At 44.7% G+C, this 57,671-nt stretch carries 43 protein-coding genes (1 of these 43 running past the window's edge); 34 read left to right on the forward strand and 9 right to left on the reverse strand.

The features are described 5' to 3' along the window. Nucleotides 1–257: 257 nt before the first annotated feature. Nucleotides 258–1,589 (reverse strand): long-chain fatty acid transporter FadL, encoded by a 1,332-nt coding sequence (gene fadL / locus AACS90_RS18725; RefSeq protein ID WP_099121080.1) that lies wholly within the window; start codon nucleotides 1,587–1,589, stop codon nucleotides 258–260. 352 nt (nucleotides 1,590–1,941) lie between these two features. Here fadL and AACS90_RS18730 point away from each other — a divergent pair, with 352 nt between their 5' ends. The 4 genes from AACS90_RS18730 to sixA all read left to right on the forward strand — a co-directional run bounded on the left by AACS90_RS18730 (nucleotide 1,942) and on the right by sixA (nucleotide 6,873). Further along, complete coding sequence (locus tag AACS90_RS18730; RefSeq protein WP_099121082.1) at nucleotides 1,942–2,238, forward strand: YfcZ/YiiS family protein; 297 nt, start codon at nucleotides 1,942–1,944, stop codon at nucleotides 2,236–2,238. Nucleotides 2,239–2,533: 295 nt separating this feature from the next. Then, on the forward strand, nucleotides 2,534–3,844 hold the full coding sequence (fadI, locus tag AACS90_RS18735) for an acetyl-CoA C-acyltransferase FadI (protein ID WP_099121084.1): 1,311 nt from the start codon (nucleotides 2,534–2,536) through the stop codon (nucleotides 3,842–3,844). Next, entirely contained in the window at nucleotides 3,844–6,006 is a 2,163-nt protein-coding gene (gene fadJ / locus AACS90_RS18740) for a fatty acid oxidation complex subunit alpha FadJ (RefSeq protein WP_099121086.1), read from the forward strand. Before fadI ends, fadJ begins: the two co-directional genes overlap by 1 nt. 396 nt (nucleotides 6,007–6,402) lie before the next feature. Then, nucleotides 6,403–6,873, forward strand: coding sequence for a phosphohistidine phosphatase SixA (gene sixA / locus AACS90_RS18745; RefSeq protein ID WP_099121088.1), 471 nt, complete (start codon nucleotides 6,403–6,405; stop codon nucleotides 6,871–6,873). A 34-nt stretch (nucleotides 6,874–6,907) separates the two neighbouring features. On the opposite strand, the gene smrB is transcribed toward sixA, so the two are convergent. Next, on the reverse strand, nucleotides 6,908–7,450 hold the full coding sequence (gene smrB / locus AACS90_RS18750; protein WP_099121090.1) for an endonuclease SmrB: 543 nt from the start codon (nucleotides 7,448–7,450) through the stop codon (nucleotides 6,908–6,910). 185 nt (nucleotides 7,451–7,635) lie between these two features. On the opposite strand from smrB, the gene hutI reads away from it, so the two are divergent. The 13 genes from hutI to AACS90_RS18815 all read left to right on the forward strand — a co-directional run bounded on the left by hutI (nucleotide 7,636) and on the right by AACS90_RS18815 (nucleotide 21,516). After that, nucleotides 7,636–8,889, forward strand: coding sequence for an imidazolonepropionase (hutI, locus tag AACS90_RS18755; RefSeq protein ID WP_099121092.1), 1,254 nt, complete (start codon nucleotides 7,636–7,638; stop codon nucleotides 8,887–8,889). 27 nt (nucleotides 8,890–8,916) lie between these two features. Next, nucleotides 8,917–9,876 carry a formimidoylglutamase gene (gene hutG, locus AACS90_RS18760; protein WP_099121094.1) on the forward strand — a complete coding sequence of 320 codons (960 nt, stop codon included), beginning with the start codon at nucleotides 8,917–8,919 and terminating at the stop codon, nucleotides 9,874–9,876. Between the two features lie 28 nt (nucleotides 9,877–9,904). Next, nucleotides 9,905–10,636: a histidine utilization repressor gene (gene hutC / locus AACS90_RS18765; protein WP_371635216.1), complete on the forward strand. Its 732-nt coding sequence runs from the start codon at nucleotides 9,905–9,907 to the stop codon at nucleotides 10,634–10,636. A 289-nt stretch (nucleotides 10,637–10,925) separates the two neighbouring features. Further along, nucleotides 10,926–12,635 (forward strand): urocanate hydratase, encoded by a 1,710-nt coding sequence (gene hutU / locus AACS90_RS18770; protein WP_099121096.1) that lies wholly within the window; start codon nucleotides 10,926–10,928, stop codon nucleotides 12,633–12,635. A 14-nt stretch (nucleotides 12,636–12,649) separates the two neighbouring features. After that, a complete protein-coding gene (gene hutH / locus AACS90_RS18775) occupies nucleotides 12,650–14,209 on the forward strand; it encodes a histidine ammonia-lyase (protein ID WP_099121098.1) in 1,560 nt (519 codons plus the stop codon). Between the two features lie 80 nt (nucleotides 14,210–14,289). After that, complete coding sequence (locus tag AACS90_RS18780; protein ID WP_099121099.1) at nucleotides 14,290–15,660, forward strand: amino acid permease; 1,371 nt, start codon at nucleotides 14,290–14,292, stop codon at nucleotides 15,658–15,660. Nucleotides 15,661–15,837: 177 nt separating this feature from the next. Then, nucleotides 15,838–16,770: a 50S ribosomal protein L3 N(5)-glutamine methyltransferase gene (prmB, locus tag AACS90_RS18785; RefSeq protein WP_099121100.1), complete on the forward strand. Its 933-nt coding sequence runs from the start codon at nucleotides 15,838–15,840 to the stop codon at nucleotides 16,768–16,770. Nucleotides 16,771–17,091: 321 nt separating this feature from the next. Then, the gene (gene aroC / locus AACS90_RS18790; RefSeq protein WP_099121101.1) at nucleotides 17,092–18,177 is read left to right on the forward strand and encodes a chorismate synthase; all 1,086 of its coding nucleotides are present in this window, start codon (nucleotides 17,092–17,094) and stop codon (nucleotides 18,175–18,177) included. 78 nt (nucleotides 18,178–18,255) lie between these two features. Further along, nucleotides 18,256–19,056, forward strand: a complete 801-nt coding sequence (locus tag AACS90_RS18795) for a sulfite exporter TauE/SafE family protein (RefSeq protein WP_099121102.1) — start codon at nucleotides 18,256–18,258, stop codon at nucleotides 19,054–19,056. Between the two features lie 21 nt (nucleotides 19,057–19,077). Further along, nucleotides 19,078–19,629 carry an elongation factor P hydroxylase gene (locus AACS90_RS18800; RefSeq protein ID WP_099121103.1) on the forward strand — a complete coding sequence of 184 codons (552 nt, stop codon included), beginning with the start codon at nucleotides 19,078–19,080 and terminating at the stop codon, nucleotides 19,627–19,629. Between the two features lie 21 nt (nucleotides 19,630–19,650). Next, nucleotides 19,651–19,926, forward strand: coding sequence for a YfcL family protein (locus AACS90_RS18805; protein WP_099121104.1), 276 nt, complete (start codon nucleotides 19,651–19,653; stop codon nucleotides 19,924–19,926). A gap of 418 nt (nucleotides 19,927–20,344) precedes the next feature. After that, complete coding sequence (locus tag AACS90_RS18810) at nucleotides 20,345–20,977, forward strand: hypothetical protein (RefSeq protein ID WP_241538191.1); 633 nt, start codon at nucleotides 20,345–20,347, stop codon at nucleotides 20,975–20,977. A 20-nt stretch (nucleotides 20,978–20,997) separates the two neighbouring features. Continuing rightward, nucleotides 20,998–21,516: a GNAT family N-acetyltransferase gene (locus tag AACS90_RS18815; protein WP_099121105.1), complete on the forward strand. Its 519-nt coding sequence runs from the start codon at nucleotides 20,998–21,000 to the stop codon at nucleotides 21,514–21,516. 99 nt (nucleotides 21,517–21,615) lie between these two features. Here AACS90_RS18815 and mnmC read toward each other — a convergent pair whose 3' ends face one another. After that, complete coding sequence (mnmC, locus tag AACS90_RS18820) at nucleotides 21,616–23,661, reverse strand: bifunctional tRNA (5-methylaminomethyl-2-thiouridine)(34)-methyltransferase MnmD/FAD-dependent 5-carboxymethylaminomethyl-2-thiouridine(34) oxidoreductase MnmC (protein WP_099121189.1); 2,046 nt, start codon at nucleotides 23,659–23,661, stop codon at nucleotides 21,616–21,618. A gap of 215 nt (nucleotides 23,662–23,876) precedes the next feature. Between mnmC and fabB the strand changes: the two genes are divergently transcribed. Beyond that, nucleotides 23,877–25,091 carry a beta-ketoacyl-ACP synthase I gene (gene fabB / locus AACS90_RS18825; protein WP_099121106.1) on the forward strand — a complete coding sequence of 405 codons (1,215 nt, stop codon included), beginning with the start codon at nucleotides 23,877–23,879 and terminating at the stop codon, nucleotides 25,089–25,091. Nucleotides 25,092–25,141: 50 nt separating this feature from the next. Here fabB and AACS90_RS18830 read toward each other — a convergent pair whose 3' ends face one another. The 4 genes from AACS90_RS18830 to AACS90_RS18845 all read right to left on the reverse strand — a co-directional run bounded on the left by AACS90_RS18830 (nucleotide 25,142) and on the right by AACS90_RS18845 (nucleotide 29,525). Beyond that, nucleotides 25,142–26,665, reverse strand: a complete 1,524-nt coding sequence (locus AACS90_RS18830) for a tripartite tricarboxylate transporter permease (protein WP_099121107.1) — start codon at nucleotides 26,663–26,665, stop codon at nucleotides 25,142–25,144. A gap of 10 nt (nucleotides 26,666–26,675) precedes the next feature. After that, entirely contained in the window at nucleotides 26,676–27,107 is a 432-nt protein-coding gene (locus AACS90_RS18835) for a tripartite tricarboxylate transporter TctB family protein (protein WP_099121108.1), read from the reverse strand. Between the two features lie 14 nt (nucleotides 27,108–27,121). After that, a complete protein-coding gene (locus AACS90_RS18840) occupies nucleotides 27,122–28,096 on the reverse strand; it encodes a Bug family tripartite tricarboxylate transporter substrate binding protein (RefSeq protein ID WP_099121109.1) in 975 nt (324 codons plus the stop codon). A 520-nt stretch (nucleotides 28,097–28,616) separates the two neighbouring features. Next, nucleotides 28,617–29,525 (reverse strand): DMT family transporter, encoded by a 909-nt coding sequence (locus AACS90_RS18845; protein WP_099121190.1) that lies wholly within the window; start codon nucleotides 29,523–29,525, stop codon nucleotides 28,617–28,619. A gap of 160 nt (nucleotides 29,526–29,685) precedes the next feature. Between AACS90_RS18845 and AACS90_RS18850 the strand changes: the two genes are divergently transcribed. From AACS90_RS18850 to AACS90_RS18900, 11 genes are all read left to right on the forward strand, one after another. Further along, on the forward strand, nucleotides 29,686–30,447 hold the full coding sequence (locus AACS90_RS18850; RefSeq protein WP_099121110.1) for an AraC family transcriptional regulator: 762 nt from the start codon (nucleotides 29,686–29,688) through the stop codon (nucleotides 30,445–30,447). Between the two features lie 146 nt (nucleotides 30,448–30,593). Beyond that, nucleotides 30,594–31,721 carry a 4-phosphoerythronate dehydrogenase PdxB gene (pdxB, locus tag AACS90_RS18855; protein ID WP_099121111.1) on the forward strand — a complete coding sequence of 376 codons (1,128 nt, stop codon included), beginning with the start codon at nucleotides 30,594–30,596 and terminating at the stop codon, nucleotides 31,719–31,721. A gap of 113 nt (nucleotides 31,722–31,834) precedes the next feature. Next, on the forward strand, nucleotides 31,835–32,845 hold the full coding sequence (locus tag AACS90_RS18860) for an aspartate-semialdehyde dehydrogenase (protein ID WP_099121112.1): 1,011 nt from the start codon (nucleotides 31,835–31,837) through the stop codon (nucleotides 32,843–32,845). After that, the gene (gene truA / locus AACS90_RS18865; protein ID WP_099121113.1) at nucleotides 32,845–33,690 is read left to right on the forward strand and encodes a tRNA pseudouridine(38-40) synthase TruA; all 846 of its coding nucleotides are present in this window, start codon (nucleotides 32,845–32,847) and stop codon (nucleotides 33,688–33,690) included. Before AACS90_RS18860 ends, truA begins: the two co-directional genes overlap by 1 nt. Nucleotides 33,691–33,765: 75 nt before the next feature. Then, nucleotides 33,766–34,455 (forward strand): DedA family protein, encoded by a 690-nt coding sequence (locus tag AACS90_RS18870; protein ID WP_371635221.1) that lies wholly within the window; start codon nucleotides 33,766–33,768, stop codon nucleotides 34,453–34,455. Between the two features lie 157 nt (nucleotides 34,456–34,612). Further along, nucleotides 34,613–35,557 (forward strand): acetyl-CoA carboxylase, carboxyltransferase subunit beta, encoded by a 945-nt coding sequence (gene accD, locus AACS90_RS18875; RefSeq protein WP_099121114.1) that lies wholly within the window; start codon nucleotides 34,613–34,615, stop codon nucleotides 35,555–35,557. After that, nucleotides 35,550–36,848 (forward strand): bifunctional tetrahydrofolate synthase/dihydrofolate synthase, encoded by a 1,299-nt coding sequence (gene folC, locus AACS90_RS18880; RefSeq protein WP_099121115.1) that lies wholly within the window; start codon nucleotides 35,550–35,552, stop codon nucleotides 36,846–36,848. Before accD ends, folC begins: the two co-directional genes overlap by 8 nt. Next, nucleotides 36,838–37,530, forward strand: coding sequence for a cell division protein DedD (gene dedD, locus AACS90_RS18885; RefSeq protein WP_099121116.1), 693 nt, complete (start codon nucleotides 36,838–36,840; stop codon nucleotides 37,528–37,530). Before folC ends, dedD begins: the two co-directional genes overlap by 11 nt. Nucleotides 37,531–37,731: 201 nt before the next feature. Beyond that, complete coding sequence (gene cvpA, locus AACS90_RS18890; RefSeq protein WP_099108427.1) at nucleotides 37,732–38,220, forward strand: colicin V production protein; 489 nt, start codon at nucleotides 37,732–37,734, stop codon at nucleotides 38,218–38,220. 32 nt (nucleotides 38,221–38,252) lie between these two features. After that, nucleotides 38,253–39,770 carry an amidophosphoribosyltransferase gene (gene purF, locus AACS90_RS18895; RefSeq protein ID WP_099121117.1) on the forward strand — a complete coding sequence of 506 codons (1,518 nt, stop codon included), beginning with the start codon at nucleotides 38,253–38,255 and terminating at the stop codon, nucleotides 39,768–39,770. 45 nt (nucleotides 39,771–39,815) lie between these two features. After that, nucleotides 39,816–40,400: a UbiX family flavin prenyltransferase gene (locus AACS90_RS18900; protein WP_099121118.1), complete on the forward strand. Its 585-nt coding sequence runs from the start codon at nucleotides 39,816–39,818 to the stop codon at nucleotides 40,398–40,400. A gap of 26 nt (nucleotides 40,401–40,426) precedes the next feature. On the opposite strand, the gene AACS90_RS18905 is transcribed toward AACS90_RS18900, so the two are convergent. After that, a complete protein-coding gene (locus tag AACS90_RS18905; RefSeq protein ID WP_099121119.1) occupies nucleotides 40,427–41,341 on the reverse strand; it encodes a TIGR01777 family oxidoreductase in 915 nt (304 codons plus the stop codon). A 304-nt stretch (nucleotides 41,342–41,645) separates the two neighbouring features. Then, nucleotides 41,646–42,263, reverse strand: coding sequence for a glutathione binding-like protein (locus AACS90_RS18910; RefSeq protein WP_099121120.1), 618 nt, complete (start codon nucleotides 42,261–42,263; stop codon nucleotides 41,646–41,648). 126 nt (nucleotides 42,264–42,389) lie between these two features. Between AACS90_RS18910 and yfcD the strand changes: the two genes are divergently transcribed. The 5 genes from yfcD to AACS90_RS18935 form a co-directional block, all read left to right on the forward strand. Beyond that, nucleotides 42,390–42,908: an NUDIX hydrolase YfcD gene (gene yfcD, locus AACS90_RS18915; RefSeq protein ID WP_099121121.1), complete on the forward strand. Its 519-nt coding sequence runs from the start codon at nucleotides 42,390–42,392 to the stop codon at nucleotides 42,906–42,908. Nucleotides 42,909–43,789: 881 nt separating this feature from the next. Further along, a complete protein-coding gene (locus AACS90_RS18920; protein ID WP_099121122.1) occupies nucleotides 43,790–44,797 on the forward strand; it encodes a DUF6347 domain-containing protein in 1,008 nt (335 codons plus the stop codon). Nucleotides 44,798–44,975: 178 nt separating this feature from the next. After that, nucleotides 44,976–50,963 (forward strand): type I polyketide synthase, encoded by a 5,988-nt coding sequence (locus tag AACS90_RS18925; protein WP_099121123.1) that lies wholly within the window; start codon nucleotides 44,976–44,978, stop codon nucleotides 50,961–50,963. 176 nt (nucleotides 50,964–51,139) lie between these two features. Then, entirely contained in the window at nucleotides 51,140–55,573 is a 4,434-nt protein-coding gene (locus AACS90_RS18930; protein ID WP_099121124.1) for a hotdog fold thioesterase, read from the forward strand. Next, nucleotides 55,570–57,671: the 5' portion of a PfaD family polyunsaturated fatty acid/polyketide biosynthesis protein gene (locus AACS90_RS18935; RefSeq protein WP_099121125.1), read on the forward strand. The gene runs 991 nt beyond the window's last position; the window shows 2,102 of its 3,093 coding nt (coding positions 1–2,102); its start codon is at nucleotides 55,570–55,572; the stop codon falls past the right edge of the window. Before AACS90_RS18930 ends, AACS90_RS18935 begins: the two co-directional genes overlap by 4 nt.

The following is a 57,671-nucleotide window of genomic DNA, read 5'->3' on the forward strand; positions in this document are numbered from 1 at the left end:
TGGCGGCAACAGCTCAAAATATCAAGAAGATAGCCTTACTGGTGGCGGCCCTTTGTTGGTGTTATCTGCGGTGCTTTCGTGTATTTAACGGGGCCAGAAGCCCAATCACGTGCCCAAAAAGGATTGTTTAGGGATGAGGCAGGAAAAATCGAAAGATAAGGATTTATAATGAAGGCAACAAACCGCGTTATTTTCAACGCGGTTTGTCAGCAGTCTGAGGATAGCTAAAGCTATCCTTTTTTGATCATAGAAGATGATTAGAATGTGTAGTTCAGACCTACACCGGCTAACCATGCGGTTCCTTTAGAATCGAAATCATACGTCGTGGCGAAAGGACCTTTTTGGAGATCTTTTGGTAATTCTTCGTTCACATGTACTTTCTTCCCACGCATATAAGAAATACCCACATCTACGGAGGTATCTTTATTAAATGCGTAAGTCGTCCCTACACTTAACCAGAAACGATTCTGGTCTGGGATGGAGATAGAGCGGTTTTGGGCTGGTACAGGGCTTTCATCGAAAGCGATACCGGTACGGAATGTCCAGTTATCGTCATGATAGTAAGTTGTACCTAGTGAGATACGGTAAGCATTGCGGAAACCTTCGTGCTTTTCAAATAGAGGCTTGTCTCCACCGTTTTTAGGTTCACCTTTTAATTCCTTGAAGCTATTCCAGCCAGTATAGAGGAAGCTATAATGGATTGCCCATTGAGGTGCAACACGGTTATAACCAGAGATTTCCCACATATCAGGCAGGTTTAGATCTAGTGTACCTTTGATGGTTTTTCCTGCAAGTCCAGGTATTTTTAGGAAAGGAGTATCAATATAAGGCAGTTGATTGCTGTAATCACCATTCTTAAACTTTACTTTAACTTTCGAACGGTAAGTTAAGCTATAACGGTTGTTTTCATCGAATTGATACAGAAGTCCTGCATTCCAACCATAACCCCAATCTTTGCCTTCTAGACGAGCCACTTCTGTGCTTGCTGGAATATTTTTTCCCAGAGCTTGAGAGAGCGCAGAGCCTACTTCACCCAGATGCCGAACAATTTCAGCATCAGCATAAATGGCATTTAAACCCAGACCAAAGCTAAACTGATCATTGACTTTGTATGCACCAGCCAGATTAAAGTTGCCGGTTTTGAGTGATGTTTTCCCACCAATGGAGCCGGCAGCATAGTTATTACTGAAATTTGTGGATAAACCAAAGTTGCTCGTGATTGATGCACCAACAAACAACTCATCGGTGACTGGTGTAATGAAATGTAGATTTGGTACTGGTGCATTTGGTGCGATATTTTTCGCATCTGTACTATTTTTAGTAACAGGAGACTCACCAGTAATATCAACTTTTGGCTTAACATAAATAAAACCGCCGGAAAAGGATGGGCGATCAAATAGGGTCATGGCTGCAGGGTTGCGGCTGCCTTCAGAGGCGTCTTCTGCAACAACACCTGCCCCAGAAAATGCACGACCTAGTCCTGATGATGAATATTCATTCAATTGAAAACCTGCAGCATTAGCGTTAGATGAAATAATCGCAACCGCCACTGCTAATGCTGAACGTGAAAATAGGTTTTTCTGGTTCATAACCAAAACCTCATTGTTTAATTATTATTTAACATGCTACTCAAGTAGCTGAGAGCGCGGAATTGTAGAGTCGGTTCATCACAATGACAAATCAGACCAGTGTGAGAAGTATAGGCCTGAGATCGCAATGTGTTGCAAGAATGTTTTTAAAATATGACGAAAATGATTACTAAAATGGGACTTGCTTAACAAAAAATAGACAGTTGGTGTTAACGAGATGTAAACGCGATTTAATTAACGTGCTGAGATCAATAAAGAGTGAAATAAATGGTATTACGCAGCGTAAATAGTGGTTATTAAAGGAAAGTACAACGTAAAATCAGATTTGGATTTTTATTGTCGGAGAAATAAGATGACTGATGTAATTAAGCGCCATGGGGCTAACGAAACGGCCGCTTGCTGTTGTGTTGATGTTGGTACAGTCATTGATAATGAAGAGTGCACGGCTTCTTATCAACAGATTTTTGCCAGCAGTCAGGAAGCAGATGCAATACTTAATATATTGACAGAAAAAGCAAAAAAGGTGGAATCTGATCCTTGCATCATCAGCCATAAAATAGAAGAAGTGCATGATGGTATGCAATTGACCATAGATTTTACATTTAGTTGTCAGGCAGAGGCTATGATATTTCAGCTGGGATTGCGTTAACTACTTTCAGAGTTATAGTTTTCCCATTGTGGTCAAAAATAGTCATAACAATGGGAAAGCTGATGATTATTTGTTGTAACCAATAAGTGTTTCTTCATCTTTTTTTCGCGTGCTATCTGTTCAGATCGTATAAATTATAAATCTATTAAAGTTGCGCTTGCTCGCATTTTTAGTTTATTCCTGTTTGCTATTTCCCAACATTACGTTAACAATGCTTCATCAGGTCTGACCTCTTATGAGGTGAGTAAATAATTTTAATCAGTTGATTTAATTAATGATTATTGCAGGAGTTGCTATGAGTCGTTCTTCAACAAAAGTGGCACAACAAAAGGAACGAGTTGCTATTGTCAGTGGGCTACGCCTTCCTTTTGCTAAACAGGCAACGAACTACCACGGTATTCCGGCTGTTGATTTGGGGAAAGCTGTTGTCAGTGAGTTGGTTATCAGAAGTGGGCTGCCACCAGAGAAGATCGACCAATTGGTTTTTGGTCAGGTTGTTCAAATGCCTGAAGCCCCGAATATTGCACGGGAAATCGTGTTGGGTGCGGGTTTAAGTGTTGGTACAGATGCGTACAGTGTTTCCCGGGCCTGCGCAACCAGTTTTCAGGCGATAGCTAATGTAGCAGAAAGTATTATGGCAGGAACCGTGAATGTGGGAATTGCTGGTGGGGCTGATTCTTCATCTGTCCTGCCAATTGGGGTGACCAAATCACTGGCTCGTACTCTGGTTGATATGAATAAAGCCAAAAGCCTTTCACAGCGCCTTAACTTGCTGAGTAGATTGAAATTAAAAGATTTACTGCCCGTATCGCCAGCAGTTGCTGAATATTCCACCGGGTTAAGAATGGGCGATACTGCTGAACAAATGGCGAAAACCTACCATATCAGTCGTGAAGCACAGGATGAGCTGGCGCACCGCTCTCATTTGATGGCGGCTAAAGCCTGGGAGAAGGGACTATTACGTGATGAAGTGATATCCGCTCATTTCCCTCCATATCGCGAATCTTTGCAGGAAGATAATAATATCCGCAAAAACTCAGAACTTACATCTTATGCGAAATTACGCCCGGCTTTTGATCGCAAATATGGCACAGTCACTGCGGCCAATAGTACTCCGCTGACTGATGGTGCCGCGGCAGTGATTTTGATGAGTGAATCCGCTGCTAAAGAACTTGGCATGGTGCCATTGGGCTATTTGCGCAGTTATGCGTTTTCAGCGATTGATGTCTGGCAGGACATGTTACTGGGGCCATCATATGCAACTCCACTGGCACTGGACAGAGCAGGGATTACGTTGAATGAACTTTCCCTTATTGATATGCATGAAGCGTTTGCCGCTCAGACTCTGACAAACCTGAAAATGTTTGCCAGTGATAAATTTGCCCGCGAGAAATTGGGACGTTCTCAGGCGATTGGTGAGGTTGATATGGATAAATTCAACGTACTAGGTGGTTCAATTGCTTACGGGCATCCATTTGCTGCCACCGGTGCCAGAATGGTGACCCAGACCCTGAATGAACTGCGTCGCCGTGGAGGCGGGCTTGGGCTGACAACAGCCTGTGCAGCTGGTGGCTTGGGTGCTGCGATGGTATTGGAGGTGGAATAATGGCTCTGGATGAAACAATCATGTCAGCAGAACAATCGGTATTCAGTTTTTCTGTCAGAGATGACAGAGTTGGCGTTATTACTATTGATGTTCCGGGTGAGAAAGTTAATACGCTGAAAGCGGAGTTTGTTGAGCAATTTCTGGCGGTTTTCGAGCAGGCACAACAGGTTTCCGGTTTAAAAGGGCTGGTGATTATATCCGGTAAGTCCGACACCTTTATTGCCGGTGCAGATATTACGATGATCGCGGGTTGCCAGACTCAACAGGAAGCAACGGCTCTGGCTGAAAAAGGTCAGGAATTATTTGATAAAATTGCCAGTTATTCTTTACCTATTGTTGCGGCTATGCATGGTGCATGCTTAGGAGGTGGGTTGGAGTTTGCATTAGCCTGCCATGCACGTATTTGTTCTCTGGATGATAAAACCCGTCTTGGTTTACCTGAAGTACAGCTCGGGTTGTTGCCGGGTTCCGGCGGGACTCAAAGACTACCCCGTTTGATTGGTGTCAGCTCTGCATTAGATATGATCCTGACAGGGCGTCAGCTCAAAGCAAAACAGGCAAAACGACTGGGTGTTGTTGATGATGCTGTTCCTTTGGATATTTTGCTGGATGTAGCAGTTCAATATGTTAAGAAAGGTGTTGCTAAACGCAAACCTCTGGCATGGTCACAACGTCTGTTAGCGAGCGCTCTTGGCAGGCCATTATTATTCCGTATGGTTCAGCAAAAAACGCGGGCCAAAACTCATGGTCATTATCCCGCACCAGAACGGATCATTGATGTGATTCGCCTTGGTCTGGATAAAGGGCAAAAAGCCGGTTTGCAGGCAGAGGCCAAAGCATTTGGTGAGCTGGCTATGTCATCCGAATCATCGGCACTGCGCAGTCTGTTTTTTGCTACCACTTCATTAAAAAATGAGACGGGTTCTTCGGAACTGCCTGCTCAAATCAGGCATGTGGGGATTTTAGGTGGTGGCTTGATGGGGGGCGGGATTGCTAATGTAACCGCAACTCGTGGTCATTTACCGGCGCGTATCAAAGATATTAATGAGAAAGGCATTAATCAGGCCCTGAAATATACATGGGATATGCTTTCCAAACGCGTCAGTCAACGGCGTCTGACTCCATCGAAGCGTTCTCGTCAGATGTCTCTGCTATCTGGTACTACTGATTACAGTGGTTTTAAACAGGCTGATATTGTGGTTGAAGCCGTATTTGAAGACTTGGTACTGAAACGTAAGATGGTCGCAGAAATTGAAGCGAATACAAAAGCGGAAACTATTTTCGCGTCTAACACGTCTTCATTGCCGATTCACCAGATTGCGGAAATTGCTAAACGACCGGAGCAGGTTATTGGCCTTCATTACTTCAGCCCTGTAGATAAGATGCCGTTGGTGGAAGTCATTCCACATGCAGGAACAAGTGAAAAAACAATAGCGACAGCAGTAGCACTGGCGAAAAAACAGGGTAAAACCGCCATTGTTGTGGGAGATAAAGCCGGGTTTTATGTTAACCGAATTTTATCTCCTTATATTAATGAAGCGGGCTATTGCCTGGTGGAAGGGGAACCTATCGAACATATCGATAAAGCTCTGGTTGATTTTGGTTTCCCAATCGGGCCAATCAATTTGCTGGATGAAGTCGGTATTGATGTCGGAACCAAAATTATCCCTGTGTTGGTGGATCAATTAGGGGAGCGGTTTACACCACCGGCAATTTTAGATGCTGTGCTGAATGACGATCGCAAGGGTAAGAAAAACGGTCGTGGTTTTTATTCCTATGCAACTAAAAAGAATAAGTTCTGGTCATTCAGGAAAAATAGCAAAGAGGCTGATTCTTCCATTTATTCCCTGTTGAAAGTTCAGCCTGCTGCAAAAATGTCACGCTCAGACATTGCTCAGCGTTGTCTGATGTTAATGTTAAATGAAGCTGTACGTTGTCTGGATGAAAGTATCATCCGCAGCCCTCGTGATGGTGATATAGGTGCTGTATTTGGTATTGGTTTCCCGCCATTCCTGGGAGGACCATTCCGTTATATGGATAAGCTTGGTAGCCGTCATGTTGTAGAAACTTTGCAACGTCTGGCACAGCAGTACGGAGACAGGTTTGCACCCTGTGAACGTCTGATTCAGATGGCTGAACAGGATAAGAGATTCTACGAATAACGCATATACGCTTCTTCTGGTATTTTTTAATAAGTGATACCGGTCCTTTTAACTTAAAGGGCCGGTTTTATCTATAATAGCTAAACAATATATTGTGTATAAATTTTTTATTGTTAAGTTATCAGCTTAATATAATAGCCAAACAATACATATATCACCCATTATTAGTAATTTTATTTAGCCGTATTTTGCGGCAGAATATCTCTCAATTTTCATTGAAACCTTTTATCAAAGGTTCACAGTTCGCTCTCAATAATATTATTTTGCTTTCGTGATAAGTTACCTGAAAACGGGTGGCTTTAATTCAGCTAATTGCCTGAGTAATTTCAGGGTTATTTTTGGTAGAATGAAAGTAAATATTAGAATTAGTTCTGAAATTTAACTCAACGGTGAATTATGTTCGTGTTTATTATGCGTCATGGTGATGCTGCTTTTAACTCAATCAGTGATGCAACGCGGGAGTTAACGCCGCGCGGCTGTCAGGAATCGCAGAAAATGGCGCTTTGGCTTGGGCAACAGAAGCCAGAGATTGATTGTGTACTGGTCAGTCCTTATATCCGGGCGAGGCAGACTCTGCAAGTAGTGCGTGAGAGTCTGGTATTACCTGATAGTGAGGAAATGTTAGAAGAGCTAACCCCATCGGGTGATGCTGAGCTGGTGGCAAGTTACTTACAGGTTTTGGCAGAGCAAGGAAAAAAAGCCATCTTGGTAGTTTCTCATTTACCTTTAGTTGGCTATTTAGTATCTGAGCTTTGCCCTGCGCAAGCCCCTCCGATGTTTTCGACATCCAGTATTGCCTGTGTGGAGCTGGATGAGCAGACGCAAAAAGGTCGCCTACTATGGCAAACCTCTCCGGCACAATTGTAGCCCTGACCAGTCCGCAGGTTAAAACGTGTTTTAGCTAACGCTGTATAAACTCATCCTGTTCAACCAAAATGAGTAATGCAGCGTTTCCTCCCCATTCTTTAGGTGCCTGATGAAAAGCGATAATATCGGGATGTTGCGCGAGCCATAGGGGCGTTTGTTGCTTGAGGATATGTTTACCGTGACCATGCATAACACAGGCACAATAGACATTTTCTCGACGACAGGCCGCGATTAACGCCCCGATTTCCTGTTTAGCCTGTAACTGAGTTAATCCGTGTAAATCCAGAAAAAGTTCAGGGGGATAATCACCTCGCCGCAGCTTTTTCAGTTCATAATGATTGGCTCCTTCTCGTACATAACGAGTCGGGCCTTCCATATCCAGATTAGGCTGAAACTCATCAGAAAAATAGTAACTAGCATCGACCTGTTCTTGCATCAGGCGCTCAGGTGCCATTTGACTAATTTTTTTTCTTTTTGGGGAGTGTAAGACTTTATCCTGAGTAATCCGACGGGTTCCCACTACTGACGTTCTAAATAGACTGATGTCTTCTTCATTTAATGGTTTTTTCTTCTTCATTACATACTAATTCATTAACAACTTTCGGTGATTGTACCTGATTTATTAAGATTTTGCTTAGACGCTATTATTTTTGGAAACATGCTGTTCATAAAATTATTTGACAATTGTGTCTGGTTATAAAATAAATGTATATACAACATAACAACTGTCAGTAACAACAAAAAAATAACAGGACGAAAATAATGTCGATTGAACTGAAAGATACCGACATTATCTGGCGTAATGCCAGACTTGCCACAATGAACCCTACAATCAGTAAAATGGATGGCAAGCATAATTACGGTATTCTGGAACAATATGATTTGATCATACGGGATGAAAAAATTCTGGCAGTTCTGCCAACGGAGAGTGTGCCAGCTAGCCGTTGCAAGGTGATTGATGCAGAACAGCGATTAATTACTCCCGGCCTGATCGACTGTCATACTCATCTGGTTTTTGGTGGTAACCGGGCATCAGAGTGGGAGCAGCGTCTGAATGGTATTTCTTATGCACAAATCAGTGCTAAAGGTGGCGGTATTAATGCTACAGTCAATGCCACCCGGCAAAGCTCAGCCCAACAACTGGAAATCTCGGCTCAAAAGCGGCTGAGTGCATTGATAGCTGAAGGTGTCACAACCATTGAAATGAAATCAGGTTATGGGCTGGATTTGGAGAATGAAGAGAAACAACTGGAGGTTATTCGGATATTAGGGCAGAAAAACCCAATTGAAATCAGCCCGACTCTGCTTTCCGCTCATGCTGTTCCTCCCGAATACAAACATAATCCTGACGCTTATATTGACTTAGTTTGTAACACTATTCTGCCCAATCTTTGGCAAAAACAGTTATTTGAATCTGTGGATGTGTTTTGCGAAAGCGTTGGATTCAGTCTTGAACAGACTAAACGCGTCTTTGATGCGGCCAGAAGATTAAATATTCCCGTCAAAGGCCATGTTGAACAGCTTTCCAATCTGGGTGGAACTGAGCTGGTTGCTGATTATCAGGGCTTATCTGTTGATCACATTGAATATCTGGATGAAAAAGGCGTTCAGGCAATTAGCCGCAGTGGAACGGTTGCCGTTTTATTGCCGGGAGCATTTTATTTTCTGAAAGAGACACAATGCCCTCCGATTGCTTTATTACGCCAGTACCGCGTACCGATGGCGATTTCTACGGATTTTAATCCGGGAACCAGCCCGTTCACGTCACTACGTATGATGATGAATATGGCTTGTGTCCAGTTCGGTCTGACACCGGAAGAAGCATGGCAGGGCGTAACTATTCATGCAGCCCGAGCATTGGGCAGAGCGGAAAGCCACGGTCAGATAGCAGCAGGTTATATGGCTGATTTTATTGTTTGGGATGCAAAAGAACCTGTAGATATATTATACGAGTTAGGTCGTAATCCGTTGGTTTACCGTGTCTATCGTGGCGTAATTACGCATAATTTTTTGTGAACAATAAATAATAACGAGGGAAATAACATGAAATTATGGCATCCGACATCAGAAAACATTTGGCAGGGGCGTAATGACCTTGCCGAAGCCAATAATGCTTTACGCATGTTCCAGACGATAAAACAACCCGCTGATTTTTCCCCTGAACAATATCCGAATCATATTGCATTGTTGGGTTTTGAATGTGATGAAGGAGTGAAACTCAATCAGGGGCGACCGGGAGCAAAATCAGGGCCTGAATATTTGCGTCAGTCGCTGGCAAATATGGCGAGCCATGATGGGCATGAATTGCTGGTGGATTTGGGTAATATCCGGGCGAATAGTGGTCAGTTAAGTGAAGCCCAAAGTGCTCTGAGTGATGCTGTCTATGCCTGTCAGAGCCAGAAAATGCGTACCCTTATTTTTGGTGGCGGTCATGAAACTGCATTTGCTCATGGTATGGGCATTTATCGTGCGTTTCCAGCACAGCGGGTAGGAATCATTAATTTTGATGCGCATCTGGATCTACGCAATGCGCCACAGGCAACATCAGGAACACCATTCCGCCAGCTTGCTGATTATTGTCACCAGCAACAGCGTCCGTTTAATTATAGTTGTGTGGGTGCCAGTCTGGCCTCAAATACACAAGCTTTATTGGATGAAGCGAATCATCTTGATGTCACTATTATTTGGGATACCCAATGTATTGATTCTATGTTGGATAAGGTTCAACAACAGATACAGGATATGCTGAATCAGGCTGAAATCATCTACATGACGATTGATTTGGACGTATTACCGATTTGGCAAATGCCGTCAGTTTCAGCTCCGGCTGCGCTCGGTGTTCCGTTAGAGCGTTTATTGTCACTGATCCAGCCGATTTGCCAGAGTAAAAAATTACAGGCTGTTGATCTCGTTGAGCTGAATCCATTGTACGATATTCAGGGTATGGGCGGTAAAGCCGCGGCTCGCCTTGCATGGCAAATAGTGCATTGGTGGAATGGATAATTGGCTCGGGAGTAGGAAGGAATTTATTGTGACCATTGATTTATCAGACAAAATAACTAAGCCCGTACCTCTGTATGCGAAAGTCAAACAATCAATTATTGAAAAAATTCATACCGGGGAGTGGCAACCCCATGACAGAGTGCCTTCAGAATCTGAGTTAGTAAAACAATTCAATTGCAGTCGCATGACAGCAAACAGGGCATTACGGGAACTGACGGCAGAAGGGCTTTTATTCCGTTTACAGGGGGTCGGCTCTTTTGTATCAGAGCCGAAAGGGCAGTCCGCCCTGTTTGAAATTCACAGTATTGCTGATGAGATTGCGGCACGTACCCATCGCCATCACTGTAAGGTATTAAAGCTGGCGGAAGTCACCGCTAATATGACTCAGGCCAAAGAGCTGGGAATAAAAGCCGGTACAGCGGTTTATCACTCAATTATTCTCCATTATGAAAATGATGTGCCCGTACAAATTGAGGACCGTTATGTTAATGCATTAGCGGCACCGGAATATCTCCGACAGGATTTTCATCAACAGACTGCCCATGATTACTTATCGATAGTGGCACCGCTTACGGAAGGAGAGCATATTGTAGAAGCTGTTGCCGGCGATGCCCGCTCCTGCCGTTTACTGCAAATAGAGGAGAATTCTCCCTGTTTATTAATCAGTCGCCGAACTTGGTCACAAGAACATATAGTTTCCAGTGCCAGATTATTATTTCCCGGTCACCGTTATAAGTTGAAAGGGCGTTTTAGCTCGTGAATTGACGTTTATGATTGGTTTTCTCTGTACTCAAAAGTCTCCTCTTTGCTTTATGCATGAGAGGAGAAGGTAACGAAAATGTAAAGCATATGTGATGTAAAACACAAAACCAGCAAAATTCCCTTCTGAGATTCTGCGAGTAAATTATAAACATCCTATTGATCTTCAATAAAAAAGAAAAATAACAAAATTATTGACTTTATCTCCGTCACATTTTTGCCTATTGAATATACATGTATATACAACTATACAGTTAATAAATTTTCATAAATATGAAAAAGGAAAAACTGTGACAACGCAAAATAATAAATTCAGTAATGCGGTTATCCGTGCTCCCAGAGGTACAAAACTCACAGCAAAAAGCTGGCTGACAGAAGCCCCGCTTCGCATGCTTATGAACAATCTTGATCCTGACGTTGCAGAAAATCCCCATGAGCTGGTGGTTTATGGTGGTATTGGTCGCGCAGCCAGAAATTGGGAATGTTATGAAAAGATTGTTGAAACTCTGAAAAATCTTGAGAGCAACGAGACATTACTGGTTCAGTCAGGCAAACCCGTCGGCGTTTTCAAAACACATGAAAATGCTCCCCGTGTACTGATTGCCAACTCAAATCTGGTTCCTCACTGGGCAACGTGGGAACACTTTAATGAACTGGATGCTAAGGGATTAGCGATGTACGGCCAGATGACAGCCGGCAGTTGGATATATATCGGCAGTCAGGGAATTGTACAGGGCACTTATGAAACATTTGTCGAAGCAGGGCGTCAGCACTATAACGGTGATTTGACCGGTCGCTGGGTTCTGACAGCCGGATTAGGTGGTATGGGAGGGGCGCAGCCTCTGGCCGCAACACTGGCAGGTGCTTCATCGCTGAATATTGAATGTCAGCAAAGCCGGATTGATTTTCGTTTACGTACCCAGTACGTGGATGAGCAGGCCACAGATCTGGATGATGCGCTGGCACGTATTGAGCGCTATACCCGCGAAGGTAAAGCAGTATCGATAGCATTGTGTGGTAACGCGGCGGAGATTTTACCAGAACTGGTTCGCCGTGGTATTCGCCCTGATATGGTGACAGACCAGACCAGTGCTCATGATCCACTACACGGTTATTTGCCGGTAGGATGGACATGGGAAGAGTATTGCCGTCGGGCTGAAACTGAGCCGGAACACGTTGTTCAGGCTGCAAAAGCATCGATGGCACAGCATGTAGCCGCGATGCTGGACTTCCAGAAACAAGGTATCCCTACTTTTGATTACGGCAATAATATCAGGCAGATGGCTAAGGAAATGGGTGTTGAAAATGCCTTTGATTTCCCGGGGTTTGTTCCTGCTTATATCCGCCCGCTTTTCTGTCGCGGCATAGGCCCTTTCCGTTGGGCGGCACTTTCTGGCGACCCTCAGGATATTTATAAAACAGATGCCAAAGTAAAAGAACTATTGCCGGATGACAACCATCTGCATCGCTGGCTGGATATGGCTCGCGAACGCATCAGCTTTCAGGGCCTGCCAGCACGTATTTGCTGGGTAGGGTTGGGTGATCGCGCCAAACTGGGTCTGGCTTTCAATGAAATGGTTCGTAATGGCGAACTTTCTGCGCCAATAGTGATCGGACGTGACCATCTGGATTCAGGCTCAGTAGCAAGCCCTAACCGTGAAACCGAATCAATGAAAGATGGCTCTGACGCAGTCTCTGACTGGCCATTGCTGAATGCCCTGTTAAATACAGCCAGTGGAGCAACATGGGTATCGCTGCATCACGGCGGCGGGGTTGGTATGGGATTCTCCCAGCACTCTGGCATGGTCATTGTCTGTGATGGTTCAGATGAAGCGGCGGAGCGCATTGCCCGGGTACTCCATAATGATCCGGCGACAGGTGTTATGCGCCATGCAGATGCAGGTTATGAACTGGCCATTCAATGCGCAGAAGAACAAGGGCTGAATTTACCTATGCTCAATACCCGAAAAGAAGACACTCAAGCGGCAGAAATCAAATAAGGAGCGTTACTAATATGAAATATATCACTATTCATCCGGGAAAAATGACGCTTGAAGAGTTACGCCATGTCTATCAGCATCCGGTACAAATAACGTTAGATGAGCAATGCTTTGCGGCGATAGAGAACAGTGTTGAATGTGTTAACCGCATCATTAATGAAAACAGAACTGCTTACGGAATTAATACGGGTTTTGGATTACTGGCAAATACTCGAATTGCAGAACAGGATTTAGAAGAACTGCAACGTTCGATTGTTATGTCACATGCGGCGGGTGTTGGTGAACCGCTGCCGGATGAAATCGTCCGTTTGATGGTCGTATTAAAAATTAACAGTTTAGCCCGTGGTTACTCAGGTATCCGTCTGGAAGTGATTCAAGCCTTGATAGCATTGGTGAATGCCGAAGTTTATCCTTGCATTCCGGCTAAAGGGTCGGTTGGGGCTTCTGGTGATTTGGCTCCGCTGGCACATATGAGCCTGTTATTGCTGGGTGAGGGCAAAGCCCGTTATCGCGGGGAATGGTTGCCGGCAAAAGAAGCCCTGGCAAAAGCGGGTCTTCAGCCATTTACACTGGTCGCAAAAGAGGGACTGGCATTACTGAATGGCACTCAGACTTCAACGGCATTTGCTTTGAAAGGCTTGTTTGCCGCGGAAGAATTACTGGCATCAGCCGTTGTGTGTGGCGCTTTATCTGTTGAAGCGGCTCTGGGTTCCCGTAAGCCATTTGACGCACGTATTCATGAAGTCCGCGGGCAGCAGGGGCAAATTGATGTTGCAGCTTTGTACCGGTTTGTATTGGAAGAGAAAAGTGACATTTCTGCCTCCCACGAAAACTGCCCGAAAGTTCAGGACCCTTATTCACTGCGTTGCCAGCCTCAGGTCATGGGTGCTTGCCTGACCCAAATTCGCCATGCTGCTGATGTCATTATGGTTGAGGCTAATGCTGTTTCTGATAACCCACTGGTTTTCACTGAGCAGGACGAAGTGATTTCCGGCGGGAATTTCCATGCTGAACCTGTCGCGATGGCATCGGATAATCTGGCTCTTGCGCTGGCGGAGATTGGTGCACTGGCAGAACGGCGGATTGCTCTGCTGATGGATAGCAATATGTCTCAGTTGCCTCCGTTTCTGGTCAAAAACAGCGGAGTGAACTCTGGATTTATGATTGCTCAGGTAACTGCAGCTGCACTGGCAAGTGAAAATAAGGCGTTAGCACATCCTTCCAGTGTTGACAGCTTGCCGACGTCAGCGAATCAGGAAGATCATGTTTCTATGGCACCGGCAGCAGGTCGTCGCTTGTGGGAAATGGCGGATAACGTCAGGGGTATTCTGGCAATTGAATGGCTGACGGCATGTCAGGGCATCGATTTCCGTGAAGGGTTAAAGAGCAGCCCAACGCTTGAGAAAGCCCGTCATATTCTGCGTAATAAAGTGAAGTATTACGATAAAGACCGTTTTTTCGCACCGGATATTGAAGCAGCTATCCAGTTATTGGCAGAACAGCAACTTTCTGCATTATTACCGGCAGATAAGATCCTGCCGATTGGTAATATCCTGAAAAACCACATAAACTAAATCGTCTGAAGGCCGGTTTTCCCGGCCTTATCGTTGTATTTATCTTTCACATCTAATAATAAAAGAAATAGGGATAAATCATGCAAAACACCTCACAACTCAAGCGTGGGCTAAGTGTTCGTCATATTCGGTTTATGGCACTGGGGTCGGCAATTGGTACCGGGCTTTTTTATGGTTCTGCGGGAGCTATTCAGGCCGCAGGGCCGGCGGTATTGCTGGCGTATATTATCGGAGGAGCCGCTGTTTTTATGGTTATGCGGGCATTGGGGGAAATGGCGGTTCATAACCCTGTGCCCGGTTCATTCTCTCATTATGCCAGCCATTATCTGGGGCCGCTGGCGGGTTTTCTGACTGGATGGACTTATGTCTTTGAAATGCTGGTGGTCTGTCTGGCGGATGTCACGGCATTTGGCCTCTATATGAAATTCTGGTTTCCCCATGTTGATCAATGGATTTGGGTTCTCGGTATCGTCTTGTTTATTGGGGCGATAAATCTGTGTAACGTTAAAGTTTTTGGTGAGATGGAATTCTGGCTTTCCATCATAAAAGTAGTTGCAATCATTGCCATGATTGTCGGTGGTTTTGCAATCATGATGTTCGGATTTAATCAGGGAACCGACCATGCAACTGGTTTATCAAATCTGTGGGAACATGGCGGCTTTATGCCGAACGGCGTTACCGGGATCATTGCTTCATTTACCGTTGTGATGTTTGCATTTGGTGGTATTGAAGTTATCGGCATTACCGCCAGTGAAGCGAAAAATCCGACATATTCTATCCCAAGAGCCATCAATGCTGTTCCTGTGCGTATTCTGTTGTTTTATGTTCTTACCCTGTTTGTTCTGATGTGTATTTATCCGTGGAATCAGGTTGGTCAGAATGGCAGCCCATTCGTGCAAATTTTCTCCAGCCTGAACTTCAACTATGCTGCCCATATTCTGAATCTTGTCGTTATTACAGCGGCAATTTCAGCTATCAACAGTGATATTTTTGGTGCCGGACGGATGATGTATGGCATGGCGCAGAAAAAGCAGGCACCTGCTTTTTTCAACAAACTGACAAAACATGGTGTGCCGTGGGTGACTGTATTGGTGATGTCAGTCATTTTATTGGTCGGTGTATGGTTGAATTATATATTACCGGAAGAAATCTTCTTGATTATCGCTTCTATCGCAACCTTTGCCACGGTATGGGTATGGCTGATGATTCTGTTATCGCAATACATGATGCGTCGGAAAATGCCTGCGGAAGAAGCTAAACAACTGCAATTCCCTGTACCGTTCTGGCCGATAGCGCCAATGCTGACAATCGCATTTATGGCATTCATCATAGTGGTGCTGGGTTATTTCCCGCATACACGTGTTGCGTTATATGTGGGGCTCGGTTGGGTAGCATTATTGACCGCCTGCTATTTCTTGTGGGTCAAGACATCGGGTGAGAAAAAAGCCTGATTAATAAAAAAGATAGTGTTTATGAAAGCCATCTTGTCAGAGCAGGATGGCTTTTATGTTTTTTTCGAACTCACATATGCTTTTCACCTGAAATAATTCACATGCTCAGATAGCTGATTTGTGGCGGGGATCGTGGCAAACTAGCAGACTTAATATTCTTGAGGTTTAGAGGTGCTTGTGGATAAGATTTTTGTAGATGAAGCCGTCGCGGAGCTGCATACCATTCAGGATATGCTGCGCTGGGCAACCAGCCGTTTCAGTGCAGCCGGCATCTATTATGGTCATGGGACAGATAACCCATGGGATGAGGCTTTGCAATTGGTTCTTCCAACATTGCACCTGCCTATCGATATACCAGAAAACATGATGGCATCCCGCCTGACAACAACGGAGCGTCATCGTATTGCTGAATGTGTTCAGCGTCGTATCAATGATCGCATTCCGATCGCTTACCTGACTAACCGTGCATGGTTCTGTGGGCATGAGTTTTATGTTGATGAGCGGGTTCTGGTACCGCGTTCACCTATTGGTGAGTTGATTAACAACCAATTTGCAGGGTTGCTACCACAAGAGCCATCAACCATTCTGGATCTGTGCACCGGAAGCGGTTGTATTGCGATTGCGTGTGCTCATGCTTTCCCTGAGGCAGAAGTTGATGCAGTTGATATTTCTGCTGATGCCTTAGCTGTGACAGAACAGAATATTGAAAACCATGCTCTGTTACATCGTGTCATACCAATCCGCTCTGATATGTTCCGCGATATGCCTCCGATGAAATACGATCTTATCGTGACTAATCCACCTTATGTGGATGAAGAAGATATGAGTGACTTGCCGGATGAATTTCATCGTGAACCGGAGCTGGGTCTGGCTGCGGGAGTGGATGGGCTGGATCTGGTTCGTCGTATTCTTGCGACCGCACCGGATTTCCTGACAGAAGAGGGTGTGCTGATATGTGAAGTCGGTAATAGCATGGTTCACCTGATCGGACAGTATCCTGATGTACCATTCACATGGCTGGAATTTGAACATGGCGGCGGTGGCGTCTTCATGTTGACCCGTAGCCAGTTAGTCGAATATCACGAACATTTTCACCTGTTCAAAGATTAAAGTTCGTTACACACAATATTAAGCCCAATGGTTAAAGTGTTCTTTAGCACATTTTATGCCCGATAAACTTCAAGCTATACACAATGGATTTCAAGATACGTCGCCAACAAAGAGGCAACTTGAAAGACGAAGTGTATACAACGGGTAATATGAAGTGAGCCCTTATATCTCCCCGCATCGCGGGGCGATATAACACGCATCTTGAAGTTGAATTGGTATAGTTAAATAAAACGTGTGAAATAAATTATGCTTTAACCATTTGTTAGTTTATTGTTATTTAACATCTAATCTTAATACATAAGAAATAATGGCAGGATAGGTATGGCAGGCAACAGTATTGGACAGTTTTTCCGTGTCACCACATTTGGTGAATCTCACGGTCTTGCATTGGGTGGAATTGTTGATGGTGTTCCACCTGGTATTGTTATTTCGGAAGCCGATTTGCAAATTGATCTGGACAGGCGTCGTCCCGGGACTTCCCGCTATACCACTCAGCGCCGTGAACCCGATGAGGTTCGCATACTTTCTGGTGTTTTTGAGGGAGTAACAACCGGAACCAGTATTGGCTTATTAATTGAAAACACCGATCAACGTTCGCAAGACTACAGTGCTATCAAAGATGTTTTCCGTCCCGGCCATGCCGATTATACCTATGAACAAAAATATGGATTGCGCGATTATCGCGGAGGTGGACGTTCATCTGCTCGCGAAACTGCAATACGTGTTGCTGCAGGCGCGATTGCCAAAAAATATTTATTCGAAAAACATGGTATTCGTGTCCGTGCCTGCCTGACTCAGATGGGAGATATTCACTGCGAAATGAAAGACTGGGATCTGGTTGAGCAGAACCCGTTTTTCTGTCCTGATGAAAGTAAATTAACTCAGCTTGACGAATTATTACGTTCCCTGAAGAAAGAAGGGGATTCCATTGGGGCCAGAGTGACCGTTGTGGCTGAAAATGTTCCGGCTGGATTAGGAGAACCGGTTTTTGACCGTCTGGATGCCGACATTGCCCATGCGCTAATGAGTATTAATGCTGTGAAAGGAGTAGAAATTGGTGATGGTTTTGGCGTAATTGGCCTGCGTGGCAGCGAAAACAGGGATGAAATCACCTCTCAGGGTTTTACCAGTAACCATGCGGGCGGCATTCTGGGGGGGATCAGTAGTAGTCAGCCTATTGTTGCCCACATTGCGCTGAAACCGACATCCAGCATTATGGTCTCAGGTAAAACAATTAATCGGCAGGGCGAAGAAGTGGATATGGTTACACGGGGTCGGCATGATCCTTGTGTTGGTATCCGCGCAGTGCCTATTGCAGAGGCAATGATGGCGATAGTCCTGATGGATCATCTGTTGCGCCAGAGAGCACAATGTGCTGATGTGTCACCTTCGCTTCCAAGCTGGTGAACCAGAAGTTCAACAAATATGAACAGGTGCCGAAAGACACTGTGATATCGGATAAGCAATTTTCTGGTGAAATACATCATGGAATGGTCATTACTGGGTCCGGAAGTTTATGGTTTTCTCTTTTTAGTTGCCCTGGTTGCAGGTTTTATCGATTCAATAGCAGGTGGTGGCGGGCTGTTAACGATCCCCGCTTTATTATCCACAGGTATTACGCCGGTTCAGGCACTGGCAACAGGGAAACTTCAGGCTGTAGGTAGTTCACTCTCTGCCAGCCTGTATTTTATCCGCCGGGGGATCGTAAGCTTACATTCTCAACGATTTGCCATCACGATGACGGTTCTGGGCGGAATGTCAGGCGCATTACTGGTTCAGTTTGTATCACCGGATTTACTGCGCTATGCCTTACCGGTTCTGGTTATGATTATCGGCCTTTACTTCCTGTTGGTACCCAATATAGGTGCAGAAGATCGACCGCGCCGTCTGGGACCGATTGCATTTGGTTGCCTTGCCGGGGGAGGAATCGGATTTTACGATGGTGTATTCGGGCCGGGAACCGGCTCTTTTCTGGCACTTTCTTACGTCATGCTCTGTGGTTACAATCTGGCTAAGGCAACTGCACATGCAAAAGTGCTGAATTGCGCAGCTAATCTCGGTGCATTAGTTTTCTTTATTCTTGGCGGGCAGGTTTTATGGCTGCTGGGTTTTGTTATGCTGGCCGGTCAGATGATTGGAGCACGCTTAGGGGCTGGTTTGGTATTGAGCAGAGGGCAGAAATTGATTCGTCCGATGCTGGTAACCATCTCTTTTTTAATGAGCATCAAATTGCTTCATGAACAGCATGGTGAAACCATCCGTTCCTGGCTGGCATTTTATTTTTAATTTTTAGGATTGTATTAATAAATGGCTGAACATCATTATCAACAACTAATTGAAATTTTTGATAATTGCTTTAGCGATGACTATAACACCCGTTTGATCAAAGGCGATGATGAGCCAATTTATCTACCCGCAGATGATAGAGAAGTTTATAACCGGGTCGTATTTGCCCACGGCTTTTACGCCAGCGGTTTACATGAAATTTCCCATTGGTGCATTGCAGGTACAGAGCGTCGTAAATTGGTTGATTTTGGTTATTGGTATTGTCCCGATGGCCGCGATGCTCAAACTCAGGCTGAATTTGAAAAAGTCGAAATTAAACCTCAGGCATTAGAGTGGCTATTCTGTATGGCTGCTGGCTTTCCGTTCAACATTAGTTGCGATAATCTGGACGGTGATTTTGAGCCGGATCGTTTTACTTTTCAGCGGAAAGTTCATGCTCAGGTCATTGCATACCTTGAAAATGGAATCCCCCTACGCGCGGCGCGCTTTATTCGTGCCCTGCAATCGTTTTACAATACCCCTTCACTAAAGGCAGAACATTTTCCTGACCCGGAAAATCCTTTTGCTAACTGATTTGATTTTTGAGGAAAAACAATGCTCGCAGAGTTTGAAACACGCATTCTGGCACAGATAGATGACATGGTTGAATATGCCAGTGATGACGAATTATTTGCTGGTGGATACCTGCGCGGGCATCTGACTCTGGCCGTTGCTGAACTGGAGCTGGAAGGTGCTAATACGATTGAACAGCTTCATCAGCGCGTAGAGGAAAGCGTTCAGAAAGCAATTAAGGCTGGTGAATTGACACCACCGGATCAGGTTTTGATTTTATCCACCTGGAAAAAGCTATTGGATAGCGCGAGAGCATAATGTATTGACGCTATTTTGAGGGTTGTTTTACAGCCCTCTCTTACATAGAAATGCGTAGCGCTTCGCAATTAATGATAAATAACAGATAATCTTAAATATTGAATGTTCTTTTATGAAAGAAATAAAGTAAAATCATTGGGTAGTGTAAGATTTTATTTTTATATATTAAAGTTACGTGCTAGCGTAATTTAATGATTTTTTATATATATTCTCTGGGTTTTTATTCTACTATTAGTGGAACAGCTGATGATTTAAAAAATCAATGATGATAGAGTCTGGAGTATTATGAAAAATACATTTTAATTTTATTGCTAATGTATAAATTTAAAATGTAATCATTTATTGGTTATTTAAAAACAATGAATATAAATTCTCTGTAAAAACACAGAATAGAAAAAGGATATTTCGGAGGTGGTATATGAGAATTGAGGCCAATGTTGTTCAAAGGGAATATGGGGATCACAATCAGCAATATAAAAAGTACTTTTTACCTGAATCGATAAGTTTTAGTACTTTCAACCTGACAGGGAGAACGGAAATGAATGTAATATTAGAAAAAAGATTTGAAAATATGGGGGTAGATGTTTCACAATTAAAAACAGATGTTTCACTGTTAAAAACAGACGTAACACAGTTAAAAACAGACGTAACACAGTTAAAATCAGACGTAATAGAGCTAAAGACAGATGTAAAACAATTAAAAACAGACGTAATAGAGTTAAAATCAGACGTAACAGAGCTAAAGACAGATGTAAAACAATTAAAAACAGACGTAATAGAGTTAAAGTCAGATGTAGCAGATCTAAAAACAGATGTAACTGAGCTAAAAATAGACGTAGGAATTATAAAAAATACCTATGCAACTAAGGCTGATATTGAATCAGTAAAGGTGCTTATCCATACTGAGATTGCATCTGTAAATAAAGAAATGGCATCTATCCATAAGACGCTATTAGAGAAAATAACATCTCAGACAAAATGGATGGTAACAATGATGTTCGGTTTTTCTGGTATTATTATCGCCGCAATGAAATTGATGCTTCCATCCTGAATAATTACCGAGGTGGTATAATGTTTACTATTCGGCCAACACAGTTATCAGATATAAATCAGTTAGCTATAATTGAAAATTCCGCTGCGCAACTATTTTGTCTCATACCTGAATTAGCCTGGATTTCTGATGGTCATGTACAGACTGAACAACAACATTTGGGCTATATTACGCAACACAATAGCTGGGTTGCAATAAATAATAAGGGTGTGCCTGTAGGTTTTATTCTGGCGAAACCTCTGGAGGATGGGTTACATATTTTTGAACTGTCTGTGCATGGGGATTGGCAACGAAATGGCATAGGCAAGAAATTAATGGAAACAGTTATTCAAGTTGCTGAACAACGTCAATTACAGTCTGTCACTTTAACAACTTTCCGTAATATCCTTTGGAATGCGCCTTTTTACCAAAAACTGGGGTTTGTTATCCTGGAACCACAGGAAATGAGTGAGGAATTACAACAGATTTTGCAAGGTGAAATTGAATATGGTTTTTCGGCAGAACAGCGTTGTGCTATGAAACGCCCTATAATTATATGAACCGATTGTAATTTAGTTAGTAATCATGCCCCCAGTCACATAATTTATCTACGTGACTGGAGATTAGCTTCTTTAATTGCCGTGTGGCATCAGTGTAATTTAAGGTTTTTCGGTTTTTACCTTTTTTCCACGTAACAGTTTTCTGACCCAGAAGCGGTTAGGGTTTAAAGCCGCTAATGTTTCATCATCAAGCGGTAGAGCTTCACCAAAAATTTGTCCTGCGAGTAACTCAGCACTTAAAGGAGCGGAGCATAAACCCCGAGACCCTAACGCACCAATAACAAACAGGTCAGGATAACAAGGGGACTCATCAATTTTCTCTCCGGACCGCATTTGTTGGGGTAAGTTGGCATACTTTTCCAGAATCTCCCTGAGAACAGGCACATTACCCACCATTGGCATATGATCCCGAATGACACAGCGTATTCCCTGACGAGATTTATTTTCTGATATATCAACCTCTTTCACCCATTCAACATCAGGAAAACACTTCAATAAACGGTCTCGGTTTTCTTGTTGCTCGGCGGAAGAATACTCAATATCCAGAAAATTACGTTGGTAACTAGCGCCAATGCAGTGATATTGATTGTGTGGATTGACAGGCGTCATATAACCATCGTAACAGAGCACACTTTTTAGCTGGCTGAGACGCTCGGTAGTTGGGATATGACTGACCTGTCCACGAACAGCGGTAACTGGGAGCTTTTCAGTTTGTTCAAATTGTGGCAAACAGTGACCATTGGCAATAACAACCACTTTATGGGTTTTAAGCTGTACTTGCCCCTGATGTTCAATATGTAGCTGCCAGCCGTTTTCATCCTGAGCCAGACGTATTATTTTATGGTTGAAGTGCGTACACATACCACGTTGTTGTGCGAGCTTGATGGCTTCCTGAGTCAGCTGCCCCGGATATAACCATCCTCCTTGTGGGTAATGAACCCCATGAAAATTGACATCCAGCCCACTAATCTGGCTCAGTTGCTGGCGATCCATTTCAACAGCAATTTCTTCTGGCCATACTGTCTGGAGTATCCCTGAGATTTTTTTATCCGATTTTTCATCGTAGGCCAGCTGGATAACTCCATCCCACTGATGATCAAATAAAACGCCCTGATCAGTCAGGTGATCGTACTGGCGACGGGCAAAGGTAAATGCGGAGGTAAAAAATCGCTCTAGTGGATCATTCTGACCATTCAGTAAGGGGTACAGTGCGCCTTGTTGATTACCTGACGCGTTCTGTGCGGGGTGTTCATCCTGACAATATAGAGTGACTTTTGCACCACGACGCAATAAAGCTAGGGCAGTGAGTGCACTGGCAATACCACCGCCAATGATGGCTATATCATCAGTGTATGTTGCGCTTTGGCGGGTAAACCAGGGGGTATCGGAACTGGGATTATGAGCTGTGGGAAGTAAAAATCCCGTCAGCATCTCTCGTTTACGTCCGAAACCTTTTATTTTTTTGACATCAAAACCTGCTTCCTGTAATCCACGGCGAACTAAACCGGCGGAAGTAAATGTCGCAAATGTCCCCTCCGGACGGGAAAATTTTGCCATAGAAGTGAACAGTTGTTCGCTCCACATTTGTGGATTTTTAGATGGGGCAAAACCATCTAAAAACCATGCATCAATTTTGCTGTTCAGACCAGAAGTTAGCTTGGGTAATAGCTCATTTACATCACCAAACCAAAGATCCAGCGTGATAGCACCATTATCAAGAATTAATCGATGGCAACCTGAGAGTGGTAAGGGCCATTGTTGACATAATTCTTCAGAGAATGGCTGAAGTTCTGGCCAGCGCTGGTGGGCATTTTTTAGATCTGCGATTTTTAATGGATACTTTTCAAAACTAATGTAATGCAGTTTTTTTAATGTGGCATCGGGTGACTGCTGCCTGAAAGCTGAGAAAGCGCGCCATATCGCCAGAAAGTTTAGCCCTGTACCAAATCCGGTTTCAGCTATAACGCAATCAGAACGAGGATGGGTGCTAAAACGTTGAGGAAAATGATTGCCTTTCAAAAATACATATACCGTTTCTTCCAACCCGTCTTGATTTGAAAAATAAACATCATCAAACTGCTCAGAGATAGGTGTGCCCTGTTCATTCCAGCTTAGGGTCGCGCTACTGATAGCACTGTTTTTCACGATACTGTTTTTCAAAATAAGACCTGTATTGTTGCGAAGAATAATGGGGGATTTTAACGGTCTTGGTGCTGTTACACCACCTATTGAGGATCTTAAGAACTGACTCTGATCAATTGTTCCACGATTTTTAACCTGATCGGACTTGTTCAGCGTACAAGTGTACGCTAAAGTGCGAGTAGGAAATCCCGCAGGTAAACATATTGATGAGGTAATTAATGAAAAGAGCAGTAATCACTGGTCTGGGAATTGTTTCCAGTATTGGTAATAACCAGAAAGAGGTGCTTAAATCTCTGAAAGAAGGCCTTTCCGGGATAACTTTTTCCGAAGAATTCAAAGAAATGGGGCTTCGCAGCCAAGTTTGGGGAAATGTCAAACTGGATACAACAGGTTTGATTGACCGAAAAACACAGCGCTTTATGAGTGATGCTTCTGTTTATGCTTATCTGGCAATGGACGAGGCAATTAAAGATTCCGGCCTGTCAGATGATCAGGTTTCTAATTTACGCACAGGGCTGGTTGTTGGCTCTGGTGGTGGTTCTCCTCATAATCAGGTTGTCTGTGCGGATGGTATGCGTGCCCGTGGCTTACGGGGTGTCGGGCCTTATATGGTTACAAGAACAATGGCTTCCGGCATTTCAGCCTGTCTGGCAACACCATTTAAAATTAAAGGTGTTAACTATTCGATCAGTTCTGCTTGTTCGACCTCTGCGCATTGTATCGGTCATGCTGTTGAGTTAATCCAGCTTGGCAAACAGGATGTTATTTTTGCTGGTGGCGGTGAAGAGCTTAGCTGGGAAATAGCCTGTGAATTTGATGCAATGGGCGCGCTTTCCACCAAATATAATGAAACGCCGGATCGTGCTTCCCGTACTTATGATCAAAACCGTGACGGCTTTGTTATCGCAGGCGGTGGCGGTATCGTGGTTGTTGAGGAATTAGAACATGCATTAGCCCGTGGCGCGCATATTTATGCTGAGGTTATTGGCTACGGAGCAAATTCCGATGGTATGGATATGGTAGCACCTTCAGGCGAAGGGGCTGTTCGCTGTATGAGAATGGCAATGGACGGTATTGATGGTGAAGTAGACTATATCAATACACATGGCACATCGACACCGGTTGGTGACCTGAAAGAGCTGGAAGCTATCCGAGAAGTATTTGGTGATAACACACCTGCAATTTCAGCGACCAAGGCGATGACCGGGCATTCTTTGGGAGCGGCGGGTGCTCAGGAAGCAATCTACAGCCTGTTGATGCTGGAGCACGGGATTATTGCACCGAGCATTAATATCGAAGAGCTGGATGAAAAAGCGCTTGGTATGAATATTATTACAGAACCAACCGAACGCGAGCTAACAACAGTGATGTCCAATAGCTTCGGGTTCGGTGGTACAAATGCATCTTTGGTTATGCGTAAATATTCTGACTGATTTTCTGAAACTGAAAATTTTATCGTTCTGAATAATAGCCAATTCATCAGTTATGTGGATTGGCTATAAATTTTCCTGCTCTTCTGCCGCTTTTTGCGAATGATCCGTAATGTAGGTGGAATAATAAGAACCAGTGCAGCTAAAACCAGCAGAGACTGAGCGATAGCACTGCTCCACAGGATATCAAAACTACCATTGCTGATTGAAAGTGCTCGCCTTAAGTTTTGTTCCAGCATTTCACCGAGCACAAACCCCAGAATAAGTGGTGACATTGGGAAGTTCATTTTCCTGAGAATGTAACCAAAAACTCCCAGACCAACCATTAACATCAGGTCGAACGTGGTGCTGTGTACAGCATAAACGCCGACTGCTGAAATACTGGCAATGACCGGTACCAAAAACCATAGTGGAATACTTAGCATACGGGTAAATAGGCCAATCATTGGGATATTCATAATTAGCAATAGAATATTGGCAATCAGCAGAGCAGCGATTAATCCCCATACAATATCCGGCTGTTCGGTAAACATTGCAGGACCCGGAGTGATGTTATAGAGCGTCAGTGCGCCAATCATTACCGCTGTCGTACCTGAACCCGGGACACCAAGTGTCAGCATGGGAATGAATGAACCACAAGCGGATGCATTATTGGCCGCTTCAGGGGCAGCAACCCCCCGGATATCACCTTTACCGAACGAATCACTGTTACCACTGATTCTTTTTTCTGTCATGTAGGTGATTGCGCTGGCAATGGTAGCTCCGGCGCCGGGCAGTATTCCGACAAAGAAACCAATAACTGATGAGCGTAATATTGGCCCGGTACAGGCTTTGGCTTCTTTTTTATTAAACAGTAATCTTCCGGTTTTACTTATGACTTTTTGGCCGGTAGACGTACTTTCCAGCATCAACAGAATTTCGCTGACAGAAAATAGCCCAATAACAACGACAATAAACTGAATTCCGTCGGAGAGGTGGACACTATCGAAGGTGAAGCGATAAACACCGGTGTTGGAATCAACGCCAACGGTGGCTAAACCCAAACCAATCAAGGCCGCCAGTAGCGATTTAACCGGGTTCTGGCTCATCATGCTGCCAAGACAGGCAATTGCAAAAACCATCAGGGCAAAATATTCAGCAGGCCCGAATGCTAAAGACCATTTTGCCAGAAGAGGCGCAAACAAAATGATCCCGGCAATAGCCAGAATTGAGCCACAGAATGAACTGACTGCTGAGATAGATAATGCAACCCCGGCTTTCCCTTGTTTTGCCATTGGGTGCCCATCCAGAGCGGTCATAATGGCAGCGGCATCCCCCGGTACATTCAGCAGAATTGAAGATATCCGCCCTCCATATTCACAGCCAATATAGACCGTTGCCAGTAAGATTAAGGCGGATTCTGCCGGGAGTTTCAGAGCAAACGCCAGAGGTAATAAAATCGCAACTCCATTGATTGGGCCAAGCCCCGGAAGCAGGCCAACAACAGTCCCAATAAAACAACCGATTAATGCAATAATCAGATTTTTAGGGATTAATGCGACTTCAAAACCATGTGTTAGGTATATCCATGTATCCATTTTTATCTCCTTACCTGAACAGGCTACCAATTGGCAGGGTGACATCTAACAGGTGATCAAAGATAAAAAAGAGAGAGATACCTAAGATCACGCCAGAAATAATTGCGGCGGGAAGTGTGGCGTTAAACAGCAATGCGATGCTGACAGTCAATAATGTTGTTGCCAGAGGGAAGCCTAACCACTCAAACGTTCCGGCATAAAAGATCAGTGAGATAATCAGCAATAATAAACGAAGTAATGTTTGTGGAGCAGGCCAGTTAACTATTTCAGGTTTTTTGAATAGCAGCAGCAGTGCGCACAGTGCCATTAACGAAATAATAGCAATCGGAAAAGGGCGAGGGCCTAGTGGTTCATAACTGTATTCACTGTGGATGCCCCAGCCAATGACCAGCCCTATTCCGCACAACACTAACCAGATGACGGCAAAAATACGATCACTCATAAATACAGTCCCTATTATTTTGCTAAACCAAAAGATTTAGCCATTTCATGGTACTGAGTAACCTGTTTTCTCACATAATCATCCAGCTCTTTGCCTGTCATATTGAATTCAAACAGACCACGCAGCTCACGCTGTTTTTTAAATTCGTCGGTTTGTTGCAGTTTGTTGAACGTGTTAACCCACCATTGATATTGTTCATCAGAAACTTTCGGCCCCATGTAAAAACCCCGGATCACCGGCCATACAATGTCGTAACCCTGTTCTTTAGCGGTCGGGATACCTGCCAGAACGCCATCAAGTCTTTTGTCTGCATAGACAGCAAGAACACGGATTTTATCACTTGTCAGGTATGGCAGAGCCTCGCTGATATCGCCGGAAAAAACCTGAATATGGTTACCCAACAGGGCGGTAAGGGCTTCTCCACCACCTTCAAAGGCGACATAACGCATTTTGTGTGGATCAATACCGGCTTCTTTGGCTAGTAATGCGGTTTTCATCCAATCCTGACTGCCGATGGAAGCACCGGCACCAAAAACAAGATTGGCGGGGTTGCTCTGAAAGACATTGAGGAGGTCTTTTAAGGTTTTATAAGGAGAGTCCTGACGAACGGCAATCATACCGTAATCAGTACCAACACCTGCCAGCCAGCGCACATCATTCACGTTATAACGCCCGAACTTTCCCTGAGCAAGATTTAACAGCGAACCACCGGAAAAGGCGACAATCGTTCCCGGCTCGGCAGGCCGTTGGGCAACAATAGCGTTGTAAGCAACAGCGCCGACTCCACCGGGCATAAATGTTACCCGCATAGGAGAATTAATAACTTTAGTTTCTAATAATGAGACCTGAGCTAATTTACAGGTTAAGTCAAACCCGCCACCGGGCTTAGCTGGAGCGATACATTCAGTTCTGTCAGGGGCGCTGGTTGCAAAGGTATTGACACTGAAAAGTAAACCAGTAGTCACTAATAATGTTTTTAATATTTTCATTTTTTATTCCTCATATGGCACCAGTCCAGTAATGGTGACAATGCAATAAATCTCCGGTGCATTATTATTTATAGAACCGAAATCTCTTATTAGCCGTGAAAAATGTCTATATGTGACATTAATCACCTAATGTCACATTTGGCTTACTTTGAAATACACCGAAATGTTTAATGTTATGTATAACTGAAATAGAGTAAATCTGGTCTTATGTTTTTATATTAGGGAATCTTCTTTAAATGTATCTTTAATAGAATTCACTATTAATATTTTATTAATAAAAAATAAATTTAACTTATGTGTTTTCTAAAAATAGTTTTGATATTAATAAAAATAAATTTATAGATTATAGAGTCAATAGATTTCAGTTTAATAATTCACAAGTGAGTTATGAACAATAAGTGCAGGGAATGGTAAATAGATTCAGTTTGGTGGAGAGTTATTACGATCTGTTTTTGCAGTTATCACCCAATGGTACTGTTGGGCGATAACTGGTGATAAAGTTATTTAAAATTGCTGATGATTAACTTTTGATACTTTTTTCAGTTTGTTTTTTATAACTATTAATTGGAGTACGTAATTGTTGAGCAATCATTACACCAGCTAACACAATACCTCCTCCGATAAGGTGATAGCTATACATCTTTTCGTGAAGCACTACAATCGCAATCATGGCAGTAAAGACCGGAGCCAGGTTCATAAATATCGATGTCATATTTGCACCCAGTCGGCTAACTCCCTGTATCCACACGTAAGGTGCAATAATTGAAGCCGGAATACCCGCAAACAGTACAAGAGGGATATTATCACTGGTTAGCTGGACATCTTCTGTCATCATGAAGTTGGGAGAAAGTAACAGCACGCCAAACCCAATTTGTATATAAAGTGCCTGCCAGTTGGGTAATGGAATTGCCCAGCGTTTGGTCAGGACGCCGTACAGAGCATAAGCGGCTGATGCAATAAACATCATTACGTCTCCGATCCCTAATCCGTTTTCCAACAAAGTAGACGGTTCACCTTTACCCACTAGCCATATCAGCCCAAACAGTGACAAAGCACTTCCGAGTATAATTCCAACGGTCGGCGTGATCCGTAGAACAAATATACTGAGTATGATCGTCAGCAACGGAATTAATGAGGTTAAGATCCCAATCAGTGTTGCACTGACAGTATGGGCGGCATAGTAAATCAGGCTTTGATTAAGAACCATACCAAGAAAACCCAGAACCAATAATTTCCACCAGTGTGGGATGATTGTTTTCCACTGTTTTAGTACCGGCAGTAAGATAAAAGGCGTCAAAATCAAAAACGCGACAAACCAGCGATAGAAAGCGATAGCGCCGGGTTCAATTGAGGTTGCTGCGGATTTACTGACTACCGCATTAGCTGACCAAATCAGGACAGCAATAAGGGGAAATAATAAATTTTTCATTGAATTTAATTGTGTGTAGAACATCGTGTACTTAGTGTAGCAGTGACCGATTTATTATATATATTGAAAATCCGCCAACTGATGAGGCAATCAGGACAATTTATAAATTCCTCTCCGTTTTTGGAAGTAAAAATGAATTTTTTGAAAGGGAGTTAACCAAATGATGTTTCAGTTACCGGACTGGGATATGCCCAACACTCTCATTTTTCGTGATGAAACCCTGAATGCTGATACTGAATTCATGTTGCATTCCCACCCATTCGGGCAATTGATTTATGTTGTCTGCGGCGTTATGGAGATGACTGTGGAAGGACAACGTTTTCTGGCTCCACCGGAGTTTTGTATCTGGATCCCGAAAAATAGTGTTCATTCGAGTTATAACCGGAAAACAATGCGGTTTTGGATAATCGATATTTCACCGCAATTGAGCAAATCTTTGCCCCCTCATCCATGTCTTATCCGGTTAAGTTCTATTTTTCATGCCATTATGCAGGATTTCTTTAGCCGTAAGGTAATTCGGCCACAGACAGATAAAGATCAGCGTCTGACACAGATTCTTATCGATCAGCTTGAACTGTCACCAAGCCAGAATACTTACCTGCCTTCATCAAAAGATAAACTTCTTGCACCGATTTTACAGGAATTAGAGCACAACCCCGCTGATAATACTTCATTGGTAGAATGGGCAAAGAAGCGTTATACCTCGGAAAGAACCTTATCACGTCGATGTCAGCAGGAATTAGGAATGTCTTTTAGTGAGTGGCGACAGCGTCTGCGTTTTCTGCATGCGATTTCTTTGCTGGCACAGGGGAAAAGCGTTTATGAAGTTGCATTTGATGTTGGTTATAGCTCATCGTCCGCTTTTATTGCCATGTTTCAACAGATTGCAGGAACAACGCCGGAACGTTTCAGGAAAGGATGAGCTGAAATAAACATCAATCAGAGTGTACTGGGCTGTAGAAATTTTTTGATAAAGCGCCAAGCAGAAAGATAAAGGGAGATTAGGCATTATGTCGATTAAATGGCAGAATAGCGGATCACGCCCACTTAAGTCGTTGGATAAGAAAAGTGAAAATTTTAGTCGATGAAAATATGCCTTATGCTGAACAACTCTTTAAACAATTAGGAGAAGTTCAGGCAATTCCGGGGCGCCCTGTGCCTGAGGGTGTTTTGGAACACGCAGATGCCTTTATGGTGCGTTCTGTCACTAAAGTTAATGAGTCCCTGTTAAAAGGCAGTGCTGTAAAATTTGTCGGTACAGCGACTGCGGGTATGGATCATGTTGATCAGCCGTGGTTAGAGCAGGCGGGGATCGGTTTTTCTGCTGCTCCCGGATGCAACGCAATTGCTGTTGTTGAGTATGTTTTCTCCGCGCTGATGATATTGGCAGAGCAGGATCAATTTCAGCTGAAAGATAAAACTGTCGGTATTGTCGGTGTTGGTAATGTCGGGGGGCGTCTGGCAGCACGGCTGGACGCTCTGGGCGTGAAAACTCTTTTGTGCGACCCGCCGCGGGCAGATCGGGGAGATAAAGGTGAATTCTGGCCTTTGGAAAAACTGGTCAAAGAGGCAGATATTCTGACATTCCATACCCCGCTTAATACATCAGGACCTTATCAGACTTATCATCTGGCAGATGCAGAACTGCTTTCTGCCTTGCCGGATAATCGCATCTTAATTAATGCCAGCCGTGGTGAAGTGGTTGATAATCAGGCACTGTTATCAGCTTTACAAAACGGAAAAAAATTGCGCGTCGTACTTGATGTCTGGGAACCAGAACCTAACCTTTCATTACCTTTGCTGGAGCTGGTGGATATCGGTACACCGCATATTGCGGGATATACTCTGGAAGGCAAGGCGCGTGGTACAACCCAGGTTTTTGAGGCGTATTGTGAATTTTTAGGGAAGCCACAAAAAACCGCATTATCTGATTTACTGCCTGAGTCTGATTTCAGCCATATCACGGTTCGTGGTGAAGTGACACAAAGCATCCTGAAGCGTCTGATGCATTTAGTGTATGATGTGCGCCGTGATGATGCACCATTGCGTCAGGTAGCCGGTCAGAACGGTGCTTTTGACCAGCTGCGGAAAAATTATCCGGAACGCCGTGAGTGGTCTTCCCTGACCGTGCATTGTGATTCTGAAAGCAGTGCTCAATTACTATCCCAGATTGGATTTGACGCTAAAGTCATTTAAAAACAGTTGATTAACGGAATTCAATTAACCGTATCGAATTAACTGTATTGAGTTAACAACAGGCAGAATTCTCTGCCTGCCAGCAAAATACTAGAGAAGTGGAGAAAACCAACATGTCAGAAGGTTGGAATATTGCGCTGTTGGGTGCAACGGGCGCAGTAGGTGAAGCGATATTGGCGTTATTACAGGAGCGCCAGTTTCCGGTTGGTGAACTGCATCTTCTTGCCAGTGAACAAAGTGTCGGTAGCATTAAGCGGTTTAACGGTAAGAACGTCGCCGTTCGCGATGTTGCCGAATTTGACTGGTCACAGGTACAGCTAGCATTTTTTGCTGTGGGTATGGAAGTCACAGCACAACATATTGCACAGGCAACAGATGCGGGCTGTCTGGTGATTGACAGCAGCGGATTGTTTGCCGCTGAACCGGATGTTCCATTGGTTGTGCCGACAGTAAATCCGCATGCGCTGGCTGAGTATCGTAACCGTAATATTGTTGCGGTTGCAGATAGTGCAACCAGTCAGGTGTTAACGGCTATTAAACCTTTAATTGATACTGCGGGTATCGCGCGTTTACAACTGACCAATATCCTGCCGGTTTCTGTTCATGGTAAAGCAGCGATTGACGAACTGGCGGGGCAAAGTGCCCGTTTATTAAATGGTATTCCACCAGATGAAGGGCGTTTCAATAAACAACTGGCATTCAACTTACTGCCTTTGCTGCCTGATGCGGAAGGAACAGTGCGTGAAGAGCGCCGGATTGTCGATCAGGTTCGCAGAATATTACAGGATGAAGGTTTACCTGTTTCAGTCAGCTGTGTTCAGTCTTCCGTTTTCTACGGTATTGCCCAGATGGTCAGTGTGGAAACACTGCGTCCTGTTGGCGTAGAAGAAGCGCGTGACGAATTTGAACGTCTTGAAGAAATTCAGGTCTCAGAAGAAGGGGATTACCCGACTCAGGTGACTGACGCATCAGGTGCTGATGGGCTGAGTATCGGCTGTCTGCGTAATGATTACGGAATGCCGGAGATGTTACAGTTCTGGTCTGTTGCCGATAATATTCGTTTCGGCGGTGCATTGATGGCGGTTGAAGTCGCAGAAAAACTGATGCAGGAGCAATTTTACTGATGTCTGATACAGAACTGAATCAGTCTGTGCCAGAAGCAAAAAAAGTGAAAATTGCACTGGGGATTGAATACGACGGCAGCCGCTATTATGGCTGGCAGCGTCAGCAGGAAGTCAGAAGTGTACAGGCGTGTCTGGAAAAAGCGCTGTCAAAAGTTGCAAATGAGCCAATTGCTGTTTTCTGTGCAGGCAGAACGGATGCGGGAGTTCACGCAACCGGGCAGGTTGTGCATTTTGAAACTTCGGCACAGCGCAAAGATGCAGCATGGACAATGGGCGTTAATACTCATTTACCTGCGGATATTGCGGTGCGTTGGGTGAAAGCGGTAGATGATGAATTTCATGCCCGTTTCAGCGCAACAGCACGTCGGTATCGGTACGTTATCTTTAACCATCGTTACCGTCCAGCGGTATTGGCGAAAGGCGTCACGCATTTTCATTATCCGCTGGATGAGAAAAAGATGCATGCAGCAGCACAGTGTCTGTTAGGAGAGAATGATTTTACTTCTTTCAGGGCCGTGCAGTGCCAGTCCAATTCGCCTTGGCGCAATCTGATGCACATTAATGTCAGTCGCCACGGGCATTATGTTGTCGTGGATATCAAGGCAAATGCTTTTGTCCATCATATGGTACGTAATATTGTCGGCAGCTTGCTTGAAATTGGCTGTGGTAATCAGGGCGTACAATGGATGGCTGAGTTGTTAGCACTGAAAGATCGGACAAAAGCAGCAGCAACGGCTAAAGCTGAAGGGCTATATTTAGTTGCGGTGGATTATCCTGCTCATTTTGGGTTGCCTGAGCCAGTGATGGGGCCTTTGTTTTTGGCTGATGAGTTAGTTTCTGGCTGATGAACTGGTTTTTGACTGATAAATGCTGATTTTTTCGAATGACGTCAGGGATGTTTGAGCACTACGAGGAATATTATGGAGTTTTTTACTCATTTTATTGATTTCGCGAAGTTCATTGTTGATTTTATTTTACATATTGATTCCCACTTGGCTGAATTAGTTGCCAATTATGGTGACTGGGTATATGGGATCTTATTTTTAATTGTATTTTGTGAAACGGGGCTGGTGGTTACACCGTTCCTGCCGGGAGACTCACTACTATTTGTAGCGGGAGCGCTGTCGGCTTTGGATTCTAACGATCTTAACGTACATATTATGGCTGCACTGATAATTGCCGCGGCAATTATTGGGGATGCTATAAACTATACTATTGGTCGTGTTTTCGGTGAGAAACTGTTCAATAATCCAAATTCCCGGATTTTCCGTCGCAGCTATCTGGAGAAAACTCATCAGTTTTATGAGAAACATGGCGGAAAAGCGATAATTCTGGCGCGGTTTGTGCCAATCATCCGAACATTTGCTCCATTCGTTGCCGGAATGGGCAAAATGTCTTACCGACATTTTGCTGCATATAATGTTATTGGGGCATTGATATGGGTATTATTGTTCACTTATGCCGGTTATTTATTCGGTGACATGCCGATTATCCAACAGAATCTGAAATTATTGATTGTTGCAATCATCTTTATTTCTATTCTGCCGGGTGTGATTGAAATCTGGCGTCATCGCCGGGCGACATCTAAAAAAGCGTCAGATAATAATTAGATGTCACTAAATGATAGATAGCCACAAACAGGTTTGAGCAGTTTTTTATCCACTCTGTTATAGCATTGTGGTTTAATGGCACGTAAAACAAAAGCTGGCTTATACCGAGGAAATGCAGCCCCCGTGATAGGCCAGAATCAGACGGAAAGGTTCATTAATGAGCTGGATTGAAAAGATTCTAAACAAAAGCAAAATCATGCAAACTCGTAAGGCAAATATCCCTGAAGGAGTTTGGACTAAATGCGACAGTTGCAGTCAGGTGCTTTATCGCGCTGAATTAGAGCGTAACCTCGAAGTGTGTCCAAGATGTGACCACCATATGAAAATTTCTGCCCGCCAGCGTTTGCAGTCATTTTTGGATGAGGGAAGTACAACAGAGTTAGGCAGCGAATTAGAGCCTAAAGATATCCTGAAATTCCGCGATATCAAAAAATATAAAGATCGTCTGGCAGCAGCTCAGAAGCAGACTCAGGAAAAAGATGCCCTGGTCGTCATGAAAGGCTTGTTACATGATATGCCGGTTGTCGCGGCCGCATCTGAGTTTAACTTTATGGGCGGTTCAATGGGTTCGGTTGTTGGCGCGCGTTTTGTGCGTGGCGTTGAACAGGCACTGGAAGACAACTGCCCGTTTATCTGCTTTGTCTCCAGTGGTGGAGCACGTATGCAGGAATCACTGATGTCACTGATGCAGATGGCAAAAACCAGTGCTGCATTAGCGAAAATGCAGGATCGTGGCTTACCTTATATTTGTGTTCTGACTAACCCGACGTTTGGTGGTGTGACTGCAAGTATGGGTATGCTGGGTGACATCAATATTGCAGAGCCTAAAGCATTGATCGGTTTTGCTGGCCCACGGGTTATCGAGCAGACCGTACGTGAGAAATTACCGGAAGGTTTCCAGCGCAGTGAATTCCTGCTGGAAAAAGGTGCGATTGATATGATCATGCGCCGTCCGGAAATGAGAGAAAGAATTGCCGGTATGCTTGCCATGATGACTCATCAGCCACATCCCGACGCGAAAAAAGAAGTAACAGAAATTGTTGCTGAACCTGCTGACGTCGAAGTTGACATAAACATCAACCCTAATAAAGAAGATGTCTGATACTTTACATATTCCTCAAGCCACATCGTCACTGACGATGTGGCTTTCCTACCTCGGAAACCTGCACTCGAAAGCGATTGATATGGGGCTTGAGCGTATCGGTACGCTTGCCGGTAAACTGGATTTATTACATCCGGCTCCTAAAGTCATTACGGTATCCGGTACCAATGGTAAGGGCACAACCTGTCATACCCTTGAATCCATTCTTCTGGCTGCGGGCCTGAAAGTCGGCGTTTACAGCTCCCCACATCTGGTCCGCTATACCGAGCGGGTGCGTATTCAGGGTAATGAACCAACAGAGCAGGATTTTTGCCGTGTTTTTGCCGGTATTGAATCTCAGCGTGGTGATATCTCCTTAACCTATTTTGAATATGGAACACTGGCGGCATTGCAGCTCTTCAAAGAAGCTGATCTTGACGCTGTGATCCTCGAAGTAGGGCTGGGTGGTCGTCTCGATGCCACTAATATTGTCGATGCAGATATTGCCGCTGTTACCAGCATTGCACTGGATCATACGGATTGGCTTGGCGCGGATCGTGAACATATCGGGCGCGAAAAAGCGGGTATTTTCCGTCATGGGCACTTTGCTGTCGTTGGCGAGCCGGATATGCCTCAGTCCATTGCTGATGTTGCCGATGAACTGGGAGCCAAATTATTCTGTCGGGGTAAAGACTGGGATTTTGCCCAGGAAAAAGAAAGCTGGCACTGGCGAACAGTCGATCGACAATTTAATTCGCTGCCGATCCCTAACCTGCCATTAGCTAATGCTGCAACTGCACTGGGCGTCATTCACTGCCTGTTACAGCAGAATGATAAAGTCAGTCAGGCGATTGATGAACAGGCTATTCATGATGGCTTGAAGCGTGCCCAGTTACCGGGGCGTTTTCAAATCATAGGGGAAAAGCCGCGTATCATTCTGGATGTGGCACATAATCCCCATGCAGCCGGGTATCTGGCACAAAAACTGGCGGAGTTATCCCGTTCGCCGGGCAGTAAGGTACGGGGTGTTGTCGGCATGTTGCAGGATAAGGACATCGCGGGAACACTGGCCTGTCTTAGCAGTCAAATTGACGAATGGTATTGTGCATCACTACATGAATTTCGTGGTGCAGAAGCGGCTGTACTGGCTGAACACCTGCCCGATGCCCGGATATTCCCGGACGTTGAACAGGCATGGCATCAGGCTATGGAAGAGGCATCAGAGCAGGATATTATCGTGGTCTGTGGTTCTTTCCATACGGTCGCTCATGTTATGGAGTCATTGGAGGAGATAAAGGGACGTGGCAAGTAAATTTCAAAATCGCTTAGTCGGAACCATCGTTCTTGTGGCACTGAGTGTCATCGTGCTGCCGATGCTGCTGGACGGCGATAAGAAATACAATGAGGAAAAATTCGCTTCTATACCATTAGTGCCTAAGCCGGGTGATGAAGAGAATATTGATTCGATTCCGCCACTGACACAAAGTATGCCGTCTGCACCTCCGGAAGGGGCTGCAGAGGCAATGCAGACACAAGTTCAGGAGCCGCAGCAAGATACGGATACATTTTCCGGTTCTTCAGCCCCGGAATCAGTACCTGAGCCACCGGCAGCAACGGCAGGAGACACCGGAGAACAGGTAAAACCTGATCTTTCTGTTACTCCTAAAACAGAAACCAAACCGCAGGTTAAGGTAGAGAGTCGCACTGAAAGCCAGCCGGAAGTGAAACCCCGTGCTGTTGAACAGGCACCGCAGGCCGTTGCTTATGTTGTGCAACTTGGGGCATTAAAAAATGCGGATAAAGTGAATGAAATTGTGGCTAGGCTACGTCTTTCAGGGCATCAGGTCTATACAGTTCCTTCTTCGGCAGTACAAGGTCAGTTAACCCGGATTTATGTCGGGCCGAATGCATCAAAACAGGCTTTGGGATCTATTTTGCCTGAACTGAGAGAATTAACCGGCTTACAGGGGCAAATTAAAAATTACACGCCATAACATCATGCTCTTACATGCGGGGCTAAAACCTGCCGTGAAAGATCCGGAACCCTTCATAATGCGCATAGCTTGTACAGGCAGATATGAACGGTTCCTTAAATTATTTTTAATAGCAGAGTGATAAATCTGCTACGCAAACGTTTTCGTTTTCTGTTAGAATGCGCCCGACCTGAAAGTCGGGAGCCTGTTTTGGATTAAAATATGGTCTGGATAGATTATACAATTATTGCCATTATTGGTTTCTCTGCACTGGTCAGCCTGATTAGGGGCTTTGTTCGTGAGGCACTTTCACTGATCACTTGGGGATGTGCTTTCTTTGTTGCAAGCCACTTCTATACTTACCTGGCGGTTTATTTTACCCGTCTTGGAGATGAGCTGGTGCGCAATGGGGTTGCGATTGCTATTTTATTCATTGCAACACTGATTGTTGGTGCAGTAGTAAATTATGTGATTGGCTCACTTGTTCAGCGAACAGGCTTATCAGGTACTGATCGGGTTCTGGGGATCTGTTTCGGGGCGTTGCGTGGTGTATTAATCGTTTCTGCCATTTTGTTTATTGCAGACTCATTTACTCCGCTTCCCCAAAGTGCGGACTGGAAACAGTCGCAGTTGATCCCTCAGTTCAGTCAAATTATCAGGTGGTTTTTTGACTACCTGCAAAACGCGTCGAGTTTCCTACCGGAGAAATAGCCTTCTCCGCCTGACTGATGAGGAAAGACTACATGTGCGGTATTGTTGGTATCGTTGGTTTTACATCGGTTAACCAGTCGATTTATGATGCATTGACGGTGCTTCAGCACCGTGGACAGGATGCAGCAGGTATTGCGACTATTGATGGTAACAATGAATTCCGTTTACGTAAGGCCAATGGTTTGGTCAAAGATGTGTTTGAAACAAAACACATGTTACGTTTACAAGGGACAATCGGAATTGGGCATGTCCGTTATCCGACAGCGGGGAGTTCCAGCGCTTCCGAAGCCCAGCCCTTTTATGTGAACTCACCTTTTGGTATCACATTGGCACATAACGGCAATCTGACAAACGCACCGGAACTGAAAAAAAGTCTGTTTGAAAATGCCCGTCGCCATGTCAACACAACGTCTGATTCTGAAATCCTGCTGAATATTTTTGCTGATGAGTTAACTCAATTTCCGCATTTTCCATTAGAACCTGATGATATTTTTGCGGCAATTGCGGCAATGCACCGGAAAATCCGGGGTGCTTATGCCTGTGTCGCGATGATCATCGGGCATGGTTTGGTGGCTTTCCGTGATCCGAACGGGATCCGGCCTCTGGTATTAGGGAAACGTACACTGGCAGATGGCCACAGTGAATATATGGTGGCATCGGAAAGTGTGGCGCTGGATACCTTAGGGTTTGAGTTCCTGCGGGATGTCGCTTCAGGTGAGGCTATTTATATTACTGAGCAGGGGCAATTATTTACTCGCCAGTGCGCAGAAACTCCCTCATTAACTCCCTGTCTGTTCGAATTTGTTTACCTTGCCCGCCCAGATTCCTTTATAGATAAAATTTCCGTTTATAACGCCCGGTTACGAATGGGAAGAAAGTTAGGGGAAAAAATAGCCCGCGAATGGGAAGATTTACAAATAGACGTTGTTATCCCTATTCCTGAAACTTCCTGCGATATAGCACTGGAAATCGCCCATATTCTGGATAAACCTTATCGTCAGGGGTTCGTTAAAAACCGTTATGTCGGGCGTACCTTCATTATGCCCGGCCAGCATGAACGCCGTAAATCAGTCCGGCGTAAACTGAACGCCAACCGTGCTGAATTCCGTGGTAAAAACGTTTTACTGGTGGATGATTCTATTGTCCGTGGTACAACTTCGGAACAAATTGTGGAACTGGCCCGGGAAGCTGGCGCTAAGAAAGTCTATTTTGCTTCGGCTGCGCCTGAAGTCCGTTTCCCGAATGTCTACGGAATCGACATGCCAAATGCTAATGAATTGATAGCTCACGGTCGTGAAGTTAATGAAATTCGCCAATTGATTGGTGCTGATGCCCTGATATATCAGGATCTTTCTGATTTAATCGCTGCGATGCATGAAGAAAATCCGGATATTGAAAAATTTGAATGTTCAGTTTTTGACGGTATCTATGTCACGAAAGATATTGATCAGACTTATCTCGATTATCTGGAAAACCTGCGTAAAGATGATGCTATGAAATTACAGGGACAGAGCGAAATCGAGAGCCTGGAAATCTATAATGAAGGATAATAACATTCCTATCATTGAGTTATTTCGGGTATTACTGAGGAGCGCATGAAAAAACTGATCGTCGGTCTGACAGGGGCAAGTGGTGCAATTTATGGCATTCGGCTACTACAGGTCTTACAGCCTGTAGAGGATATTGAAACACATCTGATAATCAGCCAGTCAGCCCGGCAAACACTGGCACTGGAGACAGACTACACGTTGCGTGAAGTGCAGTCCCTTGCTGATGTGGTACATGATAACCGTGACATTGCCGCCTCTATCTCTTCGGGATCATTTAAGACATCAGGGATGGTGATTTTACCTTGTTCCATCAAAACATTATCGGGCATTGTGCATAGCTATACGGATGGCCTAATCACCCGTGCTGCCGATGTTGTCTTGAAAGAGGGGCGTAAACTGGTTCTGGGAGTCAGGGAAACGCCATTACATTTGGGGCATTTAAGGTTAATGACTCAGGCCGCTGAAATAGGGGCAGTAATTATGCCGCCAGTACCTGCATTTTATCATCGGCCTGAATCTGTTCAGGATATTGTCGACCAGACAGTCAACCGCGTGCTTGATCAGTTTGATATCGACCTGCCAGCGGATCTATTTAATCGTTGGCAGGGAGCAAAATCTGTCAATATTTAACATATCAGTATTTAAAACGTCAGCGTTCAATACTGCCTGACGTTTTCCGTCAGTAAATGTTTTAGGGCTTCTTCTAATTCAAAATAGCGGAAGCCGAATCCGGCTTCTTCCAGCCGCTTCGGTATCGCTTGTTGCCCGCCTAATACCAGTGCTGCGGCTTCACCCATAACTATTTTTAATACAAAAGCAGGGATCCTGAACACAGCAGGGCGATGCAGTACTTTTGCCAGTATTGCGCTGAACTGATCATTATGAATAGGATAGGGCGCGGTCATATTGAAAGGGCCCTCCAACTCAGGAGAGACCAGCAGATAGTAAATACCATTGACCATATCATCAATATGGATCCACGGCATATATTGCCTGCCATCCCCTATAGCTCCCCCAAGCCCTAAACGGAACATAGGCAGCATTTTACTAAGGGCACCTCCCTGATTTGCCAGCACAATACCTGTTCTCAGCAAACATACCCGGGTTTTTTCACTTTTAGCCTGTAAGGCTAGTTTTTCCCAGCGTTCACAGAGTTGGTGGGCAAACTCCTCATGGGGAGGCTCATCTTCTGATACAACGGACTGCCCTTGATCGCCATAATAGCCGACGGCTGAACCGGAAATAAAAACAGAAGGAGGAGACTCACCTGCTCTTATCAGTGCACTTAATTTTTCGGTCAGTTCCCAGCGGCTCTGGCAGAGTTTATCTTTTTGTTTTGGTGTCCATCGCTTATCTACGATAGGCTCACCGGCAAGATTGATAACTGCATCAAAGCCATCCAGAGTGTTCCGGTCATTCAATGTCGTCCAGCATTCCACCTGATCACTAAATAAAGAATAAACTTTTTGTGGAGACCGGCTCAGAACAGTGATGGAGTGGGAGAGTGAAAGTAATTGATAGACTAACCGTTGGCCTATCAGTCCAGTTCCCCCTGTAACTAAAATATGCATAACCACTCCTTGTGAACAAAGCAAAAGCGGGTATATCAGGGATCTCTCAGGTACACCAACTAGGCGGTATCCTGAAAAACGTAAAGTATAGTCAATGGCTGACTATAGCAAGGGATGATGTACGCAGCAGCGAGATATGCTGTTATCTGCTATCGACATCAAGTTTTCAGATGAAAAATTCACGTGGGTAAATGATTAGGCCCGGTATATTTCGGGCAACTTCACGATGACAAAGACGTGACCCCGATAGCATAAATTATGTTACCGGGGTAAGTGCAGCTAGCAAAAAATCAGTTTGGAGAGCTTACTTATTGTAGACGGCCTGCGTTGCAGGACGCTGGCTGATCTTTTCTAACCATTTTTCTACAGCGGGATAATCCTGCAAATTAATTTTTTGATATTCATAGCAATATGCCCACGGATAAGTGGCAATATCCGCGATACTGTATTCATTGCCGCCGAGATAAGATGTTTTTTCCAGCTGGGTATTCAGTACTTTGTATAGCCGCTGAGTTTCTGTGACATAGCGATTTATTGCGTAGGGAACAACTTCAGGCGCATAGCGGTTAAAGTGATGATTTTGCCCGAGCATCGGGCCGAATCCCCCAACCTGCCAGAATAGCCATTGTAATTGCCGGATACGTTCCCGTTCATTCTGGCTCAATAGTTTCCCTGTTTTTTCCGCCAGATAGAGCAAAATAGCACCTGATTCGAAGAGCGATAAGGGTTCTCCTCCGTCGGCAGGTTGATGGTCGACAATAGCAGGGATTTTATTATTGGGTGAAATGGCGAGAAACTCTGGAGTGAACTGTTCATTGGCGCTTATATCGATGGGATAAATCGTATAAGGGAGGCCCACTTCTTCAAGAAACAGCGCGATTTTATGGCCATTAGGTGTAGGAGCATAGTATAGGTCTATCATATAACCTCTAGTAATAATAACGTTGGGATTAATGTTAGATTTATTACATTACCATTGTTCCTGTTTGGCTGTAAAATTCCACCGAAACAAAAGTCGGCATATATATTATTTAGTAAAGGTTTGAAGATGACTCAAGAAAAATCAGTAGATATTGAGTGGGTTGATATTGTCAATGAAGAAAATGAAGTCATCGCGCAGGCAACCCGTGAGCAAATGCGTAATCAAAACCTGAGGCATCGGGCAACTTATATTGTTGTACATGATGGCATGGGGAAAATTCTGGTTCAGCACCGTACAGAAACAAAAGATTTTTACCCCGGCAAACTGGATGCAACTGCGGGTGGAGTAGTTACGATGGGAGAGCATCTGCTTGAATCAGCCCGTCGTGAAGCAGAGGAAGAACTGGGAATTGCGGGAATTCCTTTTGCTGAACATGGCATCTTCTATTACGAAGAAGAAATTTGCCGTATATGGGGAGGCTTGTTTAGTTGTGTCAGCCGCGGGCCATTTGCATTACAGGAAGAAGAGGTATCTGCGGTTTACTGGTTATCACCTGAAGAAATTACATCCCGATGTGATGAATTTACGCCAGATTCTTTAAAGGCCCTTTCTCTTTGGCTGTCACGTAATAAAGATCTATCCTGATCCAATAAATATTCCCTTTCCATTGCGTATATACGCAATGAATTTCAAGATGCGTTGCGGCGGCAAGGGAGTGAACCCCGGGAGCATAGATAACTATGTGACCGGGGTGAGTGAGCGCAGCCAACAAAGAGGCAACTTGAAAGACGAAGTGTATAAGCAGAATGGAGCCATAACGCTTCATTCTGCTTAGCAAAATCTGATGTTAACTCCCGCTAAATACCAGTAGGAATGCAACCATATTATTCCCAGTAACCCTTACCGGCACTTTCGCCGTCTGTTGTGCCTTTTCCAAAACCTTCAAAATGACCAATTACATTAAAACCATTCCAAAATTGCATACTGCCCGCAAAAAATGTTACAGCAGAAGTGTAGGTAGTTCCGTTTTTATATAGAAAGTCAGTCTCATCAGAAAGCTCTAAGGATCATATTTGATAAACAAAAAATCTTATTTTAAATGCTGAATTATAACTCGTGGTTTTATCTGATAATGTTTTTTCTCAGACTTTATCTATACCTTTTAACCTTTCCTTTAACAGTTTAGCGAGAAAGCCAGATGTTTTTTATTTCCATTCATTAAGTCATGTTTTTTGTTCACCATATACTCCTGATATTTTTTATCTATCACATATTAATTAATCTTTTTTTGTGTCGAAATGGTGTTATTTGTTTGTTTTTAAAGAATAACTTGTGATTTTTCTTAGGTTAAAGTAATTTTTTAAATTGAAACAACAATGGATTAAAGGTATACCAATATCCTGTTACGTAAAACGTTAGTCGTTTATCTTTATAGCGACAAACATTATAAAATTTATAATGAAGAAAATAATAAATATACTTAATATAGGCTTCGTCTTTTAGGTTAGATTCATTAGGGGAGTGTTATGGCTTCATTGAATCACGAAAAAAATCTGACAATGGCCGATTTTTACAATGCCATTGTGCGTACCTTTATTGATGTCACCATTATTGGCGGAATTTATTTTTTCCTGTGTGGTTTACAGGGAGAAGCGCCTTCGGCCAGTGTTTATCTTATTATTTATCCTTTAGTTTCTATTGTTACAGTTACTTTTGAGATTATATTTGATAATGTCAAATCTGCTCCGGATAAATATAGTCATAAGACTCTATCAAATAATGTTAAAAAGTCAGGTATTCTGATAAACAAGAATGGCAGTGTTTATCGGCTATGGGGATTGATTATCCTCTATGCTGTTATGTTTTATATTATATTGGTCCTGCCGTTTTGTTTTGTATTACAGAGTATTTCTATTTCGTCACAATTAAATATTTGGTTAGCATTAATTGGCAGTTTTTTATTGATATCACTTTCAAGTTGTTTCATTGTATCCAGACTTAAATATTACGCTATTGAACTGTATGGTCAGCTATTCTCCGCTGAAAAAGGTGAAGTAAAAGAAGAAGACAGCGATTCTCATATAATATTTAATTATTTTTTGCCCTGGGCAATTATTGGTACTGCGATTGCAGGTTTATTGGCATATGGTTATTTTCGTGCCGAGAGTGGTAATTTTACCGATGTAATTACCGTTTCAGTGGTCGCCTTCAGCGCAGGCGGAACATCTTATATTATTTCTCTATGGATAGCTTATGTCACACAAAAACAAGCTATCCTCGATATTAAAGCAAATTTATTACATTTTGAAAAAGATGATAAGCTTGATGAATACTCAATGTATTTTCTCATTCATATCTTCAGTGGTGGTGTTATAACATTAATTTTTATTGCATCTAAATTTTTATCGATTGAGCATTTTTCTCTGATACAAATAATAGTTATTGAAACAATTGCCGGAGCAGCGGCTGCTATAGCGGGTTCATTAGCCGGATTATTAAGAGGAAGATCAAAAACGTTATCCGAAAAGGTTTAATTAATATTTTTGTCAGAATATCTTGCTAATCTATTTTGGCTGCGGGTATTTGAATACATATTCGGAAATATACTCAATAGATTGAGAATGATATTCCTGATAGCAGTGAAAACACTCAATACAGTGCATGAGATATGCGCTGGATATGGGATTGCTTTATTCAGAACGCGAGGGATGTATGTCCAGGACATATTTTTTGCATGACAGAAAAATTAATGGAGATATTGCGATTGTCGGGATGGCAACTCATTTCCCTGATGCCTCGAATTTATATCAATTCTGGGAAAACATCATAGGTAAAAAGGATTCGCTGATCGATATCACGGAGGTGTCAAAAGAAGAATATTGGAAAAAAGAAGACTTTTATCATCCAGACCCGACAGCCACTGATAAAACTTATGGTCATCGAGCCGGCTTTGTGCCCGCGATTGATTTTGATCCGGTAGAATTTAAAATTCCTCCTGCTATTCTCGATTCACTCAGTACCGCTCAGTTATTTGCCTTGTATGTGGCTAAACAGGCAATGCAGGATGCTGGTTTGCTGGATCAGCAAAACAGTAAAACTGACCGTGATCGTATTGGTGTGATTTTAGGCGGTGGTGGCAACGGCAATACATCATTTTCGCTGGCTGCCCGCCAACAGGCCCCTTATCTGCGTGAAATCATGACAAAGGCAGGTCTTTCCGAAGAAGTCGCTGATGAAATTATTGAACGTGCGCACGGAATGTATCTGGAATGGAACGAAGACAGTTTTCCGGGATTTTTGGGTAATGTGGCCTGCGGCAGGATCGCCAGTTATTTTGATCTTGGCGGGACATCCTATATGGTGGATGCGGCTTGTGCCAGCAGTCTTGCCGCAATCAAGGCCGCTATCGGGGAATTACATTCCGGTAGTTGTGATGCTGTCTTGACGGGCGGCGTCAATCTGGAAAACTCCATTTTTTCTTTCCTGTGTTTCAGTAAAACACCTGCCTTATCGAGAAATAACGTATCCCGCCCCTTCGATCAGAGTGCTGATGGCATGATGCTGGGGGATGGTGTGGGAATGCTGGTGCTAAAACGCCTTGAAGATGCAGAGCTGGATGGCGATAAAATCTATGCAGTCATCAAATCAGTAGAAGCCTCCAGTGATGGCCGTGCAAAGAGTATTTTTGCACCCCGTCTGGAAGGGCAGGTAAAAGCACTGAAACGGGCTTATGCCAGTGCAGGTATTATGCCGGCTGATATTCAGCTCGTTGAAGCACATGGCACCGGCACCGCTTCCGGTGATGATACTGAACTCAAGAGTTTGCACGCAGTCTTTGGGGAGTTTCAGCTTCCGCCGAAATCGGTGGCAATCGGCAGTATCAAATCCCAGATTGGGCATACCCGTTGCGCTGCTGGTGCTGCTTCTATGATCAAAGTGGCACTGGCATTACACCATAAGGTATTACCACCCACAATTAATGTGGAAAAACCGACAGATTTGCTGATGTCGGAAACCAGTCCGTTCTATGTCAACAGTGAATCCAGACCGTGGCTACGTTCGGTCAGAAATGCGCCACGCCGGGCGGCACTGAGTGCATTTGGTTTCGGCGGAACTAACTTTCATGCCATTCTGGAAGAATACGAGAAACAGGCAAATGGCCGTTATCGGCTGAATGAATCCCCCTGGGTTGTGCTGCTTAAAGGGGAAAACTCCGCTGAGTTACTTAAGCAGTGTGAAGCCACATTATCCCTCTTTACCCGTGGTTCAGCGGAAAATGCTATCCGCCGGCATCTTGAACAACAGGATATTGATAATTTACAGCGGCATCAGGCCAGAATACTGTTCGTTTCTCAGTCGACAGAGCAAACGGTGGAGCTGCTTTCCACTGCGATCAGGCAATTACAGAAAAACAGTACAGAAGGCTGGGAACACCCTCACGGGATCTATTATCAGCCTGAAGGAAAAATGCTGGATGGCAGAATCGTTGCTCTGTTTCCGGGTCAGGGTTCGCAATATGTCAATATGGCGCGGGATATTGCCAATGACTATCCTGAAATGCGTCAGGCACTGGAAGTGCTGGATGATGTTGCCGTCAGTGAATCAGGTCACGAATTATCCCCGATCATTTACCCTGTTCCGGCTTTCTCAGATGAAGAATATGCCGGGCAGCAGCAGCGGCTGACAGATACCGCTAATGCTCAGCCTGCACTGGGTGCAGTCAGTGCCGGTTATTTCAATATATTGGGAAATATGGGGTTCAGGCCTGATTTTGTGGCGGGTCACAGTTATGGTGAGGTAACGGCACTTTGGGCAGCGGGCGTGCTTTCCGACAAAGATTTTCATCGGGTTTCCCTTGCCAGAGGCAGAGCCGCCGCATCAGCGAGTCAGCTTTGTGGTACAGGTTCTGATGCCGGTGCGATGCTGGCGGCATCATTACCTCATGACCGGCGTGGAGAAATACTCCACCGTTATACAGGCGTTATTATTGCCAATGATAACTCTGAACAGCAGGTCGTCTTCGGAGGAGATACTGCTCAGATTAATCAGCTGCATAATGAATTGAAAAAACAGGGCATTCATTGCCGTATTCTGCCGGTATCTGCCGCTTTCCATACCCGGTTTATCCAGCCCGCTTATCAGCCTTATCGTGAATATCTGGCGGATATTAACTTTCAGTCACCGGAATGCCAGTTATTTTCCAGTGCAACGGCAGAACCTTATAGCCGCTCACCTCAGCTGATCAAAGAATTGCTGGCAGAGCAGCTGATAAAACCCGTCCAATTCCGCCAGACCATAGAAGCAATCTACCAACAAGGAGGGCGTTTATTTGTTGAGTTTGGGCCCAAAGGTGTTCTGGGCAAACTCGTGTCCGATATTCTGAAAAATCGTGAGCACACCGTGATTTCAACTAACCCCACCGATAAAGGGGAGGAGAGATTACAACTCGCCCGTGTTCAGGCCCGTTTGTTGGCAGAAGGTGTAAAACTGCGGGATATCAACCGGTATGTCCGTATTCAGCCTGTGGAAGAAGAAAAGAACAGACGTCTGACATTCAGATTAAGTGGCGGTTTCTTCCTGTCTGAAAAAAATAAAGCCCGGCGTCAGCATGCCTTACGTGTTGGCGACCATGCTGTTGTTGAGCGGTTTATCGCAGGATCTTTGCCTGTACAGGCAGAAGTTGAAAGTCCCCCTGTTTATGAAGTTGAAAGTAGAGTCGAAGTTATCGCTGAAAGTGATCTTAAAAGCGAGATTGAAACCGAAAAAATGGTAGAGCATAACCAGCCCGTTTCAGCCGAATTTATCCGACAGAACGTACTGACAATTATTCAAAAACGAGATAACCCTATGGAACAGAATAATAAAATAAGTGAAAGCCTGAATGCCGACACACTAAATGAACTGTTGCAGGCCCAGCAAGTGATGAGCCAACTACATCAGCAATTCCAGACAAATCAGAAAGAATATATTCAGTTGCTGAGTATGCTGTTGGAAAAACAATACAGTTTGATGGAAACCTGCCGGGATCATCAGAATCTGCCTGTGATGCTCTCCAGCCTGAGTCAGAGTGTTCAATTGTTGGATAAAAATCTTGAACTGTACCATACCAACCACGAGCGTTATTTCATGACTCAGCAGAGTCTGTTCCAGTCCGGACAGGTAACTTCTGCTATGTCATTATCGTCTATGCCATCATCGCCTAAGTCATCACCATCCGTTAGCCATGTGACGTCGCCGACTGTGAAATACTCTGCTCCGGTTAAGCCTGTGGAACCAGTTTCGACAACAGAGACAAACATCCACTCAGCAGAAAGAATGGAAGAGATTGTGGCTGTACGTCCAGTCGTGCCGGAAATGCCTCAATTGCCTGAAACCGAGGAAATGCCGGTTGCGCCGATGGTATCAATGGCTGCTTCCGAACCTGCCAATGAGCCTGTTAAGCCAGAGCCGGAACAGGCTGAAATCAAAGTAAAAGCACAAAAACTCACTCCGGAAATAGAAAAGCTGGTCAGGCGTCTTGATCAGATCACCGAAGAAAACATTATCAGCCAACTGGTTAATATCGTCAGTGAAAGAACGGGTTATCCGCAAGATATGATCAGCCCGGAAATGGATCTGGAAGCCGATTTGGGGATTGACTCCATCAAACGGCTGGAAATTTTTGGCGCCATGTTTGATGCCTTCTCGGCAAACCTGGAGTTGTACGGCGAAACATCAAGAAATAAAGACCTGGAAAACTTCGAAGTCGATTCACTGAGTACTATCGCCAGAATGAGTAGCTTCTTCAGGGAGATGGTTGATGAAGCGATTGCTGCCTTATATAGCAGGGATAATGGTTTGGGATCTGAGCAATCCTCATCACTGACAGAGAGCCATCCTGTTGAAAAGCAGCAGAAAGAAATAGTGGCGGACAGAGACGAGAAATCAGATAAATTACGCTCTCTGGGGTTCGTTACATCAACGACATCATCTGCGAGTGCCAATGTAAAAAAGCAGTTGGCTGAATCGCAACGGATAGAAACCTCTGCGGTTCAGCCTGTACTGAATCATCACACTGTATTGAATAAAGAAGCACTGAACAAAGAAACTGAAAAAGACCCTTTTGCTGCCTCGCCGGTTTCCCGTTTTGCCGTGGTCAAACAAGCATTGCCGATGCCGGAGCATTTGCAGGATGTTTTTTCATCCCCGAAATGCTGGCTGATCGTCGATGAAGAAACAGCCGGTTCGACTTGTGCGAATACTTGTGCGAATAGTATTGCTGAGTCACTGAAAGCGCAGGGCCAGAGGGTCGTTATTATGTCACTGAGACGGGATCAGGCATTAATGAGCGATGAATCGCTACTGGATGCCGCCCTGACAGATATTGAACAGCAACATGGCCCTATTGACGGCGTTATCTATTTACAGGCGGTCAAACAGCAAGTTAAGGGGCTGGCTGAAGTATTCAGTGAGCAGGATTATCGTTCAGTTGAGACAACTTTTCTGCTGGCTAAACGCCTGCAAGGGAGTCTTACCGGTGATGGGAAAAGATCGGGGTATTTCATGGTAATTATGCGGGGGGATGGCGAACTGCTGACCTCTGGCCGTGAATACTTACCTGTCGTTTCTGCGGGTATCACCGGGCTGACAAAATCGCTGAACATTGAATGGGCTAATGTTTTCTGCCGGACAGTAGACATTGATGTCAGAGTCAAAGACAGCGATGTGGCAAAAATAGTGATGGAAGAACTTCAGGACAACCGGACTGAGATGGGCGAAATCGGGCGTGGCGTGAATAATGAACGCATGACATTAGCACTGAGGGAAGAAAAAGCACTCTCAGTGACACCCGAGATGCAGGTCAGCCCCCGCGATGTTCTGGTTGTCACCGGAGGTGCCCGCGGCATAACTGCACACTGTATTACTGAACTGGCAAAACAGAGTCAGGCGGCGTTTATCCTGCTCGGGCGTACTGATATTACCGCACCGCTGCCGGTATGGTCAGCAGGTAAAACAACACTGCCTGAACGTAAAGCCGCAGCCATTGACTACCTTCAGGAACAAGGTATTCAGCCGACACCGGTGAAAGTGAATAACATGCTAAGCCGCCTGATCCATATTGACGAGATTAATGCCACATTACAGGCTATCAGGCAGGTGGGGGCACGGGTGATATATCTGCATTGTGATATTACTGTGCCGGAACAAGTGAAAACTGCACTGGAGAAAGCACAGCAGCAATTCGGTCAGATAACGGGGCTGATTCACGGTGCTGGTAATCTGGCGGATAAGCGGATCGAAAAGAAAACGCTGGCCGATCTGCATTCAGTTTTTCATGCCAAAGTAAGGGGGCTTGAAAATGTGTGTCGCGGACTAGACTGCACATCTTTGCGCCATATCATCCTGTTTTCATCAGTTGCCGGATTTTTTGGTAATGCGGGGCAGACTGATTACTCACTGGCGAATGAAATACTGAATAAATTTGCTTACCTGCCGTTCCGGAACAAAAACAAACAGATAATCCGTTCAGTGAACTGGGGGCCGTGGGATGGTGGAATGGTCAGCGATGTTCTTAAGCGGGCCTATAAAGCTCAGAATATGGTGATTATCCCGCTTGAAGAAGGAGTACAGCGTTTTGTCCGTGAGTTCTGCGACTCCCGCACACGCCAGATTACTATTGGTGGAAGAATGTATATGGCCCCGAAAAAAATGACACCATGATATTTCAACAGATTTCAGGGTGCGTCGTAGTGGTAAATGAATGTGACCGACAAAAAAGCACCTTGAAAGACGAAGTGTATAGAAAAAATAATTATGGCTTGTAAATAATAAAATAATAGACCTGAGCGAAAATATCCGCTCAGGGAAACGCTATCATATTAAGGAGTCTCTCCTTTATGGAACATATTGCTATTATTGGAGTCGGATGTTTATTTCCCGGCGCGGATTCCCCTGAAAAATACTGGGATAATCTATTACATGAAAAAGATTGTTCCACCCCTTTATCAGCTCAGGAATTAGGTGTTGATCCGGCCTGTTATTATTCTTCTGAAGCGGCTAAACCTGACACAATTAATTATATTAATAATGGTCATGTTCGTGATTTTCATTTTGATGGCAAAGGTTATCATTTGCCGGAAGAAGAATTAAATACACTGGATGATCTATTTAAATGGACAATTTATGCCGCAGATCAGGCATTAAATGATAGTGGCTATCGCCAGCATAAAAATATTTTGCAAAAAACCGGATTAATTCTTGGCAGTATCGGTATGCCGACTCATTCCACTAAACAATTAATGAATCCGTTTTATCATAAAATATTACAGCCTTATATCAGGGAATTAATTGGTCAGCCGGATTTTAAGTTTAAACAATTCTGGCCTCAGGCTAATCATTCTGAGCAGAATTTAATAACCGGTGGCTATAACGCCACAATTGCAGCATTAGCATTAGGGCTGGCCGGGCCTCGGTATTGCCTTGATGCCGCCTGTGCATCGGCATTGTATGCCATCAGACTGGGAGCGGATTATCTTCTCAGTCATAAGGCTGACATGATGTTGGTTGGCTCAATCTGCCATGTGGATCATATTTATATCGATCACGGATTTAATATATTGCAGGTTTTCCCGGAAAAAGGGGATTCTATTCCTTTTGATAAATCATCCAAAGGAGTAAAAGCCGGTGAAGGTGTTGGCGTTGTAGCTATTAAGCGTTACTCAGATGCGGTTCGTGATAACGATAAAATCTATGGGGTGATTGAAGCCATTGGGTTATCTAATGATGCTGGTACTAAACATTTGTTGGTGCCGGATCAACAGGGACAGAATATTGCACTGGAGCGGGCCTATCAGAACTGTCTGCGGGAAATTGATTATATTGAATGTCATGCTACCGGCACCAATATCGGCGATCAAATCGAACTGTCAACGATTGAAGCCTTTTTTGGTGGCAGTAAAAATTCTGATGAAAGTGAAAACATTCCATTAATTGGTGCTAATAAAGCCATCAATGGCCATATGCTGACGGCATCAGGTATGGGCAGTCTGCTGAAAGTGCTGTTAGCCATGCAGCATAATCTGATCCCCGCCACGCCACGGGTTAATCAACTGGTATCGACACCGCAAGGCAAGCTTAATATCAGTCATATCGTACGGCAGGCGAGACCCTGGCCTGAGCGTCATCGCCCCAAAAGAGCCGGTATTAATGCTTTTGGCTTTGGTGGCGTCAACGGGCATATGGTCATCAGTGAAGATAGTCCTGAACGGCGATCCGCCTGTATCCCCTCCCAGATGCAAAAAATGCAGAAAACGGAACGTCTGGCGATTGTTGGTATTGGTGTTCATCTGGCAAAAACGGAAGATAACCAGACGCTGGATCAAACGTTACAGCAGGGAACCCAACACTTTTATCCGCTGCCGAAAACCCGTTGGATTGGCATGGAAAAACGCCCGGATATTCTGGCGATGCGCGGGATCAGTCAGCCACCGTTAGGCTCCTATATTGAAACTTTTGACGTTGATTGCAGGAAATTCAAATTACCGCCCAATGTTATCGGAGCGCATCTAAGCTGCCATCTGTTTTTGTTGCCAATTGCGGAGCGGGCTTTTCTTGATGCGGGATATCAGCTGGATGGCAGCAAACGTAATATCGCTGTCATTGTGGCGGGAGGAATTGACTACAGCTGCCTGCGTTATCAGATACGTAATGAAATCAGCTGGCAGCTGGAACAAAGTTTAGCGAGCCACGGCATTCAGCTATCGGCAGAAGATACCACTGCATTGCAGGAAATTGTTAAAGATAGCCTGTTCCCGAAACCTTATCCCGAAGGCATCACCGGCGGAATTGGTAATATTGTGGCGAGCCGTCTGGCTGCACATCTGAAACTGAATGGCCCGGCCTTTACGCTTTATAACGAAGAAAGTTCTCCGTTTAAGGCACTGGAACTGGCTCAGTTTATGCTGAGCAGACAGCACGTGGATGCAGTCATGATTGCCAGCAGCAGTTTTGGTGGCAGTCTGGAAAATGTGTTGTGGGATCACCAATCCGATCATGGAAATCAGATAGTCGGGGACGGGGGAGGAGTGATTGTCCTCAAGCGTGAACAGGATGTCATCAAGGAGAAAACGCCGTCCTATGCCATGTTGGATGGCATTGGCATCAGTTACGTACCTGATCATTCACTTGATTTCCGGATAAATGAAGACGCGATTGTTGCTGCTGCACAGTCAAGCCTGACTGCTGCGGGCTGTAGTGTGGATCAGGTTGGCTATATTGAACTGTATGCCGGGGGAAGATCCGGCGAGATTGAGACGGAACTGTCCGCACTCGAGCGGGTTTATGGCGCACCAGACGGAAAACCCACTGCGGCCATTGGTACGCTGAAAGCAAATTATGGCCATTTATCGGCATCTGCGGGTTTGCTCGCCATTATCAAATCCGCCCTGCAACTGACGCAATGTTATTTGCCGATATTACCGGATTATCCTCAGAGACAGACACTGGCCCAGCATGCTGCGGGTAAATTCCATTTACCGGTACAGACTCAGGAATGGCCTGCTTCAGAGGGTGCCCCGCGCCGTGCTGCCATCAGTCACTTAGGTATTGACCGTTCTTACAGCCATGTCATTTTAAGTGAACCACAAAACGGAAAACGCGCACGTCTGACACCGCCGCCGGTATCAAATCAGCCGGGCCTGAAAGTGACGACTTATACCGCACGAGAAAAAACAGTAGAAGAATTTATTCTCAATGAGCAGACATTAGCCCGATTTGCACCTTTGAGAGCCATTTCTGCACAACAACAGGCCGTATCAGCAAAAGAAGCTGAAACTACTCAAAAAGCCCTTCCACCAGCGGAAGTAAACCATTTCATACGCAATGCCCGTACTCAGCTGTGTTATCTGCAACTGGAACAGACATTTTATCAACTGATAAAACAGAATTTAGCGCAATCCACTGAGATAGAATCAGTCAATCAGGCGTCGCCAATGGCTGAGAAAACCGCAGTGGCTGCTCCTGTCATTTTTGATGAACATCAATTACTGGAGCTGACCGACGGGAGCGTGGCAAAAATACTGGGAGCGGATTATGCCGAAGTCGATAACTACCCGATCCGTACCCGTATGCCATCCCCTCCGTTTATGTTTGTTTCCCGTATTACGGGGCTTTCTGCGGTTAAAGACAAGCTGGAACCTTGTTACATCGAATGGGAATACGATATTCCTGAAAATGCGTGGTATGCCGTTAATGGCCGCGTTCCTTCCTTCGTCGCGCTGGAATCATCCCATGCGATGATTGTCGCGTTTACCGTGATTGGTTGTGACATGTTGTTCAAAGGACAGCTTTGTTACCGCGCGGTTGACTGTAGTACGACAATTTACAGCGAAATGCCGAAAGCCGGAGAAGTATTGCGCGGACGTGTCAATATCACTTCTGTCATACGGGTAGGAAGCCGGTTTCTGGCGGGTTATGAATATCTTTGCTATGTGGGGGAGCGTCTGGTTTTCCGGCTGGTCGCCACATCGGGTTTCTTTAGCCGTAAGGAAATCGAAAAAGCGGGTGCATTTGACAGTAAGGCTTATTTTGCCAAAGCCAGGGCTGCGATCACGGAAAATCCCTTCACGCTTTTATTAACGGATAAGTCATCACCAGACAGACAGGTACAGAAAATACCATCGTATGCTGAATTCCTGCCCAGCGCATTTCTGCACTGCGACAAAACCACATTTAATCAACAAGATATTACTCATGTCATGAATGGGGATTTGTCTGCCTGTTTCGGCTCCCGCTATGGACGCACTCATAGCGAAAACCTGTGTACGCCGGATACCCGTATGCTAAGCCGGATCCTGAGCGTTGACAAAATGGGCGGGGAATTTGGTCTGGGGCAGATAGTGGGGGAGTTTGATATCGATCCTGAACACTGGGCGTTCAGGGCACATTTCAAAAATGATCCGGTCATGCCGGGAACACTATTGGTAGAAGGTTCAGAGCAATTGATGAAATTCTACTTGTTCTATCTCGGATTGCATTCTCTGCCTGATCTGGAAGCACAAACACTGACAGAACATACGACCAGCGCCAAATTCCGCGGTGAAGTGAAATGCACGCGGGATGTACTGCAATTCCGGCTGACCTGTAAATCCATTGATGCCCGCTATACCGCTGATAAACAGCAGGACGGCACACTGGATTCAATCACCTTGTTTTTCATCGCAGAAACCCTTTATCGCGGCAATGTCGTGGGTATCAGTGACAACATGGGGGTGAAGTACATCCGTCGTCAGCCACAGCAAACGGCAGCGCCGGAACAGGAAGCCGCAAAATGAATCAGCCGAGAACTATTGCGTCAAGCTCGTTAAAAAACAGTTTGTCAAAAAACAGCCTGTCGATGGAAAGCGTTTCCCGTTTGCAGGATTTGGGCACTGAACTGAGGGTAGTTAAATCCGGCACTTCTATTGCATTGCTATCAACGGATGAACCAATAACAGACCCGTTTACTGTTCTGGGAAGTCTGCCTACAATAACGGCAGACAGTCTGGGGAATGCCGGTTTTATGGCAGATTATGGAGTGGACTACGCCTATTATGCCGGTGCAATGGCAAACGGTATCCACTCTGAAGAGATGGTTATTGCATTGGGGCGGCAACGAATTCTGGGGATCTTTGGTTCCGGTGGTTTGCGAATTCCCCGGATTACCGCAGCGATTGCCCGTATTCGGCAGGCATTACCGGAAGGGCCGTTCGGGGTAAATTTGCTGCATAACCCCGGTAATCCGGACTGGGAAATGGCCTGTGTGCGTCTGTGCATAGAAAATCAGGTGCAGGTAATCGAGGCTTCAGCTTATATCAATCTCAGTCCGGCACTGGTTTATTATCGTGTCAGCGGGTTGGCTCAACAGCCAGATGGCTCCGTGTTGCGTCGCCATCGCCTGATAGCGAAAGTTTCCCGTCGGGAAGTCGCCCAACATTTTCTGCGCCCGGCTCCCGAAAATCTGCTGCAAAAACTGCGGGCAGACGGCCTGATTACGACTGAACAGGTTGAGTTGGCCCGTCAGGTTTCAATGGCAGATGATATTACCGTAGAAGGTGATTCCGGCGGGCATACCGATCAGGGCGTACTGGCCTGTATTTTCCGTTCGGTTGTACAGCTACGGGATGAAATCGCGGCAGATGAAAGCCAAATCGGTTATCAGGTGCGGATCGGCGCAGCAGGGGGATTGGGGACACCCCATGCCATTCTGGCCGCTTTCGCACTGGGAGCGGCTTACGTTGTCACCGGCTCAGTCAATCAGAGTTGTGTGGAAGCAGGAACATCCTCTGCCGTGAAAAAAATGCTGGGGCAGGCTCGTATCAGTGACGTTGCTACCGCGCCATCAGCGGATATGTTTGAGCTGGGTGCCAAAGTACAGGTTTTGAAACAAGGCAGCATGTATGCCGTACGGGCACAGAAACTGTACAGCCTGTATAAACAGTATGACAGTCTGGATGACTTGCCAGAGCAAGAAATAACTCTGCTGGAAAAACAGATATTTCATAAACCGCTGTCAGATATCTGGCAAGAAACCATCGATTATTTCCACTCAACTCATCAGCCCGACATTATCGCCAAAGCAGAAAAACAGCCGAAGAAAAAAATGGCGCTGGTATTCCAGTGGTATCTCGGTCAGTCGTCACGCTGGGCGATTACCGGCGATCCTGTGCGCAATATGGATTACCAAATCTGGTGTGGTGCAGCAATGGGGGCCATGAATGAATGGCTGAAAGGCACTCCTTTTGAGGCGGTTGAAAACCGGCATGTCAGCGATATAGCCAGACTTCTGATGAATGGGGCGGCCTGCCTTACCCGCATAGCATTACTCGAATTACTCAATGTTGCTGTACCTGAACAGGTAAAACAGCATCTGTTGTTGAGTCACGGGCAATACAGTTCAAAACAGTGTGTTACAGAACAAATCGTTGCAGAAAAAATCATTACAAAACAAATGCCTGACCAAAAAATAGAATCTAATCAAAAAACAGAACCTGATCAAAAATCAAAGGTGAGGAGTAAAGAATCTATGGATGCTTCAACAAAACTCTGTCTGGATAACTCAAAAGGCTTTTATAAGAAATGCTGGGATCTGATGCCCGGAGGATCGCACTATAACTTTGGCGATCCTGAGCGTCCGTTAGTCATCCCGTTTAATCGCGGGGAAAAATCCCGTGTATGGGATCTGGATGGTAATGAACATCTGGATATGTTTTGTAAATTCGGTGCATTACTGGTCGGGCATCACAATGAGGCTTACAACAGCTCATTGATCGAATATATGAATAAAGTCACTTCCGTTGATACCTGTGATTTGGAAGTTGCTGTCTGTGAAACGATGGTCAGACATATTCCTTGTGCTGAAATGGTGCGTTTCTGCCTGAGCGGAACCGAAGC

The sequence above is a fragment of the Xenorhabdus sp. KK7.4 genome (assembly GCF_963876465.1).
GTDB classification, from domain to species: Bacteria; Pseudomonadota; Gammaproteobacteria; order Enterobacterales; family Enterobacteriaceae; genus Xenorhabdus; species Xenorhabdus stockiae.

Bases quoted from the DNA above. Each gene is read 5' to 3' on its own strand.
- fadL (WP_099121080.1), bottom strand. From the start codon at position 1,589: ATGAACCAGAAAAACCTATTTTCACGTTCAGCATTAGCAGTGGCGGTT.
- AACS90_RS18730 (WP_099121082.1), top strand. From the start codon at position 1,942: ATGACTGATGTAATTAAGCGCCATGGGGCTAACGAAACGGCCGCTTGC.
- fadI (WP_099121084.1), top strand. From the start codon at position 2,534: ATGAGTCGTTCTTCAACAAAAGTGGCACAACAAAAGGAACGAGTTGCT.
- fadJ (WP_099121086.1), top strand. From the start codon at position 3,844: ATGGCTCTGGATGAAACAATCATGTCAGCAGAACAATCGGTATTCAGT.
- sixA (WP_099121088.1), top strand. From the start codon at position 6,403: ATGTTCGTGTTTATTATGCGTCATGGTGATGCTGCTTTTAACTCAATC.
- smrB (WP_099121090.1), bottom strand. From the start codon at position 7,450: ATGAAGAAGAAAAAACCATTAAATGAAGAAGACATCAGTCTATTTAGA.
- hutI (WP_099121092.1), top strand. From the start codon at position 7,636: ATGTCGATTGAACTGAAAGATACCGACATTATCTGGCGTAATGCCAGA.
- hutG (WP_099121094.1), top strand. From the start codon at position 8,917: ATGAAATTATGGCATCCGACATCAGAAAACATTTGGCAGGGGCGTAAT.
- hutH (WP_099121098.1), top strand. From the start codon at position 12,650: ATGAAATATATCACTATTCATCCGGGAAAAATGACGCTTGAAGAGTTA.
- AACS90_RS18780 (WP_099121099.1), top strand. From the start codon at position 14,290: ATGCAAAACACCTCACAACTCAAGCGTGGGCTAAGTGTTCGTCATATT.
- aroC (WP_099121101.1), top strand. From the start codon at position 17,092: ATGGCAGGCAACAGTATTGGACAGTTTTTCCGTGTCACCACATTTGGT.
- AACS90_RS18795 (WP_099121102.1), top strand. From the start codon at position 18,256: ATGGAATGGTCATTACTGGGTCCGGAAGTTTATGGTTTTCTCTTTTTA.
- AACS90_RS18800 (WP_099121103.1), top strand. From the start codon at position 19,078: ATGGCTGAACATCATTATCAACAACTAATTGAAATTTTTGATAATTGC.
- AACS90_RS18805 (WP_099121104.1), top strand. From the start codon at position 19,651: ATGCTCGCAGAGTTTGAAACACGCATTCTGGCACAGATAGATGACATG.
- AACS90_RS18810 (WP_241538191.1), top strand. From the start codon at position 20,345: ATGAGAATTGAGGCCAATGTTGTTCAAAGGGAATATGGGGATCACAAT.
- AACS90_RS18815 (WP_099121105.1), top strand. From the start codon at position 20,998: ATGTTTACTATTCGGCCAACACAGTTATCAGATATAAATCAGTTAGCT.
- fabB (WP_099121106.1), top strand. From the start codon at position 23,877: ATGAAAAGAGCAGTAATCACTGGTCTGGGAATTGTTTCCAGTATTGGT.
- AACS90_RS18830 (WP_099121107.1), bottom strand. From the start codon at position 26,665: ATGGATACATGGATATACCTAACACATGGTTTTGAAGTCGCATTAATC.
- AACS90_RS18835 (WP_099121108.1), bottom strand. From the start codon at position 27,107: ATGAGTGATCGTATTTTTGCCGTCATCTGGTTAGTGTTGTGCGGAATA.
- AACS90_RS18840 (WP_099121109.1), bottom strand. From the start codon at position 28,096: ATGAAAATATTAAAAACATTATTAGTGACTACTGGTTTACTTTTCAGT.
- AACS90_RS18845 (WP_099121190.1), bottom strand. From the start codon at position 29,525: ATGAAAAATTTATTATTTCCCCTTATTGCTGTCCTGATTTGGTCAGCT.
- AACS90_RS18850 (WP_099121110.1), top strand. From the start codon at position 29,686: ATGATGTTTCAGTTACCGGACTGGGATATGCCCAACACTCTCATTTTT.
- AACS90_RS18860 (WP_099121112.1), top strand. From the start codon at position 31,835: ATGTCAGAAGGTTGGAATATTGCGCTGTTGGGTGCAACGGGCGCAGTA.
- truA (WP_099121113.1), top strand. From the start codon at position 32,845: ATGTCTGATACAGAACTGAATCAGTCTGTGCCAGAAGCAAAAAAAGTG.
- AACS90_RS18870 (WP_371635221.1), top strand. From the start codon at position 33,766: ATGGAGTTTTTTACTCATTTTATTGATTTCGCGAAGTTCATTGTTGAT.
- accD (WP_099121114.1), top strand. From the start codon at position 34,613: ATGAGCTGGATTGAAAAGATTCTAAACAAAAGCAAAATCATGCAAACT.
- folC (WP_099121115.1), top strand. From the start codon at position 35,550: ATGTCTGATACTTTACATATTCCTCAAGCCACATCGTCACTGACGATG.
- cvpA (WP_099108427.1), top strand. From the start codon at position 37,732: ATGGTCTGGATAGATTATACAATTATTGCCATTATTGGTTTCTCTGCA.
- purF (WP_099121117.1), top strand. From the start codon at position 38,253: ATGTGCGGTATTGTTGGTATCGTTGGTTTTACATCGGTTAACCAGTCG.
- AACS90_RS18900 (WP_099121118.1), top strand. From the start codon at position 39,816: ATGAAAAAACTGATCGTCGGTCTGACAGGGGCAAGTGGTGCAATTTAT.
- AACS90_RS18905 (WP_099121119.1), bottom strand. From the start codon at position 41,341: ATGCATATTTTAGTTACAGGGGGAACTGGACTGATAGGCCAACGGTTA.
- AACS90_RS18910 (WP_099121120.1), bottom strand. From the start codon at position 42,263: ATGATAGACCTATACTATGCTCCTACACCTAATGGCCATAAAATCGCG.
- yfcD (WP_099121121.1), top strand. From the start codon at position 42,390: ATGACTCAAGAAAAATCAGTAGATATTGAGTGGGTTGATATTGTCAAT.
- AACS90_RS18920 (WP_099121122.1), top strand. From the start codon at position 43,790: ATGGCTTCATTGAATCACGAAAAAAATCTGACAATGGCCGATTTTTAC.
- AACS90_RS18925 (WP_099121123.1), top strand. From the start codon at position 44,976: ATGTCCAGGACATATTTTTTGCATGACAGAAAAATTAATGGAGATATT.
- AACS90_RS18930 (WP_099121124.1), top strand. From the start codon at position 51,140: ATGGAACATATTGCTATTATTGGAGTCGGATGTTTATTTCCCGGCGCG.